We start from the raw sequence: 48,638 nt of genomic DNA, 5'->3' as shown, positions 1-48,638 counted from the left end.
GTCGGGCCTCCGGCGGGGACCATCACCCAGACGACGCGGGGGCTCGGGAGCTTGTTGACGAGCTCCTGGAGGCTGTCGACGTCCGCGAGGTCGGGGTTGCGGTCGTAGCCGATGACGGTGTGGCCGGCGCGGCGGATGCGCTCGCGCATGTTGCCGCCCATCTTGCCGAGACCGATGAGGCCGAGCTCCATGACAAGTCCTTCACTGTGGTTTCGTGCCGAGACGGCGGCGCCGTTGCCGCACAGGCTGAGCCTACGCCGCCCAGCGGCGAGGCCCCGCGCGGTCGGAGCCGACCGGACGAGGCCTCGTGTCCACAGCCTGTGGACGGCGCTGCGGATGCGCCGACCCGGTGCGACCGCGACCGGGCAGGGCCGCGAGCGTGCTCGCGGCGGCCGCTTCGGCGTCAGCCCGAGAGGCGCACCGGCATGATCAGGTACTGGTACGCCTCGTCGGCCTCGGCGTCGACGGCGGGCTTGCCGCTGAGCAGGGCCGGCTTGGTGGGCGTGGTGAAGCTCAGCTGGGCGTAGGCGGAGTCGATGGCCTTGAGGCCCTCCTCCAGGTAGCCCGGGTTGAACGCGATCGAGATGTCGTCGCCTTCGAGGTCGGCGTCGACCCGCTCGGTGGCCTGGGCGTCGTCGCCGGACCCGGCCTCCAGGGTGAGCACGCCCTGCTCGAAGCTGAGCCGCACCGGGGTGTTGCGCTCGGCCACGAGGGAGACGCGCTTGAGCGCCTCCAGGAAGGGCTGGGTCTGGATCGCCGCGACCGCCGAGAACTCGGTCGGGAAGAGGCTGCGGAACTTCGGGAACTCGCCCTCCAGCAGCCGGGTGGTCGTCCGGCGGCCCGCACCCTCGAAGCCGATCAGGCCCTCACCGGCGCCGCCGGAGGCGAGCGCGATGGAGACCGTGTCGCCGCTGCCGAGGGACTTGGCGATGTCCTGCAGGGTCTTGGCGGGCACCAGGGCGACCGCGCTGATGTCCGGCTGCTCGGGCTTCCACAGCAGCTCGCGGACGGCGAAGCGGTACCGGTCCGTGGCGGCCAGGGTGATCCGGTCGCCCTCGATCTCGACCCGGACGCCGGTGAGCACCGGCAGGGTGTCGTCGCGGCCCGCGGCGACCGCGGCCTGGCTGACGGCGGAGGCGAACACGTCGCCGGAGACCGTGCCGGTGGCGGTCGGCATCTGGGGCAGGGCCGGGTACTCGTCCACCGGCAGGGTCGGGAGGGTGAACCGGGAGCTGCCGCAGACCAGGCTGACCCGCATGCCGTCGGTGGAGATCTCCACCGGCCGGTTCGGCAGGTTGCGGGAGATGTCGTTGAGCAGGCGGCCGGAGACCAGCACGGTGCCCGCTTCCTCGACGTCCGCCTCCAGCTCGACCCTGGCCGAGACCTCGTAGTCGAACCCGGAGAGCGCCAGGGCGCCCTCCTGGGCCGTCAGCAGCAGGCCGGCCAGCACCGGCACCGGCGGCCGCGCCGGGAGGCTGCGAGCAGCCCAGGCCACCGCCTCCGCGAGGACATCACGCTCCACCCGGAACTTCACCGGTAACCGCCTCCTGGCTCACTGCCGTCGCTTCCGCGATCGATCGTCTTCGTGCACTGGACCGGCCGGCGCAACCACTCCGGCTTCCAGTTGCCGAGAACAGTCTGACGTACTCCACGGACACTCGGGGCAGATGGGCTCCCCGAACCCGAACAGATGTCGGGGAGCGGTTGTCCACAGATTTCGGCCAGCCCCACTGTTGATCAAGCTCCGAGGTCTCTATGTGTAGTGGTAGTAGTAGGGCCTGTGGATACCGTGGATAACCTCGTTTCCACAGGTCAGACCCCAAATTTTGTCCACAGCACCTGTGGACTGCAGCTGTGGACAACCAGGCCCTGCTGTGGACAACCGAGAGTTACCCACAGGGCACGCTGAGTATCCACAGGTTATCCCCAGGTTCGTCCCCAGATGATGCCCCGGTTATCCACGGGCGTCGAGCAACATCACGTGACGCCTTTCACACCTGAGGGTGAACAGTAGCGACATGTTGCCGAACTGTGGATACAGCTGTGGAGAACCTGGGGATAAGTGCTGGTTCCCTGGGGACAACCGGTGGACAGCCCGTTCGACCGGCTGGCGGAGCGTCAACTGTCCACACCCTGTGGATAACTGTTGTGCACAAGTCCACAGGCACCTGACCTGCAAGGACGAGCGTAGCCCCGGTGGCCCTGTGGAGGAATTCTGGATAACTTCGCCCGGCTGCGGCTGTGGACGGGGAAAACCACCCGTTCCTGTGGATTACGGCGCCGCGGACCCGCCCCGTTCGAATGACAGGTCAGGTGTTCCATCGGGAGCTTTCCACCCGTTCGCGCCCCCGGGGGAAATGCTGCCCCGCTCCCGCCGCCCCACACCCGGCCGTACCGGGCCGCATCCGGCCCCACCGGGCCGCACCGGGCCGCACCGGGCCGCACCCGGCCCGGGCCCACGGGCGGGCACGCGGGCACGCGAAAGGCCCCGCCGACGGTGGCCGGCGAGGCCTGGAGGTGTCCGCAGCGCCGTCAGGGGCGCTGCAGCAGCTAGCTCTTGATCCGGTTGGTCAGCTCGGTCACCTGGTTGTAGATGGACCGGCGCTCGGCCATCAGTGACCGGATCTTCCGGTCGGCGTGCATGACGGTCGTGTGGTCCCGCCCGCCGAACTGGGCGCCGATCTTCGGCAGCGACAGGTCCGTGAGCTCCCGGCACAGGTACATGGCGATCTGGCGCGCCGTCACCAGGACACGGCTGCGCGACGACCCGCAGAGGTCCTCGACGCCGAGGCCGAAGTACGCCGCCGTCTGCTGCATGATCACCTGTGCGGTGATCTCGGGGCCGGCGTCCTCGTCGCCCCCGGGGATCAGGTCCTTGAGGACGATCGCGGCCAGCTCCAGGTCGACCGGCGCCCGGTTGAGGTTCGCGAAGGCGGTGACCCGGATCAGGGCCCCCTCCAGCTCGCGGATGTTGCGGGTGATCCGGGAGGCGATGAACTCCAGCACGTCCGCCGGGGCGTTGAGCTGCTCCTGGATCGCCTTCTTGCGCAGGATCGCGATCCGGGTCTCCAGCTCCGGCGGGGTGACGTCGGTGATGAGCCCCCACTCGAAGCGGTTCCGCAGCCGGTCCTCCAGCGTGATCAGCTGCTTGGGCGGCCGGTCCGAGGAGAGCACGATCTGCTTGTTCGCGTTGTGCAGCGTGTTGAAGGTGTGGAAGAACTCCTCCTGCGTGGACTCCTTGCTCGCCAGGAACTGGACGTCGTCCACCAGCAGGATGTCCATGTCCCGGTACCGCTTGCGGAACGCGTCCGCCTTGCCGTCCCGGATCGAGTTGATGAACTCGTTGGTGAACTCCTCCGAGCTCACGTACCGCACCCGGGTGCCCGGGAAGAGGCTCCGCGAGTAGTGGCCGATCGCGTGCAGCAGGTGCGTCTTGCCGAGCCCGGACTCGCCGTAGATGAACAGCGGGTTGTACGCCTTCGCCGGGGCCTCGGCCACGGCGACCGCCGCCGCGTGGGCGAAGCGGTTGCTCGCGCCGATCACGAAGGTGTCGAACAGGTACTTGGGGTTCAGCCGGGCCGCCGGCTCGTCCTTGCGGGAGCCGCCGGCCGGCGGGGCGCCGGGCGGGGCCGGCACACCGGGGGTCCGTTCGGGCAGGGCCGGACCGCCCGGGTGCTGGTGGGCCGGGCGGTGCGCGGCCGCGCGGCGCCCGGGGCTGCCGGGCCGCGGGCGGGGTTCCCCGGGATCGGGGCCGAGGACGCCGCCGAAGAGGTCGCCCTGGGCCGGCGTCGCCGCCGGGAGGCCCTTCGGCCGGGCCTGCTCCGGACGCCGTCCGGCGGCCGCGGGCGGCTGCTCGTACGGCGCCTGCTCCCAGGCCGACGGCCCGCCCTGCTGCTCCCCCCAGGAGGGCTGCTCGTCCTGGTAAGGGGGCTGCTGCTCGTAGCGGGGGCTCTCGTACCGGTCCTGGCGGGGTCCGTACGGCTGCTGCTGCTCGTAGGAGGGGGCCGGGTAGTCCTGCTCGCCGTGGTACGGCTGGGCCGGCCACTCCTGGCCCGGAGGCAGCCGGGACGGCTCGGCGGGGGGCTCCGGTGCGGGCGCCGGGGTGGGCATCGCGTTGGCGTCCACCATGACGGCGATCCGCACGGGGCGGGCGAACTCGTAGGTGAGCGCCTCGGTGAGCTGCGGGAGGAGCCGGCCCTCCAGCACCTGCTTGGCCCGCTCGTTGGGGGCCGCCAGCAGGGCGGTGTCGTGCATCATCCACATGGGCTGCGTGCGGCGGAGCCACATCTTGTCGCTGTCCCCGACGTCGGCGTCGTTGACCAGCCGCTCGACGACCTTCGCCCAGAGCGGGACGAGATCGCTGTTGACATCAGCCACTGGTGCACGCTTTCTCGTTCCGCCCCCAGCCTGCGGCCGGGGGCGCCCCCAGCTCGGGGTGGTGTCGCGGGGAATCGGGGTGCCGGTCCGATCGATGAACAAACCCGACAAGTCCTGCAACGGTAGTCAGCGGGCAGAGTGGATTCAAGTTGTTGTCCACAGGCTGTGGGCGACGGGCGCGGGGGCTGCCGGTTTGACCCTCGGGTGCGCTGCCGCGTACCGTAACCAGGTCGAGTTGTCGATGGCCGCTGCCGCATGCCCGCGGGTCCACCCGCTTCCACAAGGCGCGCAGCACGGGCGCCGTGTGCATTGCCCCAACCCCAGCAGACCTGGTGGTTGAGGTCGGATTTCCCGCCCAGGGAAGATCGCGCGGACGCACGGTGACGGCCAAGCGACGCCCCGTCATCCTACGATTCACCTCAGGAGCCCCCGAGTGAGCAAGCGCACCTTCCAGCCGAACAACCGTCGTCGCGCCAAGACCCACGGCTTCCGGCTGCGGATGCGTACCCGCGCCGGCCGCGCCATCCTGGCCAACCGCCGTGGCAAGGGCCGCACCAACCTGTCCGCCTGATCAGCGCACGGGTTCCGACGTGCTGCCCTCCGAGAATCGGCTGCGGCGGCGCCAGGACTTCTCGACCGCGGTGAAACGCGGTCGCCGGGCCGGCAAGCCCCTGCTGGTCGTCCATCTCGACAGAGAGGGCGACAGGCCGGGGCGGGCGGACCGGGAGAGCGACCGTGGCCCGCACGCCGCCGAGGGGCTTCCTTCGGTGCGTGCGGGTTTCGTCGTGAGCAAGGCCGTGGGTCCTGCGGTCGTGCGCAATCTCGTGAAGCGTCGGCTTCGTCACTTGGTCCGTGAGCGTCTGCCCAGGCTGCCCGCAGGTAGCCTGATAGTGGTACGCGCGCTGCCCCCTGCGGGGACGGCGTCGTATCTCGATCTCGAACGTGACCTGGATGCGGCGCTGCGGCGACTGCTCCGGGCAGAACCGACCGGCACTGCGCCGACGGGAGCAGGGCGATGAAGTACCTGCTGATGGGGCTGATCAGGCTCTACCAGTGGACGATCAGTCCGCTGCTCGGACCGGTGTGCCGTTACTACCCCTCGTGCTCGCACTACGGGTACGACGCGGTGCGTCTGCACGGTGCGGTCAAGGGGAGCGGTCTGACCGCGTGGCGCATCCTGCGCTGCAACCCCTGGTCGCCGGGCGGGGTCGATCACGTGCCACCGCGCAAGCATCCGGTGTGGCACCGCCGGGTGCGCAATCTGCTGAGCCCGAAGAGTGGAACCGCCGGGCCGGAGCCGGTGGCCAATCCTGATGTCCAAGGAGCCTGACCGGTGACCTTCTCCTTCCTGAATCCCCTCTACACAGCGGTGTCCTGGATCATCGTCCAGTTCCACTCGCTGTACAGCCACGTCTTCGACCCGGACGGTGGCTGGGCCTGGGGTCTGTCCATCGTTTCGATGGTGATCGTCATCCGGATCTGCCTGATCCCGCTCTTCGTGAAGCAGATCAAGGCGACCCGCGCGATGCAGGCCATTCAGCCGAAGATGAAGGCCATCCAGGAGCGCTACAAGAACGACCGGCAGCGCCAGTCCGAAGAGATGATGAAGCTCTACAAGGAGGCGGGCACCAACCCCTTCTCGAGCTGTCTCCCGATCCTGGTCCAGGCCCCGTTCTTCACCGCCCTCTACGGCGTGCTGGCCTCGGTGGCCAACGACAAGACGATCGGCGTCATCAACAGCGACCTGCTGAACAGTGCGCAGCAGGCGCACATCTTCGGCGCTCCGCTCTCCGCGACCTTCCTGGGTTCGGACGAGGTCAGCGTCAAGATCGTCGTCGCGATCATGATCGTGCTGATGTCGCTGTCGCAGTTCATCACCCAGCGCCAGCTGATGACCAAGAACATGGACCTGACGGTCAAGACGCCGTTCATGCAGCAGCAGAAGATGCTGATGTACGTCTTCCCGATCATGTTCGCCGTGATGGGCATCAACTTCCCGGTCGGTGTCCTCGTCTACTGGCTGACCACCAACGTGTGGTCGATGGGCCAGCAGCTGATCGTCATCCGCAACAACCCGACGCCCGGCTCGAAGGCCTGGGACGAGCGCCAGACCCGCCTCAAGAAGGCCGGCCGGCTCAACCCCGACGGTTCCGTCAAGAAGGTCGGCCTGCTCGCCACGCTGAGCGGCGGCGGCGGCAAGCCGGCGGCGACCAGCGCGGCCGCGGTCGTCGAGGAGACGGTGCAGGTGCGCCGTCAGCAGCCGCGCAAGCAGTCCAAGGCGCAGCGGCAGCACGCGAGCGGCCAGCCGGTCGTCGCCGAGCCGGGCCAGGACCACGCTGCCGAGGACGCGCCGCAGACCGATCTGACCAAGCACGACGCGGTGCCGGCAGGCCGTCCCGTGCCCAAGCAGCCGGCCGGCAAGGCCGGCACCCGTCAGCAGCCCAAGCGCGGCGGCCAGGGCGGCGGCCAGCGGCCGAAGAAGAAGCCCTGACCGGTCGGAGTCGGCCCGAACGGCCGCAGATCTTCGTTCCCGGCCCCACCCGGGGGCCCATCCCCGAAGGAGTCCATCAGTGACGGAAGGCACCACCTCCGCCGTCGAGGTCGAGGTCGAGCCCGGCGCGGAGTCCGGCGAGGGCCTCGTGGCCCGGCTGGAGCGCGAGGGCGACATCGCCGCCGACTACCTGGAGGGTCTGCTGGACATTGCGGACCTCGACGGTGACATCGACATGGACGTCGAAGGCGACCGGGCGCTGGTCTCGATCGTCGGAGAAGGCGACGACCGGACGCTCCAGCGCCTGGTCGGCCAGGACGGCGAGGTGCTGGAGGCACTGCAGGAGCTGACCCGGCTGGCCGTGCACCGGGAGACCGGTGAGCGCAGTCGGCTGATGCTCGACGTCGCCGGTTTCCGGGCGCGCAAGCGGTCGGAGCTGGCGGCGCTCGGCGCCGAGGCCGCCGAGCAGGTCCGGAGCAGCGGCGAGCAGGTCAAGCTCCGGCCGATGACGCCGTTCGAGCGCAAGGTCGTGCACGACGCCGTGGCCGCTGCGGGTCTGCGCAGCGAGTCGGAGGGCGAGGAGCCCCAGCGGTGCGTGGTCGTGCTGCCGAGCTGACCTCGGTGCTGTACCGAGCGACCCCGTCCGCCCTGTGCGGGCGGGGTCGTCGTTCCTTCCGGGCAGGTGGTGCGGGTCCGGTTGCGCGCGGGGTGGGGGCTCGCGTGAGGATGGTCCCTGATGTGGGGTGGATACGGTGAGCGGAGAGGCTGACATGGAGACGGACGGCGTGGCGACCGAGGGCGGGCCGTCGGAGGATGTGCCCGGCCGGGACGCTGCCGAGCAGCATGTCCCGGCGGACGGTGCACCCGCCGAGGGCCCGGGCGATGCTCCCGCGGCGGCGCGGGGGATCTTCGGCGAGCGGCTGGCCGTCGCGGAGCGGTACACCGAGCTGCTGGCGACGGCGGGTGTGCAGCGCGGTCTGATCGGGCCGCGGGAGGTGCCGCGGCTGTGGGACCGCCATGTGCTGAACTGCGCCGTGCTGGCCGAGCTGCTTCCGCAGCACGCCTCGCTGTGCGACGTGGGCTCGGGTGCGGGCCTGCCGGGCATCCCGGTGGCGATGGCGCGTCCCGACGTGTCGGTGACCCTGCTGGAGCCCCTGCTGCGGCGTACGACCTTCCTGGAGGAGGTGGTGCGGGAGCTGGGGCTGGACAACGTCACGGTGCTGCGCGGCCGGGCCGAGGAGATGATCGGCAAGGTGGCGGTGGACGTCGTCACGGCGCGCGCGGTGGCGCCGCTCGACCGGCTGGCGGGCTGGGGGATGCCGCTGCTGCGGCCGTACGGTCAGATGCTGGCGCTCAAGGGCGACACGGCGGAGCAGGAGCTGGCGGACTCGCGGTCGGCGCTGACGCGGCTCGGTGCGGTCGGCTGGTCCGTGATCTCGGTCGGTGAGGGCACGCTGGAGACGTCGACGCGGGTGGTGCGGGTCGAGGCGGGCGAGAGCCCCGGCGGTGTGAAGGCCGCCACCCGGCGGGCGAAGGCTGCGCGGGCCGGTCGTGGGACGCGCGAGGGCGGCCGGGGCGGTTCGCGCCGGAGGCGTTGACACCCGGTGGTGCCGGGACGGGGGAGAGAGCGGGTGGCCCGGTGGCCGCCCGCTCTCGGCGTTCCGGCGGCCGGATGGGCGCGGGCCGGGCGTGGTGCGGGCGCGGGGCGCGGCCTGCCGATGCCTGCGGCGGCGGTTCGGCGGCGGTTCGACGGGGCCGGGGAGGACTGGGCCGGTCGGGGCAGGTGGGCCGGACACGGAGTGTCGCACCATCAGATTTGCGACAATCCGGGCATGGTGTTTCACGTGAAACGTCGCTCACTGCTCCCCGGAATCCTCGACCGTGCCATGGCGGTGACTGTTGCCGCTCCGGTTTCACGTGAAACACTGACCCCCATGCAGGACTCGGAGACCATCCACCAGATCGACGACACGCCCATCGGGCGCGCCGCTCAGGCGGCGGTACAGGCCATCGGGCGGGCCGGTGAAGGGCTGCCAAGGCCTGCCGCGACCCGGGTGATCGTAGTGGCCAACCAGAAGGGCGGGGTGGGCAAGACCACCACCACCGTCAACCTGGCCGCCGGGCTGGCCCTGCACGGGCTGCGGGTGCTGGTCGTCGACCTCGACCCCCAGGGCAACGCCTCGACGGCGCTCGGTATCGACCACCACGCCGAGGTGCCGTCGATCTACGACGTCCTGGTCGAGGGCAAGCCGCTCGCCGACGTCGTCCAGCCGGTCGTGGACGTGGAGGGGCTGTTCTGCTGCCCGGCCACCATCGACCTGGCCGGCGCGGAGATCGAGCTCGTCTCGCTGGTGGCACGCGAGAGTCGGCTGCAGCGCGCGATCGCCGCGTACGAGCAGCCGCTCGACTACATCCTGATCGACTGCCCGCCGTCGCTCGGCCTGCTGACCGTCAATGCCCTGGTCGCGGGCGCGGAGGTGCTGATCCCGATCCAGTGCGAGTACTACGCGCTGGAGGGGCTCGGCCAGCTGCTGCGGAACGTCGAGCTGGTGCGGGCGCACCTGAACCCGGCGCTGCACGTCTCGACCATCCTGCTCACGATGTACGACGCCCGCACCCGGCTGGCCGCCCAGGTCGCGGAGGAGGTCCGGACCCACTTCGAGCGCGAGGTGCTGCGGACGGCCATCCCGCGCTCGGTCCGGATCTCCGAGGCGCCCAGCTACGGCCAGACGGTCCTCACCTACGACCCCGGTTCGACGGGTTCGCTCTCCTACCTGGAGGCGGCCCGGGAGCTCGCGCTGCGGGCGGTCACGGCCGAGCAGCCGGCGGCGACCGGCACGGGCTACGGTGCGGTCGGGCAGCAGAGGACCGCCGACGCGACGCACGGCGTCGGCGCGGCACAGCACGGCACGATGGAGGGCAACCGGTGAGTGGTGGGCGCAGAGGGCTGGGACGTGGACTCGGGGCGCTGATCCCCGCGGCCACCCCGGCGACGGGGACGTCGGCGGCACCGCCGGCCGCGTCGGCGGGAGTGGTGGTGTCCCCGGCGACCGGTCCCGTGCTTCCGGCCGGGCGTGGCACGGTGGCGGCCAAGGCGGCCGCGGACAGCCTGCGGGAGCTGGCCGGGGATCCGCTTCCGCGGAGCATCCTGGAAGCGGCCCTGGCCCCGGTGGAGGGGGCCCGCTTCGCCGAGCTCCCGCTGGACTCGATCACGCCGAACCCGCGGCAGCCCCGTGAGGTGTTCGACGAGAGCAAGCTCGCCGAGCTGGTCGCCTCCATCAAGGAGGTCGGCCTGCTCCAGCCCGTGGTGGTGCGCCAGGTCGGTGCGGACCGCTTCGAGCTGATCATGGGCGAGCGTCGCTGGCGTGCCTCCCGCGAGGCTGGCCTGGAGCTGATCCCTGCGATCGTCCGGGCCACCGATGACGACAAGCTTCTGCTGGACGCCCTTCTGGAGAACCTGCACCGGGCCGAGCTGAACCCCCTGGAGGAGGCGGCGGCGTACGACCAGCTGCTGCGCGACTTCTCCTGCACGCACGACGAGCTGGCGGACCGGATCGGCCGCTCGCGGTCGCACGTCTCCAACACGCTCCGCCTGCTGAAGCTCTCGCCGGCCGTGCAGCGGCGGGTGGCCGCGGGCGTGCTGACGGCCGGGCACGCCAGGGCGCTGCTCGGCGTGCCGGATGCGGAACGTCAGGACGGCCTCGCCCACCGGATCATCGCGGAGGGTCTCTCGGTGCGGACCACCGAGGAGATCGTGGCGCTGATGGACCGGGACGAGAAGCCGCAGCGGGCCGCCGGGCCCAAGGCGGGGAAGATCCCCTCCCCGGCCTTCAACGATCTCGCCGGGCGGCTGTCCGACCGGTTCGAGACCCGGGTGAAGGTCGAGGTGTCGCAGCGCAACGGCAAGCTGGGCAAGGGCAAGGTGGTGCTGGAGTTCGCTTCGGTGGACGACCTGAACCGGATCCTGGACAGCCTGGCGCCGGGCGAGGAGGGTCTGAGGCTCTCCTCGGGCTGACCGGCACGGCGGGAACGGAACGAGCGGGTGCATGTTTCACGTGAAACGTGCACCCCTCGCGTTTTTCGGAGCAAGCTCGTGGTGTGGGTCCGAGCTGGAGGAGGTGTGGGGTGTGGGTCGCAGGCTCGCTCCACTGACGCTGGACAACCTGGTCGACCTGCCGGACGGCTGCCGTTCGTGCGTGTTCTGGGAGCTGGATCCGGTGAGCGCCCGGGCCGCGGTGGAGGACGGCAAGGCGGAGCTGGAGAAGGAGGGGTGGATCTCCGCGGTGCTCCTGGAGTGGGGCTCGTGCGGGCGCATCGCCTACGTCGACGACGTCCCCGCCGGGTTCGTGCTCTATGCGCCGCCGGCGTACGTGCCTCGCTCGCTGGCGTTCCCGACGAGTCCGGTCTCCCCGGACGCCGTCCAGCTGATGGTGAGCCGGGTGTTGCCGGGGTACCAGCGGCAGGGCCTGGGACGGGTGCTGGTGCAGACGGTGGTGAAGGACCTGATGCATCGAGGGGTCCGGGCGATCGAGGCCTTCGGCGCGGTCGGCCGGCCCACGCCCAGCTGCGTGCTGCCCGCCGACCACCTGCTGGCGGTCGGCTTCAAGACGGTGCGGCCGCACCACCGGTACCCCCGGCTGCGGCTGGAGTCGCGGACCACGCTCACCTGGCGCAGCGACGTCGAGGGTGCGTTGGAGCGCCTCCTCGGCGGGGCTCGGAAGGAGCCGGCGCTGCGGCCGTTCTGACCCGGCCGGCGGCCGCGGATCGGGCACGGCGGGACAGACCCGATGGGACGGGCCGGGAACGCGTCGAGGGCCCCGGGGGTGACCCCGGGGCCCTCGACAGTGCCGGACGGCGGACGACCTAGATGAATTCGGCCAGCTCGCGCAGCAGCGCTGCCTTCGGGCGGGCGCCGGTGATGGTCTTCACCAGCTCGCCGTTCTGGTAGACGTTCAGCGTCGGGATCGAGATGACGTTGTAGGCGGCAGCGGTCTCCTGGTTGTTGTCGACATCGAGCTTCGCGATGGTCAGCTTGTCGCTGTGCTCGGTGGCGATCTCCTCCAGGATCGGGGCGACCTGGCGGCACGGGCCGCACCAGGTGGCCCAGAAGTCGACCAGGACGGGCTTGTCGCTCTTGAGTACCTCGGCGTCGAAGGTCGCGTCGGTCACGGTGATGGTGGCGCCGGCCACGGAGCACTCCTTGGGGTCACGGAAGAGGCGGTGCCAGGACGGCGGGGGAGCTGTCCGGCACCTTCGAAGGGTTCAACAACCGCGGGGGCGGTTCTGTTTCCCCGGGGTTCGGTCAGACCGCGGCGACGGCGGCGGCCTGGGCCTCCAGGTCGGCCAGCGAGGCGAGGTAGCGCTCGGCGTCCAGTGCTGCGGAGCAGCCGGTGCCGGCGGCGGTGATGGCCTGACGGTAGGTGTGGTCGACGACGTCGCCGCAGCCGAACACGCCGGGGATGTTGGTGCGGGTGCCGGGCGCCTCGACCTTGAGGTAGCCCTCGGCGTCGAGGTCGAGCTGGCCGGTGAAGAGCTCGGTGCGCGGGTCGTGGCCGATGGCGATGAACAGGCCGGTGACGGCCAGCTCGCGGGTCTCGCCGGTGGTGGTGTCGCGCAGGGTGAGGCCGGTCAGCTTGGGGTCGCCGTGGATCCCCTCGACGGCGCTGTCCCAGGCGAAGGTGATCTTGGGGTCGGCGAACGCGCGCTCCTGCATGGCCTTGGAGGCGCGCAGGGAGTCGCGGCGGTGGACGACGGTGACGGAGCGGGCGAAGCGCGAGAGGAAGGTGGCCTCCTCCAGCGCGGTGTCGCCGCCGCCGACGACGGCGATGTCCTGGTCGCGGAAGAAGAAGCCGTCGCAGGTGGCGCACCAGGAGACGCCGCGGCCGGAGAGCACGTCCTCGCGGGGGAGGCCGAGCTTGCGGTGCTGGGAGCCGGTGGCCACGATGACGGCGCGGGCGCGGTGCACGGTGCCCTCGGAGTCGGTGACGGTCTTGACGTCGCCGGTGAGGTCGACGGAGACGATGTCGTCCGGGACGAGCTCGGCGCCGAAGCGCTCGGCCTGGGCCCGCATGTTGTCCATGAGCTCGGGGCCCATGATGCCGTCGCGGTAGCCGGGGAAGTTCTCGACCTCGGTGGTGTTCATCAGCGCACCGCCCGCGGTGACCGCGCCTTCGAAGACCAGCGGCTTCAGGGAAGCACGCGCGGTGTACAGCGCAGCGGTGTATCCGGCGGGGCCGGAACCGATGATGATCACGTTTCGGACGTCGCTCACTGCATCTCCTGGTTCGCTTCGCGACCCGCGCTGGTGCGGGGAGGGCGGTCCTGCTCCGCCGCCCGGGACAACGACTGCCCAGTGTCCCGCATTCCCGGGGCGTGCAGTACCACGTGCCCGCACTGTGGGAGCGGAGGTTCCGATGGGTGGGCGTCCCGCGGTGCGGCGGGGCTCGGCGGGGTGCGGCGGTGCGGCCGGGGCGCTCCGGCGGCCCGGTGTCAGGGGGCCGGAACGGTGCGGTGGAGGAGGATCCCGGGGGCTGCGCAGTCCGGGGTGATCAGGTAGACGTCGAGCGAGGTGTCCTGCCCGGGCACGGCGTAGACCAGCGCGGTGACGGGCGACGCGTGGAAGCGGCCGGGGGCGGCGGTGACGAGGGCGCCCGGTTCCCGGCCGGTGAGGGCGGCGGCGCAGGGCGGTGCCACGGTCGCGGACCCGCCGGGCGGGGTGCCTTCGGGGGGCTGCAGACCGGGAGCGCCGGGCGTGCCGGAGGCGTCGGGTCCGGCCGCGGCGGGGCTGCCCGTGGCGGACCGGACGAGCTGCCCGATCCGGTCCGGGAGCGTGGCCTCGTCGAAGTCGGTGCCGGTCTTGGTGCCGGGCTGCTGGGCTCCCGCGGCCGGTCGGGCGGCGCTGTCCGCGGTGGAGTTGCCGCCGGTGGTGCGGGCGGAGAGCGGGACGAGCAGGGCGCCCAGGCCGAGGGCGACGCCCGCCACGGCCGCCAGGACGGCGCGCCTGCGGCCGCGCCGGCGGCCCGGGCCGCCGGGGCCGGGGCGGGTGGCCGTTCCGGCCCAGGCGGTGGAGCCCGGGCCGGACGCGGTGGGGGCGGTGTGCCGGCCGTGGCCGTCGGGGACGGTGCGGGAAGCCCCGGCCGGCTCGGGGGAGGCGGCGGCGGGCGTCCGGGCGGCGGCGAGCGCGGTGTCGATGCGCAGGGCCACGTCGTCCGGCATCGGCGGCGTGTCGACGGAGCTCAGGAGGTCCTGCACCTCGGAGAGCGCCGCGAGGGTGTCGGCGCAGGAGGCGCAGGTCGCGAGGTGGGCGCGCAGCGCGGGCTCGGCTGCCGGATCGGTGAGGCCTTCGGCGAGGTCGGCGATCTCGTCGATGTCCGGGTGCGCGGGCTCGGCTGCGGAAGGCGTGTGCGGCGTCATCGCGTGGTCGCATCTCCTTCCCGGGAGGTGCGGCGTCCGGCCGCGCCCGTATCTGGGACGGGGGAGGGGGTGGACGGGTTCCCCCGACGGGGCTCGGTTTCACGTGAAACACGGCCGGGTGCTCCGCTGTCGGGGGTGCGGCTGCCGGCAGCGCCGGTGCCGGCGGCGGGGTCGGCCTTGGTCCGGGCGGACCCTCCGGCGGGGGCTGCACCCCCGGCGGACGGTGTTTCACGTGAAACGTCCCCGCCGCGCAGGTGGCGGACGAGGGGCAGCAGTCGAGCCCGTCCGCGGGCACAGCGGCTCTTGACCGTGCCGACGGGCACGCCCAGCAGCTCTGCGGTCTCCGCGACCGAGTAGCCCTGCATGTCGACGAGGACGAGGGCGGAGCGCTGCTCGACCGGGAGGGTGTGGAGGGCGTCGGCGATCTCGCGGCGGAGTTCGGCGCGGACGACGAGCGAGTCGGTGGGCTCGGCGTTGCCCAGGGCGGCGTCGAGGTCGCGGGGGTCGTCGTCGAGGGGTGCGGCCCGTCGGGTGGCGGCCCGTCGGGCCCGGTCGAGGCAGGCGTTGACCACGATGCGGTGCAGCCAGGTGGTGACCTGCGAGCGCCCCTCGAAGGTGTGGGCGGCGCGCAGGGCGGACACCAGGGCGTCCTGGAGGGCGTCGGCGGCCTCCTCGCGGTCGCCGAGGGTCCGCAGGGCGACGGCCCAGAGGCGGTCGCGATGGCGCTGCACGAGGAGGCCGAAGGCGTCGGGGTCGCCGTCCACGTGCCGGGCGAGCAGGTCGGCGTCGGACGGTTCGTCCGCCATGCCTCCCACCTCCTGCCCGTCGTGGCTCAGCCGTTCACCGTGACCTCGGCGACCTGGCCGCGGTAGCTGCCACCATCGTTGGGGATGGCGGTCAGCCAGATCAAGAGGTAGCGGGTGGTGATCGGCTTCGCCGGCTTGAGCTGGAGGTCGGTGCCGCTGGCGGAGGCGGTCGGCCCGCCGAAGTCCTGGAACCCGGACTCGCTGACGGGGGGCGCGTTCGTGGTGGCGGCGGGGGTCGCCCTGAGCTCGACGGTGTGGGTGCCGCCGGCGAGCCGGACGGAGACCGAGCCGACCGTGCGGGCGGTGCCGAGGTCGAGCAGGATGCCGGTGCCGGGCCGGTAGCCGGAGCCGAAGGCGTCCTGGTAGGCCTGCGTGGACCAGGTGGTGCCGGGCTTGCCGTCGCTGATGTTGGGGAGCGAGGACGCGTGCTCGGCCTTCTCGGAGCCGAAGGCGTTGAACGAGGTGGGGGTGTAGGCGAGCGTCACGCCTTCGAGCGGGGCGGAGGAAGCGCCCTGGCCGCCGGGGGGTGTCGGCTGGAGGCCGGAGGGCAGTGCGGCGGAGTTCGGCCGCGGCTTGTGGAGGTACTCGACGGCCTGCCAGGAGCCGACCACGATCGCGGTGAGGGCGACCAGCGAGACGGTCGCCCGCAGGGCGGAGCGCAGCAGTCGGCGGCGCCTGCGCGGCGGCCGCGTGGCGGTGGTGGGGGTGTCCGGGTACGTGGCGTGGTGCTGGGCCGGGCGCGGCTCCGGCGCCGTCGGCCGGGCGGTGTGGTGGGCGCTGTGGTGGGCGGCCTGCGGTGCGGGTGCGGGCTTGGGCGTGCGGGGGGTGAAGGTGGGCGCGGGCGTCTCCGGCTGACGGATCTTCGGCATCAGCGCGATCGCCTTGGAGAGTTCCTCGGGGCTGTCGATCGCCGGCTTGTGGTGCGGCGGGCTGGTGCACAGCGCCCGTGCGGCGAGCTCGGAGAGGCCCTTGTGCACGCCGGCCCGTACCTGGTCGGGCGGCACGCAGCCGAGGCTCTTCGGCATGCCGCGGAGGTCGTAGCGGTCCTCGGGGTAGGGCCAGCGGTGGGTGAGGGCCGCGAAGAGCAGGGCGCCGATGGCGCGGGTGTCGGTGAGCTCGGCGTCGTCGGTGGGAAGGCCGCGCAGTGCGGCGTCCACGGCGATGCCGTTGATCCGGTACTGGCCGGTGTCGGTCCGCAGGACGCAGCGCGGGGTGAGCCGGAGGTGCGCCTGTCCGCGGCGGTGGGCGGCCGCGACCGCCTCGGTGACCTGACGGACCATCTGGTAGGCGTCGTACGGTTCCATCGGGCCGTCGGCGAGCAGGTGGGCCAGGTCCGACGCGCCGGGCAGCCACTCGCGGATGACGTAGACGAGGTCGCCCTCCTGGACGGCGTCGAGCACCTGGACGAAACGGGGGTCGCCGAGCAGCGCGGCCGAGCGGGCCGCGGTCAGCACGGCCTTGGCCCGGCGGTGGCCGGCCGCCATCAGGTGGACGCCGACGGCGCGGCGGAGCTTCTCGTCGACGGCCCGCCAGCTGCTGAACGTCTCCGTCTGGGTGATGCACTCCTCCAGCCGGTAGCGGCCGCCGATCTTGTCGCCGCTGTGACGCAGCGGGACGGGGCGGGAGGCGGGGAGGGTGCCGGTGTCGGCGTCCAGGGTCTCGGTGCTGACGGCCGACAGGGGGGTGGGGCCCGCGTCGCCGTCGGCCTTCGGAACCGCCGGGCGGGTGGCCGGACGGCGGTCGGTGGAGGTGGTGCAGGAGGGCTTACGGCCCACGGCCCGTGCCGCGCCGCCCGCGGCGAGTTCGGCGGCGATCTCGCCGGCCGACAGCTGGGCGGTGGACTCGGACAGGTCCGCGGGGACGGGCTCGGCGGCGGGGGTGGTGGTGACGGCGGCGGGGGTGGTGGTGACGGGGGCGGGATCATCCTGGTCGAGGCCGGCCTCGGGGTCGGACCCACGGGCCGTCACGGCGTCCTCCACTGCGGCTGCAGCGGCCTTCTCGGCCTGGGCGGGCCTCCGGGTGGGTGCCGGGCCCTCCGTGACCTCAGGGGCGCCCTCGGCGCCCTCGCCGGAGCCGGGGCCGCGGGTGCTGTCACCGGTGGCGTCCGGGGGGGAGTCCTCGGCCCCGTCCCGGTCGGCGTCGACGGCGTCGGCGGGTCCGGTGGCAGAGTCGTCGTCAGCGATGTCCGAGGCCGCGTCAGGAAGGTCCCCGGGCTGTGCCCCGCCGTCCGCTGCGTGCGTCGCCGCGAAGTCCTCGACTGCCATGGCCAGCGCCGTCTCGTCCGCCACGGACGCGTCGACGACCGACTTGGTGCCATCAGCCACCGTGGTCCTGCCTCCCCTTGTATCGGCCCGGCCCCGGAGGCCGGCTGTCCCGGCCGTTCGGGCGCCGGGTCCTGCCAGGACAATTGTGCCCACTGTTTCCCCCCGGGTACGACCGCTGGGCCGCCCTCCCGGTTGCGTCATCGACACAATCCGGGTGGACGGCCCAGCGTCGGCGTTCCGCCGGGCGGCCACGGGGGCCGCACCGGGTTGACGTCATGTCATCGGTCAGCGACCGATACGGCTGCGCACCATGCCGAGCATCGCGTTCAGCTCCTCGATCCGCATCTTCCGGGCGATCACCAGGAATACCGCGACCTGGACCGTTCCCGCTACCGCCAGTGTCAGAACGTTGCCCAGCCAACTGTCCAGGAGCGCGAGCATGAGCACCTCGACGGCCAGCCCGAGGGCGGCCGCCGGCAGGGAGGCGATCGCGAGCCGCACGTACGTCTTGGCGATCCGGCCGGTGTCGAGGCCGCCGGTCCGCGCCTTGAGCCGGGGGACGGCCACGGCCACGCCGACCGCGTACGCGGCGCCGTAGCCGAGTGCCATGCCGGTGACGGCCCACTGCGCGGGGAGGACCAGCCAGCACAGCACCGCGGTGGCGGCCTGGCAGACGGCCACCCAGACGGTGTTGGAGAACGGGGTCCGGGTGTCCTCGTACGCGTAGAAGCCGCGCAGCAGCACGTACTGCACGGAGTACGGGATCAGGCCCAGGGCGAAGGCGGAGAGCATGTAGCCGATCGAGCGGGCGCCGTGCGAGGCGTCGCCGCCGTTGCCGAGGCCGTAGATCGCGGAGCCGATGACCGGGCCGAGCGACAGGAAGAGGAAGGCGGCGGGCACGATCGCGACGGCCGAGGTGCGCAGCCCGTACGAGAGGTCGTCGCGGACGGCCCCGGCGTCGTGGTCGGCGGCGGCGCGGGAGAGCCGGGGGAGGACGGCGCTCATCACCGACACCGTGACCACGGCCATCGGCAGCTGCCAGATCAGCAGCGCGTTGGAGTAGGCGGCGAGGCCGACGCCGAGGTGGCCGTCGGACTCGGCGGCGATGCCCGCGGCGGTGGCCAGCTGGGTGACGACGAGGAAGCCGGCCTGGTTGGCGAGGACGAACAGGAACGTCCACTTGGCGAGCCGTGCGGCCTTGCCGAGGCCGTGGCCCCGCCAGTCGAAGCGCGGCCTGAACGCGAAGCCGGACGCCCGCAGGTAGGGCACCATCGCCAGGGCCTGGACGGCGAGGCCGAGCAGGGTGCCGATGCCGAGCAGCCGGATGCCCTCCGGCGCGATGGTCTGCGGGGTGACCCCGCTGTGCTGGAAGGTGCCGTAGACCCAGAGGTACGTCCCGAAGGTGAAGATCACCACGAGGTTGTTGAGGACCGGGGTCCACATCATGGCGCCGAACCGGCCGCGGGCGTTGAGGATCTGGCCCATCACCACGTGCACGCCCATGAAGAAGATCGTGGGCAGGCAGTACCGGGCCAGCGCGACCGTGGTGTCGGCACTTGCCTGGTCGCGCATCAGGGAGTGCGAGATCAGCTGGACGAGGAGCGGCGCGGCGAGGACCGCGACGAAGGCGACGCCCGCGAGACCGGTCATCACGAGGGTGAGGAGGCGGTTGGCGTACGCGGTGCCGCCGTCCTGGTCGTTCTTCATGCTGCGGACCAGCTGCGGCACGAACACGGCGTTCAGGGCGCCGCCGCCGATGAGGATGTAGAGCAGCGTCGGCAGCGTGTTGGCGGCGTTGTACGAGTCGCCCATGGTGGCGACGCCGATCGCGGCGGCGATCACCATGGTGCGCAGGAAACCGGTGCCGCGGGAGACGAGGGTGCCGGTGGCCATGATCGCGCTGGAGTTCACCAGGCTCGTGACCCGACCGGTGACGGACGGACCGGCAGGCGCCTGCGCCGGTGCGGCGAGGGGCGGCGGGGGCGCGGGTGACGCCGGTGCGGAGGGCGGGGCGGCCCTGCCCGCCGTGCCGGGTGCGGCCGCGGACGCGGCGCCGTCGGTGAAAGAGGCGTGCATCCCGGCCTCCTCCGGGGTGAGCGGCGGGTCGAACTCGATCGCCGGGATGAAGGGCTGCGGTTCGGGCGCGCTGTGGTCGCCGCTGAAGAGCGCGTCGACACCGAGGTAGTCCGCCGCCTCGTCCTCCTCGGTCCGGACGGTACCGGGGGCGGGCGGGGACGGGCTGGGGGCCGGCGTGACCGTGCCCCGGCCGCGGCCGGCCGTGCCGTCGGCAGGGACGCCGTCGGTGTCACCGGTGTTGCTGGTGTCGTCGGGGGCGTCCTCGTCCGCGGGCTCCCGGGCGGGTGCTGCTGCGGGACCGGCCGTCCGCGCGTCCGGGTCGTCCCCGTCGGCGTGCCCGTCGGCGGGTGTGCCGGGATCCTCCGGGACGCTCGTGTCCTCGGGCCCGTCGGCGGTGAGCACGTCGGTGCCGGGCCAGCGGGGCGCCGGTGCGGCCAGCAGCGGCGGCTCGACGGACACCGCCGCGGGGTGCCGCACCGGCAGGGCGGCGGCCTCGGCGGCGCGCAGCCCGTACGGATCCTGCTCGTCGGCGCTGCCGAACGGGGCGCCCGCGTAGGGGTCGTGGGCGTAGGTGTCGGCGACGTACCGGTCGGAGTCGGTGGGGTCTGCGGGCGCCTGCGGGCCCGCGCTACCGGCGCCGCCCCGGCCCTGTGCTCGCTCCTCGCGCGGACCGCTGCTCATGCCACCTCTTCGCTGGTCGGTGGAGCCCGGACGGGGTTCCCTCAGTGACCAACCTTCTCATCACCGGTGGCCCGATCCCGGGCATCTGGGGCGGATCTGGGCGCGGTGCCGGGGCCGTCCGGGGCAGGGGCCGCGGGTACCTCGGCGGCCGCCGCGCCGTCCGCCGAGCCGGGGCCGGCGGTGGGCGCACCGGCGGTGTCCCGGTCGTCGTCCTCCAGCAGCCGCTCGGGGTCGAGGTCGGTCTCGCCGGCCGCGGACCGCTTCTTGCGCTGCAGGGAGAACCGGACACCCGCGAGGGCCATGAGCACCACGCCGCCGCCGATCACGTACATGACGCCGCTCGCGACCGACGTCACCTCGACGGTGAAGGTCACCGGCTCGCCGTACCGGCGCGCGTTCGGGCCGGTCGTCCACAGCTGGGCGGTCATCTGCACCGGGCCGTTGACCTGGGCCTCGGCGGGGAAGCGGAAGGTGCGGCTGGTCGTGCCGTCGAGCACCACCGTCTCGGGGTCGCCCACGTTGAGACGGTTGACCTGCGCCGAGGAGACGCGCAGCTGCAGGTTGCCGACGGCCTGGTTGAGGTCGTTCTTCACGCTGATCAGCAGGGTGGCGTTGTCACCCGGCAGCGTGATCAGGCTCTTCGCGGGGACCCGGACGGCCGCGGTGAGGTTGACCAGGTAGCTCTGCACGCCGTCCCGGTAGGCAGCGCCCTCCTCGGCGTGGTCGCGCCACTGGGTCGACACCGACCGGACCATCGCGGCGTTGAACGGCCCCCTGACGCGCTGCGGCTGGGTCAGGATGACCAGGAGTTGGTCCAGGCCCTTCTGTACGCCCATGACGGCGCCCAGCGAGGGGGCGGACAGCTCGGAGCCGCGCAGCTCGTCCGGGTAGTTCCCGGGGACGGAGGAGTTGGCGGCCGGATCGGCCGGCGCCGTGGCGACGGTGTCGAGCCGGGTCGGCGCGACCCAGCCGTTCGGCTGCGAGGCGGCGGTCAGCGCGCCCGCCAGTGCCTCGGCGGTACCGACGGTCATCGTCCGCGACGGCATCACCAGCAGGCTGCGCTGGTTGTCGGGGCGCTGGCCGGTGATCGTCAGGGTCTCGGCGAGGAAGCGCTGCTGGGCGAGGCTCTGTGCCGCGTCGGTGTTCAGGTCGCCCTGGAACAGCGAGGACAGCGTGGCGTCGGCGACCACCGCGGTCTGCCCGTTGCCGATCGGCCGGGCCGCGTTCGGCGTGTACGGGAGCGACCGGGCTTCCGGCATGCTGTCGCCGCCGACCAGCACCAGGTCGGCGCCGGCGGTGCGGCCGACGGCGGCGGTGGCCTCGTCGAGCCGCCCCCGGTAGGGCCAGGCCACGCCGCCGCGGACGTCGACCGCCAGCCGGCCCTCCGCGGTCACCTTGCCGGCCGTCGCGGCCTTGCGCAGCGCGGTGTCCATGCCGGCGAGACCGGCGCCGTTGTGCGCGATCGAGGCGAGGTCGGGGTCGGCGTACGGCAGGGCGACGACCTGCGAGCCGCCCGTCGCCACGGCCGTCCGCAGCTGGGTCAGCCAGTCGGCGGCCACCCGCTGGCCGGTGCCGGCGACGGTGTTCTCCTCCTTCGCCGACTCGCCGGCCGTGCCGGGCTTCTGCACCCGGTACGGCCTGGTCATCGCGAAGACGGTGTCCAGGAGGTCCGGGTCGACCACCCACGTGAGGTTCGGCAGGGTCTGGCCGATGGCGACCAGGCGGCCGAGGCGGCCGTTCGGGGCGAGCTCGGCGGCGAGGCCCTCGTCGCGCAGCACCGGCATCTGGTCGTTGTCGGGCATGGTCTGGGCGACCAGCTCGGCGGTGTGCGTGATCGGCCACAGCGTGGCGATCTGCGTCTGCTTGGCGCCCGGCTCCGTGTTGTAGGGGAGGAAGGTGCGGGCGATGCCCAGCGCGTGCTCGTCCTCCGCGTCGCGGACGTCCACCGCCAGCTCGTACACGCCGGCCGACCTGAGACCCAGCTCGGAGGCGCTGACCTGCAGGGAGTAGGCGCGGGACTGGCCGGGCGCGAGATCGCCGAGGTCGGCCGTCGGGTGGTCGAGGTCGATGCCGTCCTTGCCGCTCGGGGCGGTGCGCCCGGCGACGGAGTTGATCTCGCTGCGGGTGTCCAGCTCCTCCTTGGAGGAGCGGACCGCCGCGTGCGCGGACCGCAGCGTGGACGAGCCGGAGTTGGTCACCGTGCCGGTGATCACGATCGGAGTGTTGTCGGACAGCACCGGTGCGGAGAGCGTGTTGATCACGACCGTCGCCGGATACTCCGAGGACGCCGCGAAGAGGGCGGGGGCGGCCGCGAGCCCCGCGGCTGCCCCGGGCGACGCCACGGCCGCCGGCGGGGCGGACAGCAGGACGGTGCCGCCGGCCAGCACCGCGCCCAGGCGGAAGGCCGCCCGTCGGACGCGTCCGTACGCTGTCAGGCCGTGCCGCGCCTCGCTCACGTGCTGTGCCCTCGCCGTTCCTCGATCGAATTCCTGGATGGCCGTGCCCACCGGCAGCCCGGTGCCTGCGGCCGCCGACGCCTGCCGCCCCGACGGCGCGCCCGTGCGGGACCGCGACCGCTGTCGGTCCCCCCGCATGGTAACGACGCATCCGGGCGGCCGGTGGTTCGGGCCGCCGACTACCGGCCCCGACCGCCGGGCGGCGGGTCGGCGCGGGCGGCGCGCAGGGGGAGACAGGCGGTGGGAAACGGACGGGCGGCGGGCCCTGCCGGGCACGTACCCTAGGGAGCCGTGTCCACTGCCAATGAGTCCAGCGTCCATCATTCCAGCTCCGCCACGCCGACCGCCCTCCCCGGGCTGAGCGAGGCGCAGACCCTCGGTCTGCAGGAGCTGCTCCGGGTCTCCCCGGTCGCCGACGAGATCGCCCGCCGCTTCCGGACCGCCGGGTTCCGGCTGGCGCTGGTCGGCGGATCCGTCCGGGACGCGCTGCTCGGCAGGCTCGGCAACGACCTCGACTTCACCACCGACGCCCGCCCGCACGACGTGCTCAAGCTGGTCAAGGGCTGGGCCGACGCCGTCTGGGACGTCGGCATCGCCTTCGGCACCGTCGGCGCGCGCAAGGACACCGAGGACGGCTCCTTCCTCATCGAGATCACCACCTACCGCTCCGAGGCGTACGACCGCACCTCGCGCAAGCCCGAGGTCACCTACGGCGACACCATCGACCAGGACCTCGTGCGCCGCGACTTCACCGTCAACGCGATGGCCGTCGACCTCCCCGACCGCGGCTTCGTCGACCCCCACCGCGGCCTCGACGACCTGGAGGCCCGGGTGCTGCGCACCCCCGCCACCCCCGAGGAGTCCTTCTCCGACGACCCGCTGCGGATGATGCGCGCCGCCCGGTTCGCCGCGCAGCTCGACTTCACGCCCGCGCCGGACGTCGTCGCGGCGATGACGGCCATGGCCGAGCGGATCACCATCGTCTCCGCCGAACGCGTCCAGGCCGAGCTCAACAAGCTGCTGCTCGCCGACCACCCGGTGAAGGGTCTGCGGCTGCTCGTCGACACCGGCCTGGCCGACCACGTGCTCCCGGAGCTGCCCGCCCTGCGACTGGAGAGCGACGAGCACCACCGGCACAAGGACGTCTACGAGCACTCGCTGACCGTCCTGGAGCAGGCCGTCGCGCTGGAGACCGCCGGCCCCGACCTCCCGCTGCGGCTCGCCGCGCTGCTGCACGACATCGGCAAGCCGCGCACCCGCCGCTTCGAGTCGGACGGCCGGGTCTCCTTCCACCACCACGAGGTCGTCGGCGCCAAGATGACCCGCAAGCGGATGCGCGCCCTCAAGTACTCCAACGACCTCGTCGACGAGGTCTCCCGCCTCGTCGAACTGCACCTGCGCTTCCACGGCTACGGCGGCGGCGAGTGGACGGACTCCGCGGTGCGCCGGTACGTCACCGACGCCGGACCGCTCCTGGAGCGCCTGCACAAGCTCACCCGCTCCGACTGCACCACCCGCAACCGCAAGAAGGCCGCCGCCCTCGCCCGCACCTACGACTCCCTGGAGGAGCGCATCGCACTCCTCCAGGAGCGGGAGGAACTGGACGCCATCCGGCCCGCACTCGACGGCAACCAGATCATGGAACTGCTCGGCATCCGGCCCGGCCCCCAGGTCGGCCAGGCCTACAAGCACATGCTGGAACTCCGCCTGGAGCACGGGCCGATGGACCACGAGACCGCCGTCGCCGCCCTCCGGGAGTGGTGGACCGCACAGCAGTGACAGGCAGCCCGGGCAGCGGCCGGAGGGCTTGAGCTAATCCACCCGATCGTGTGCATCCGGCCGTTTCGTGCGGCCGGCCGGCCGGCGGGCGCGTTGCTCCGTCCGAGGGAGGGGAACTCCTCCTCCCGGGGAGGGAGACACGGCCATGGCTGTGGACGCGGTGCTGCTGGAGTCGCCGACCATGCGGGCGACCGTCGCCGGGCGGGTCGAGGTGCTCGACCGGGTCGGTGCGCTGAGCGTGCTGCCGGACGACGTGCACGTCACGACGGAGGGCGTGGCGGCGTACTTCGGGGTCGGGGTCAAGGCCGTCTACTCGCTGGTCGGCGACCACCGGGCCGAACTGGTCTCGAACGGGTACACCGTGCTGACCGGTCCGCGACTGGCCTCCTTCAAGGAGGTCAGTGGAACCCAGTCGCGCGCCCGCTCGCTGGCGCTATTCACCCGGCGGGCCGTGCTCAACGTCGCGATGCTCCTGCGCGACAGCGAGACGGCGCGCCGGGTGCGCTGCCACCTGCTGGACGCCGAGGAGCGGAACCGCCGGGCCGACCCGGTCGGCCGCACGGTGACCGAGCGGCCGCAGCCGCCGGAAGGGTCACTGGACGCGGCGGTGGCCAGGGTCGCCGAGCAGGTGGTGCGCGACGTCGTCGGCACCGCCGTGGTGCCGCTGCTCACCGCACTGGCGGTCGAGGTCGGCCGCAGCGGCAGCAAGCTCGACGCGCTGGCCGACCGGGTCGACCGGTTGGAGCGCCTCGTGCTGGACGACGACGAGCGCACCGTCGCGCGGCGCCGTCGCCGGTTGCTCGCCGCGATCGACGCGGGTGCCGGCCAGGAGGAGCTGGACGCCCTGCTGGGGTGACCTGCGGCCGGGGCCGGTGCAGGTGGGTCCGATCCACCGGCACCGGCCCGGGTCTGTCGGCCCGTGAGCCTGCCCGGGCCTGCGTGGGCCTGCCCGGGCCTGCCCGGGCCTGGAGGGACGTCCGGCCTCAGAAGGACTTCGGCGAGGCCGCCCCGCCGGGGGTGGTGGCCGAACCGCCGGTGAGCGGGCCGAGGCACAGCACGTAGTGCTTCTTGCGCCAGCGCCGTCCGGTGCTGCCGCTGAAGGTCGCCGTGGTGCCGGGTGTCCCGTCGCAGGCGGCGGGCTCGCCGCCGCTGATGTTCCGCAGCACCGTGTAGGTCGCCTTCGGGTCGGTGCAGGCGACCTTGGAGACCGACTTGTAGCCGGTCTTCTCCACGCAGTCGCCGGCCTTCGCCGAGGAGGGTGAGCTGTCGGCGACGAAGAAGCTGACGATCAGCAGGATGCCGCCGAGCACCACCGCGCCCGTGCGGAGCCAGAACCGCAGCGGCCGCTTCGGCCTGGGAGCGGCCGGGACCACCGGGCCCGGCTGCTGCTGCCCGGGGTGGCCGCCGGGCGCCCCCTGACCGGGACCGCCGCCGTACGGGGGCTGCGGCACACCGCCGTACGGGGGCTGCGGCGCGCCGCCGTACGGGCCCGGTGCGGCCGCCGGGCCCGGGTAGCCGTACCCCGGGGGAGCGGGCGGGGGCTGCTGTCCGTAGGCGGGCGGCTGCCCGTACGGCGGCGGGGGCTGCTGCCCGTACGCCGGGGGCTGCTGTGCGGGGCCGGGGTAGCCGTAGGCGGGCGGCTGCCCGTACCCGGGCGGGGGCTGCGGTGCTCCGTAGGCGGGTCCGCCCTGGGGCGCGCCGCCCTGCTGAGGTGTGCCGTACGGATTCTGCGGTGTGCTCATCGATCCCCCCGTGGGCAACTGAGGTGGCGCTGGTGCGCGGACGTACCTTAGCGAGTCACCGCCGGCGGACGGGGCGTCAGTGCGCCGACGCGCGGTCGGACCTGGCCGCGCGGGCGTAGAGCACCGCGCCCGCCGCATAGGCCAGCGCGACGCCTCCGACGACCGCGGCCGAGCGTCCGTTCAGCGGCAGGACCAGTGCGGTCACCCCGGCCGCCGCCACGAACGAGATGTTGAACAGCACGTCGTAGACGGCGAAGACCCGCCCCCGGTAGGCGTCCTCGACGGACTCCTGGACGAGGGTGTCGGCGCAGATCTTCGCGCCCTGGGTGACCACGCCGAGCAGCAGCGCGGCGGCCAGGCCCGGGCCCTCACGGAACGACAGGCCGAGGGCCGGCACGAACACGGCGGCGGAGGCCAGGCAGGCGACCATCCAGCCGGTGAGGCCGAGCCGGCGGGTGCACCACGGGCTCACCACGGCGGCGATGAAGAAGCCGACGGCGGAGAAGCCGACCGCCCGGCCCAGGCTGGCGAGCCCCGCCGCCGAGTCCTCCGGGCGGTTGAAGGTGTAGCGGGAGAGCATGAGCACCACGACGATCAGGACGCCGTAGCAGAACCGGGCCAGGGTCACCGCGGCCAGGGCGTGCACGGCGGGCCGGCAGTCGCGCACGAGGTGCCGCAGCGCGCGGCCGAGGTCCCGGCCCGCCGTGGTGAGGGCCCGGCCCAGCGGCGGCCGGTCCGGGTGGTGGGTGGGGCCGAGCAGGTCGCGGTCGATCCGCTGGGCGGCGAGTGCGGCGCACAGGTAGAGGAGCGCGGCCAGCGTGACCAGCCCGGCGTCGGCCCGCGGGCCGGGCGGCAGCACCTGGTGGACGAGGAAGCCCAGCGTGCCGCCGACGGTGGCGGCGACGGTGCCGAGGGTGGGGGAGACGGCGTTGGCCGTCACGAGCTGGTCCGGCTCCACGACCCGGGGGAGCGCGGCGGACAGGCCCGCCAGGATGAACCGGTTGAGGGCGGTGACCAGCAGGGCGGAGGCGAAGTACATCCGGTCCGGGGCGCTTCCGAGCAGCAGGGCCGCCGTCACCAGCCCGAGGCCGAACCGGGCGAGGTTGCCGACGAGGAGCACCTGCCGCCGGCGCCAGCGGTCGAGCAGCACGCCCGCGAACGGGCCGACGACGGAGAAGGGCAGCAGCATGACCGCCAGCACGGCGGCGATGTCCTCGGGGGACGACTGCCGTTCCGGGGAGAAGATCACGTAGGCGGCGAGCGAGACCTGGAAGACCCCGTCCGAGAGCTGGCTGAGCATGCGGACCGTCAGCAGCTGCCGGAACCCGCGCCCGTGCGCCAGCCCGCGGAGCGTGGCGCGGTGGGGTGTCTGCATGATGCCGTCCTCGGTGATCGCCACCCGGACAGGTTGCCATGACGGGCCGGACGGTTTCACGTGAAACATCGCCGCGGCCCGGCGCCGGGAACGCCGCAGGGGCTCCGGTCGATGACCGGAGCCCCTGGTGAGGCGGGCTGTGCGCGCTCGGCGCGCCGCCGTCGCAACGGTTTCCGCGGGCCCGGCGCCTCAGCGCCGTACCGTCGCGGGCCCCGCTGCGTGCGGCGCTCGGTGCGCCACGGCCGCGGGCCTCGTCGGACTCAGCGCTCGACCTCGCCGGCGATGAACTTCTCGACGTTCTCGCGGGCCTCGTCGTCGAAGTACTGCACCGGCGGGGACTTCATGAAGTACGAGGACGCCGACAGGATCGGGCCGCCGATGCCGCGGTCCTTGGCGATCTTCGCGGCGCGCACGGCGTCGATGATGACACCGGCCGAGTTCGGGGAGTCCCAGACCTCGAGCTTGTACTCGAGGTTCAGCGGGACGTCGCCGAAGGCGCGACCCTCAAGGCGGACGTAGGCCCACTTGCGGTCGTCGAGCCACGCGACGTAGTCGGACGGGCCGATGTGGACGTTCCTGGCACCCAGCTCGCGGTCACGGATCTGCGAGGTGACGGCCTGCGTCTTCGAGATCTTCTTGGACTCCAGGCGCTCGCGCTCGAGCATGTTCTTGAAGTCCATGTTGCCGCCGACGTTCAGCTGCATGGTGCGCTCGAGGATGACACCGCGGTCCTCGAAGAGCTTCGCCATCACGCGGTGCGTGATGGTGGCGCCGACCTGCGACTTGATGTCGTCGCCGACGATCGGCACGCCGGCCTCGGTGAACTTGTCGGCCCACTCCTTGGTGCCGGCGATGAACACCGGGAGGGCGTTCACGAAGGCGACCTTGGCGTCGATGGCGCACTGGGCGTAGAACTTCGCGGCGTTCTCGGAGCCCACCGGCAGGTAGCAGACGAGGACGTCGACCTGGCGGTCCTTGAGGATCTTGACGACGTCGACCGGGGCCTCGTCGGACTCCTCGATGGTCTCCCGGTAGTACTTGCCGAGGCCGTCCAGCGTGTGGCCGCGCTGCACGGTGACGCCGGACGGCGGCACGTCGCAGATCTTGATGGTGTTGTTCTCGCTGTTGCCGATGGCGTCGGCGAGGTCGAAGCCGACCTTCTTGGCGTCGACGTCGAACGCGGCGACGAACTCCACGTCGCTGACGTGGTAATCGCCGAACTGCACGTGCATCAGCCCGGGGACCTTGCCGGCCGGGTCGGCGTCCTTGTAGTACTCGACACCCTGCACCAGCGAGGCGGCGCAGTTGCCCACGCCGACGATGGCTACGCGAACCGAACCCATTCCGGTTGCTCCCTGTTCTCGTGAGCCCCGCCGTCACGGCGGCGCTCATTCCTACTCAAATGACTGTCTGACGGGCGCGATGCGCCCACTCCTCCCACGGGCCCGGTGCTCCACGGGAGCGCCGGATGCCGCGGGTCTCAGCGCTCCTGTGCGGAGCGCCCCGGGCGGTCGTGCGGTGGCCTCGGCGGGTCCGAGGACCCGGCCTCCTGGCCACGGCCGTCCGAAGTCTGTGGTGGTGCACCGGTCGGCGTGGTGCCGCGCCCGGTGCGGTTGGCCCGTTCCGTCTCGATGAGCTCGTTGAGCCAGCGGACCTCGCGCTCCACCGATTCGAGACCGTGCCGCTGGAGTTCGAGGGTGTAGTCGTCGAAGCGCTCGCGGGTGCGGGCGATCGACGTGCGCATCCGTTCGAGGCGCTCCTCCAGCCGGCTGCGACGGCCCTCCAGCACGCGCATCCGCACGGCCCTGTCGGTCCGGGCGAAGAACGCGAAGTGGACGCCGAAGTGCTCGTCCTCCCAGGCGTCGGGGCCGGAGTCGGCGAGCAGCTCCTCGAAGCGGTGCTTGCCCTCGGCCGACAGCCGGTAGACGATCTTCGACCGCTTGCCGTTGAGTGCCGTGGCCGGGACGTACTCCAGGTCCGGGTTGTCCTCGACCAGGAAGCCCTGGGCGACCAGGTTCTTCAGGCAGGGGTAGAGCGTGCCGTACGAGAAGGCGCGGAACGACCCGAGCAGGACGTTGAGCCGCTTGCGCAGCTCGTAGCCGTGCATCGGGGCGTCGTGCAGCAGGCCGAGGACGGCGAACTCCAGCACACCGGACCGCCTGCTCACCCTGCCGCCTCCTCTCCCCGTGGTCGTCGACCGGGCCGGTGCACACGGGTGGCTTATGCCGCCCCGATGTATCGGCTCGATATATCGAGAACAGTAAACCCGGGTCACGATGCGAGCAAGGGGGCCACGCGTGAACGTGATCACAGGGAGTTCGGTGGCACCTGGAGCGGTCCACGTCAAGGCTGACGCGGCGACGAAGGCAACGGGCCTGTAATGATCTGACGCCAATTTGAGTTATTTGATGCATAATGTCGGATTTGAGGAAGTTCAAGGGTGCGTACGCTGTCGCGTGTGCACGAGGACCACCTCCGGGGTTAAGGCGGTTGCGGGCATCGGATGTGAACCCTGCCTTCGGGCCCGAAGAGCCCGACCGAGGAGTTGCTGAGAGATGAGCGAACACCGGCGCAGGTCGCCCAACGCGGGCGGCGAGCCTTCGGGCCGTCGGCCCGACGGCCGACAGCCCGACGGCCGCCCCTACGCGTACGGCGCGCCGGCGGAGGGGGCCCCTTCCTACGGGCGCCCTGCTCCGGACGAGCTGCGCGCGGACGGGCTGCGCCGCGCCCGTGCCGCCACCTCCCGGGAGACGGCGCAGCAGCCCCGGCTGACCCGTGCCGAGATGCGCAAGCAGGGCCAGAAGGGCGGCCGCCGCGGTGCGCCCGCGGGCGGCGGCGGTGGCCGGGGCAGCGCCGGCGGCCCGCCCGGCAAGAAGCGCTTCGTCGACTACCCGCGGTACGGCAAGGACGGGTTCCGTCGCTGGCTGCCGTCGTGGAAGCAGCTCCTGACGCTGTTCCTCGTCTTCTTCGGCGGCGGTGTCGCCGTGGTCGGCGCGGCCTTCGCCGTCACGGAGGTGCCGGACCCGAACAAGGTCTTCGACGAGCAGAACAACATCTACTACTGGGCCGACGGTTCGGAGATGACCCGCAAGGGCACCACCAACCGTCAGATCGTCCAGCTCGGCGACATCAGCCGGGCCGCGCAGGACGCGACGATCGCGGCCGAGAACGAGACGTTCCGCACCGACAGCGGCATCGACCCGAAGGGCATCGCCCGCGCCGTCTACAAGATGGCCACCGGCGGTGAGACCCAGGGCGGTTCGACGATCACCCAGCAGTACGTGAAGAACTACTACCTGAGCCAGGATCAGACCCTGACCCGCAAGGCGAAGGAAATGATCATCACGCTGAAGATCGCCGGCGAGAAGGACGAGGTGCTCAAGGGCTACCTCAACACCAGCTGGTACGGGCGGAGTTCGACCGGCATCCAGGCGGCGTCCCAGGCCTACTACGGTGTCGACGCCAAGGAGCTCGACGCCTGCAGGGGCGCGATGCTGGCCGGCCTCCTGAAGGGCGCCGCGCTCTACGACCCGTCGCTGAACCCCGAGAACAAGAAGCGCATGCAGGAGCGCTGGGAGTACGTGCTGACGCGGATGGTCGCCGCCGGGTTCATCTCCCAGGCGGACCGCGCGAAGTGCGGCACGGAGCTTCCCATGCCGATCCCGCCCAAGCCCGCGGCCAACATGACCGGCGAGATCAGCTACCTGGTCGACACCGCGAACAAGTACCTGATGGCGAAGGACCCGACCATCAACCAGGCCAGCCTCCAGCGCGGCGGCTACAAGATCTACACCACGTTCGACAAGGCCAAGGTCGATGCCCTGAAGAAGTCCGTCGAGGGCTTCGAGAAGGACAACCTCAACCCGGAGAAGCGCGACGAGGACAAGTTCGTCCAGATGGGCGCGGCCTCGGTCGTGCCCAACGACGGTGCGATCGTGGCGCTCTACGGCGGCTCCGGCATCGAGAACGGGCACTACACCAACAACGCCGACGCCGCCGGCATCCCGGTCGGCTCGACGTTCAAGCCGTTCGTCCTGGCCGCCGCCATGCAGATGGGCGTGCAGACCACGATGGACGAGGACGGCAAGCCGACCCGGATCAGCACCGACAGCCGGTACGAGGCCGACAACCTCTCCGAGATCTTCAAGTCGGACGGAACCCCGGTCATAGGGGACAACGGCCAGCCGTACAAGCAGCGCAACGACAGCACCTCGAAGCCCGGGTACGTCACGCTCAAGGAGGCCATGCGGAACTCCTACAACGTGCCCTTCGTGCAGCTCAACCAGGACGTCGGCGGCAAGAACGTCGAGGACCTGGTGAAGCAGATGGGCCTGCGCAAGGAGAGCCTCTCGCCCTCCAGCACCATCACCTTCCCGCTCGGCACCTCGACCCCGAGCGCGATCCGGATGGCCTCCGCGTACTCGGTGTTCGCCGCCAGCGGGCAGCAGGCCGACCCGTACTCGGTGACGAAGGTGCTGAAGGACGGCGTGGAGATGCCGAACTTCACCAAGCCGGTGGTGAAGAAGGTGCTGGACGCCGCGGTCGCCAACGACGTCACGGACGTGCTGGAGAACGTGGCCAAGGCCGGTACCGGCAAGAAGACCAACGAGCTGGGCTTCCCGGTGGCGGGCAAGACCGGTACCACCGACGCCGGTACCTCCGCCTGGTGGGTCGGCTACACCACGAGCCTCTCGACCGCGGTCGGCATGTGGCGCGAGGAGCCGGGCAAGCCCGGTCTGCTCTCGCTGGACGGCACCGCGGGCAAGAAGGAGATCCACGGTGGTGACTTCCCGACCGACGTCTTCACCCGCTACATGAAGATCATCGGCCCCGGCAAGCCGAAGTCCTTCCCGGAGCCCGGTGATTCCGGCGTGAAGCTCGACTCCTCGGGCGCGCCGTCCACCGCCTCGCCCTCGGCCTCCGCCTCGGCCTCGCCGAGCGCGTCGGAGTCGGCCTCGCCGTCGGCCTCGCCGACCGCGACCGGGCCCAGCCAGGGCGGCAGCCCGTCGCCCACGGCGACGGACAGCTGCCTCATCCTGTGCCCGCCGACCAGGACGCCCACCCGGCCGGGCAAGCCGTCGGCCACGGCGACCGACACCAGCAGCCCGCAAGCCGGGCAGTAGGGCAGCGGTACGACCCCGGCGCCGGTCCGTCCCTTCGGGGGCGGCCCGGCGCCGGAGTGTTTGCCGGGGTCTCCTCGTCCTCCGAGCGGTGGTGCGGCAGGATGTGCGCCATGACGCCCAGCACCCGTGACGACAGCGCCGCGGCCGTACCCGCCCCGGCCGCCGGCCCGCTGCCCAACACCGTCGTCGTCCCGGCGGACGAGGACCCGGTTGCCGCGGCCGGCAGCGAGTTCCTCGGAGGCCCGCCCGGCCGCCGCGCCCTGCTCGGGGTGTCCTGGTGGACCCCGGCCCGTTTCCTGGCGCTGGTCGTCATCGTCACGTACGTGCTCGGGCTCGCCCAGAAGATCCCGTGCTACGAGGGCGGGTGGTTCCAGGGCGCCACCACGCAGTACACGCACGCCTGTTACAGCGACATCCCGCACCTCTTCTCGGGCCGCGGCTTCGACACCGGGCGCCACCCGTACCTGGACCAGCTGCCGTCGCCCTCGGCCGACATGCAGTACCTGGAGTACCCGGTGCTGACCGGCCTGTTCATGCAGGTCGCGGCGTGGATGACGAAGTCCGGCGGGGCGCTGCAGGAGCGCGAGCAGTGGTTCTGGATGGTCAACGCGGGCATGCTGATGATCTGCGCGGTCGTCACGGTCGTCGCGCTGACCCGTACGCACCGCCGCCGCCCCTGGGACGCGCTGCTGTTCGCGCTGGCACCCTGCCTGGCGCTCGACTCCACGATCAACTGGGACATGCTGGCCGTCGCGCTGGCGGCCGTCGCGATGGCGTACTGGGCCAACTCCCGTCCCACGGCGGCCGGTGTCTTCATCGGACTGGCCACCGCCGCCAAGCTCTATCCCGTGCTGCTGCTCGGCCCGCTCCTGGTGCTGTGCTGGCGGGCCGGCCGCTGGCGGGCGTTCGGGCAGGCGCTCGGGGGTGCGGCGGCCGCCTGGCTGCTGGTGAACCTTCCGGTGATGGTCGCCAACTTCAAGGGCTGGGCGACGTTCTACACCTTCAGCCAGGTGCGCAAGGAGGACTTCGGTTCGTTCTGGCTGATCCTCATGCAGAACCGCAACGAGCAGCTGCCCACCCTCAACACCTGGATCTCGGTGCTGCTGGTGCTCTGCTGCCTGGGTGTCGGCTGGCTGGCGCTGTCGGTGGCGCGCCGGCCGCGCTTCGCGCAGCTGGCATTCCTGGTGGTGGCGGCGTTCGTGCTCACCAACAAGGTCTACTCGCCGCAGTACGTGCTCTGGCTGATCCCGCTCGCGGTGCTGGCCCGTCCGCGCTGGCGCGACTTCCTGATCTGGCAGACCTGCGAGGTGCTGTACTTCCTCGGGGTCTGGTCCTACCTCGCCTACACGGGCGACTCCAAGCAGCACGGCATCGGCCAGGACTGGTACCACCTGGCGATCGCGGTGCACCTGCTCGGCACGCTCTACCTCTGCGTGATGGTGATCCGCGACATGCTCCACCCGGAGGTCGACCCGGTGCGCTGGGACGGCAGCGACGACCCGTCCGGCGGTGTGCTGGACGGCGCCCCCGACGTGTTCGTGCTCGGCACCGCCCGGCGCCTGCGGGAGGAGGCGACGTACAGCACGTTCGCGCCGCAGCCGCAGGCCGACTGGCTCGCCGACGTGGCCGGGGCCCGCCACGACGTGCTCGGTGCGGATTTCGAAGCGGACGGGGAAACGGACGCCGAGACGGACGCCGGGCACGCGCAGCCGGTCGTACCGGCCGTGCCGGACGGGCCGGCGCCGGAGCCCAAGCACCTGTAGTGCCGCGCGACCGGTGGGCCTGTCCGGACGGACGGACGGACGGACGGGCAGGGCCTACCGGTCGACCACCCGGTCGAAGTGGGTCGTGGTGTGACGGATGTTCAGGGCGAGCTCGTCGCCGATCACCGGCGGCTTGATGTCGCCCGGCAGGAAGAGGATCGACACCTGCATGTGGGGCGGTTCGGCGAACCAGAGCTGCCGGCCGTCCCACACGTAGGGGGAGAGGGTGCGGTTCACCGTGGCGAGGCCCGCCCGGGCCAGGCCCTTGGCGCGCGGCAGCATGCCGTGCAGGTACTTGGGGGCCTCCAGGCCGACGCCGTGCGCGGTGCCTCCCGTCACGACGAGGAGATGGCCGTCGGACGGCGCCTTGTGCTGGCGGTAGCCGTACCGGTCGCCCTTGGCGACCGGGGTGGTGTCGAGGACGGACGCCGCGGCGTGCAGGGCCTGGACGTCGCCGAGCCAGAGCCGGGTGCCGATCCGGGAGCGGAACACCGTGTCGGGGAAGAGGGCGCCGAGGCGGGTCACGTCGGGGGCCGCCAGGTGGCTCAGGTAGACGGTGGCGGGCGGTGGGCCGACGGCGGAGACCGCCCGCACCCAGCCGGCCACCTCCTCCACCGGGTCGGAGCCGTCCGGCCGGTCCAGCGGCAGGTGCAGCGCGAAGCCCTCCACGACCGGCCCGTCGGCAGGGAGCTTCGGCAGGTCGGTCCGGGCGATGCCGTGCCGGCGCATCGAGGTCATGCACTCGACCACCACCCGGGTGCCGGCGGGCAGGGCCCGCAGCACGTCCGCGTGGGCCACCGTGCGGACCGTCCGGGCCGGCAGGCCCGGCACGTCCTCGCCGGCCCGGCAGGGGGTGAGCACCAGGACGTCCCCGGGGAAGTCGACGGCGGCGGCCTCGCGGGCGGTGCCGACCGCGAGGGTGCCGGTGCCGAGCCGGGCCGCCTCCTCGGCGAGGCGGGTGATGCCCAGCCCGTAGCCGTTGCCCTTGGCGACCGGCACCAGACCGGGGAAATCCGCCAGCACCGCCTGCTGGTGCGCCCGCCAGCGGGCGGTGTCCACGTACAGCGACAGGGTCATCGGTCACTCCCCGAGGATGTGGTGAGCGCGCCTCAGCGGCGCGACATGTAGAGGTCGAGTGCCTTGTGCAGGAGCTTGTTCAGCGGGAAGTCCCACTCGCCGAGGTACTCGGCGGCCTGGCCGCCGGTGCCGACCTTGAACTGGATCAGGCCGAAGAGGTGGTCGTCCTCCTGCAGCGTGTCGCTGATGCCGCGCAGGTCGTAGACGGCGGCGCCGAGCGCGTACGAGTCGCGCATCATCCGCCACTGGACGGCGTTGGACGGCTTGACCTCGCGCTTGTGGTCGGCGGAGGCGCCGTAGGAGTACCAGACGTGCTCGCCGACCACGAGCATCGTCGTCGCCGCCAGCGGCTCTCCCTCGTGGTAGGCGATGTAGAGGCGCATCCGGTTCGGGTCCTCGTCGGTCAGCGCGCGCCACATGCGCTGGAAGTAGGACAGCGGGCGCGGCGTGAAGCGGTCCCGCTCCGCGGTGACGAGGTACAGCTGGTGGAAGACCGGGAGGTCCTCGTAGCCGCCCTGGACGACCTCGACGCCGCTCTTCTCGGCCTTCTTGATGTTGCGCCGCCAGAGCTGGTTGAAGCCGCGCTGCACGTCGTCGAGCGAGCGGTCGGCGAGCGGCACCTGGAAGACGTACCGGGGCTGGACGTCGCCGAAGCCCGCACCGCCGTCCTCGCCCTGCAGCCAGCCGGCCTTGCGCAGCCGGTCGGCGATCTCGAAGGCCCGCGGCTCGTACCAGTCGGGCTCGACGTCGCGCAGCCGCTTGGCCTGCGGGTCGGTCATCGCGGCCTTGATGGTGCCGGCGTCCCACCGGCGGACGACCACCGGCGGGCCCATCTTCACGGAGAACGCGCCCTGCGCCTTGAGGTGCGCCAGCATCGGCTGCAGCCAGCCGTCGAGGTCGCGGTCGAACCAGTCGATCACCGGGCCCTCCGGCAGGTAGGCCAGGTAGCGCTTCACCTTCGGCAGCTGCCGGTAGAGCACCAGCCCGGCACCGACGATCGTGCCGGTGCTGTCGAACCAGCCGAGGCTCTCCGAGCGCCACTCCGCCTTGACGTCCGACCAGGACGGCACCTGCATGTGGCTGGCGGAGGGACGGGACTGGATGAAGGCCAGGTGTTCCTTGCGGGTGATCGTCCTCATGCGCAGGCTCATGCGGGGCTGCTCCTCCTCGGTCGGGCGGTCCAGGGGTGAGATCACGGCGACCCTATCGCCCGGAATGGTCCGTTTCGGTGGGGGCTGGGCCGACGTGCCGGAGCCCTCCCCGCATACCTGTGCACAGGTAAGTACGCGGGGAGGGCGCCGGAGGTCACGCAGAATTCCGGCGCGCGGTCGTCGTTACACGCCCCCGAAGAAGCCGCCGTGGGAAAGGCCCAGGTAGAGGCCGAAGCCCGCCAGGCCCACGGAGATGATGAGGACGAAGCGCTCGGCGGTGGTGACCGAGATGAACTGCCCCCACATTCCGGCCACGACCCCGAGGAGGCCGGTCCACGAGGTCATGATGTGGAGGCTGTCGAAGAACGAGCTGACGAACGCCAGCACGCCCAGGACGGCCGCCGCCGCGGCGAGGGAGTTCTCGCGCGGGTGCGCGTGCCCGTCGGTGTTGAGGGTGACGGCCGGAAATCGGCGAAGGGTCTGTGCCATGGAGCCCACCTCCCGGGGTGGATCGGGGCGATCCGAACGGCGCGCGTCGGAGGCGTGCCGTTCTGTCCAGATTGATGGTGATATGCCCAGGATCACAACCGGTAGGCATTTTGGTCCGCCGCACCCGGGCAGGTAGGCTGTGCGGTCTGCACTGGTGTAGATGTGCACCCGTGTGCCCTTCGCCGGGCCCCGGGTTGTCAGACCCCGCCACTACGGTGGTCGGAGTCGTCACTGCATCGGTGCGACGCTGCACAACCCTCCTGCCACGGAGAGACCGTGGCCGTTGAGCCCAAAGGAGGTGGGTTACCCATGCGTCACTACGAGGTGATGGTGATCCTCGACCCGTCGGTCGAGGAGCGCGCTGTCTCCCCCCTGATCGAGAACTTCCTCAACGTTGTCCGCACCGGTGGCGGCAAGGTCGAGAAGATCGACACCTGGGGCCGTCGCCGTCTGGCCTACGAGATCAACAAGCAGTCCGAGGGCATCTACTCGGTCATCGACCTGAAGGCCACGCCTGAGGTCGTCAAGGAGCTCGACCGCCAGCTCGGCCTGAGCGAGTCGGTCCTGCGGACCAAGGTCCTGCGCCCGGACACCCACTGAGCCACCGCTGACACCTCCGGGTGTCGGGAGGCTCACGCACGGTGTTTCACGTGAAACACCGAGCGAGCACCGCAGAACTCCTTTTCCGAGAGGTCACCACCACCATGGCAGGCGAGACCGTCATCACCCTCGTCGGCAATCTCGTCGACGACCCCGAGCTGCGCTTCACCCCGTCGGGTGCGGCGGTCGCGAAGTTCCGTATCGCGTCCACCCCGCGCACCTTCGACCGTCAGACGAACGAGTGGAAGGACGGCGAGAGCCTCTTCCTCACGTGCAACGTCTGGCGTCAGCCGGCGGAGAACGTGGCCGAGTCGCTGCAGCGCGGCATGCGCGTCATCGTGCAGGGCCGACTGCGCCAGCGGTCTTACGAGACCAAGGAAGGCGAGAAGCGGACGGTCTTCGAGGTCGAGGTCGACGAAGTCGGCCCGAGCCTGCGATCGGCGACCGCCAAGGTCACCCGGGCCAACCGGTCCGGCGGCCAGGGCGGTGGCGGCGGCTTCGGCGGCCAGCAGGGCGGCGCGCCGTCCGGTGGCAACTGGAGCGGCGGCGGCGGCCAGCAGCAGGGCGGCAGCGGTGGCGGCAGCTGGGGTGGAAACTCCGGCGGCGGCCAGTCCGGCCCGTCCGACGACCCGTGGGCCTCTTCGGCTCCCTCCGGTGGAAACCAGGGCGGCAGCTGGGGCGGCAACTCGGGCGGCGGCTACTCGGAAGAGCCCCCGTTCTAAAGCGGTGCGCGCCGGGCGCGGTCCTCGGACCGGGCCCAGGCATGCTGAGAGATTTCGTGCGGTCCGACGTCCACCGTGTCGACGGACCGTCCATTCCCAATGGAGCACATGATGGCGAAGCCGCCTGCTCGCAAGCCGAAGAAGAAGGTTTGCGTCTTCTGCAAGGACAAGGTCAACTACGTTGACTACAAGGACACGAACCTGCTGCGGAAGTTCATCTCCGACCGCGGCAAGATCCGTGCCCGCCGGGTCACCGGCAACTGCACCCAGCACCAGCGCGACGTCGCCACGGCTGTGAAGAACAGCCGTGAGATGGCGCTGCTGCCCTACACCTCCACCACGCGCTAAGAGAGGGTGACCGAAGAATGAAGATCATCCTCACTCACGAGGTCCCCGGCCTCGGCAGCGCCGGTGAGGTCGTCGAGGTCAAGGACGGCTACGCCCGCAACTTCCTGGTCCCGCGTGGCTTCGCCATCCGCTGGACCAAGGGCGGCCAGAAGGACGTCGACGCGATCCGTCGCGCCCGCAAGATCCACGAGATCCAGACCCTCGAAGCCGCCACCTCGGTGAAGGCGAAGCTCGAGGGCCTGCAGGTCAAGCTGGCCGTTCGCTCCGGCGACGCCGGCCGCCTGTTCGGCTCCGTGACCCAGGCCGACGTCGTCGCCGCCATCAAGGCTGCCGACGGCCCGACCGTGGACAAGCGCGCCGTCGCGATCGCCTCGCCGATCAAGACCGTGGGCACCCACAAGGTCTCGGTCAAGCTGCACTCCGACGTGCTGGCCAACCTCGACGTCAACGTCGTGGCCGGCTGACTGCCGTAGCTGTGGCCCGAGGGCCGGTCTCCCCCGGGGAGACCGGCCCTCGGTCGTGTCCGGCGCCCGTGCCCTCCCGGCACGGGCGCCGGCTCCGTTCAGGCCCGCACCGCGCCGGTGACCAGCCACCGCCCGGTGCGCACCCGCAGCACGAGGAACGCGGTCCGGGTGAGCATGAAGAGGTTCATCGCCCACCACAGGCCGGCCAGCCCGCCGCCCAGCACCGGCACGGCGACCGCCGCGGGGACGAACACCAGCAGCGTGCCGAGCATCGCCCGCGCGAGGTAGCCGCCGTCCCCGGCGCCCATCAGGACACCGTCCAGGACGAAGACGATCCCGCCCGCCGGCTGGGTGAGGGCGGCCAGCAGCAGCGCGGTCGACAGCAGGCCCTGCACGGTCGGGTCGGCGGTGAACAGCGGCACGTACAGCGGCCCGGCCGCCACCATCAGCAGGCCGAGCACCATCCCGGTGCCCAGGCCCCACCGGAGCATCCGCCGGGTCGCCGCCCGGGCTCCCGGCACGTCGCCGGCCCCCAGGTGGCGGGCGACGATCGCCTGGCCGGCGATGGCGATCGCGTCGAGCGCGAAGGCGGTGAACACCCAGATGGTCAGCGTGATCTGGTGCGCCGCGATCTCGGCGTCGCCGAGGTTCGCCGCCACCGCGGTGGCGATCAGCAGCACCGCGCGCAGGCTCAGGGTGCGCACCACCAGCGGCCCGCCGGCCCGGGCGCAGGCCCGGATGCCGGCCGGGTCCGGGCGCAGGCTCGTGCCCTCGCGGCGGGCCCCCCGCACCACCACCAGCAGGTACGCCGCGGCCATGCCGTTCTGCGCCAGCACGGTGCCCCAGGCGGAGCCCGCCACACCGAGCCCGGCGCCGTACACCAGGCCGAGGTTGAGCCCGGCGTTGGCGGCGAACCCGGCCACCGCCACCAGCAGCGGGGTGCGGGTGTCCTGGAGGCCGCGGAGCACGCCGGTGGCCGCCAGCACCACCAGCATCGCCGGTATGCCGAGCGCGCTGATCCGGAGGTAGGTGACGGCGTGCGGGGCGGCCGTGGGGGAGGCGCCCAGCAGCGCGGCGGCCTGGGGGGCGAGCGCGAGGGTGAGCACCGTCAGCCCGGCGGAGAGCAGCAGGGCGAGCCAGAGGCCGTCCACGCCCTGCTGGACGGCGGCGCGGCGGTCGCCCGCGCCGATGCGGCGGGCCACGGCGGCGGTGGTGGCGTACGCGAGGAAGACGAAGACGCCGATGGCGGTGGTGAGGGCGGCCGAGGCGATGCCGAGCCCGGCCAGCTGGGCGGTGCCGAGGTGGCCGACGATGGCGGAGTCGGCCAGCAGGAAGAGCGGTTCGGCGACCAGTGCGCCGAAGGCCGGTACGGCGAGGGCGAGGATCTCGCGGTCGTGGCGGCGGCGGGCGGACGGCGTGGTCATGTGAGCCAGCCTACTCATCCACAGGTAAGGGATGTGGGTGGCCTGTGTCACTTACTCGAAATCCTGATCGAGATCCGCCCGGAGCCCGGTCCGCATGGTGGGTGCGGTGGATACCCGGCCGTGTGAAGTATTTCTCATGCACAGCCGTCCGAGGAGGGAAGCGCAGGTCAGGATGTTGACAGTAGGCGGATCGTTCAGTTGTCCACAGGACCGTCCACAGGGTTGTGCACAGGTTTGCGGTACTTATCCACAGACCGGCGACCGTCATCCACACCCCCTGTGGATAACCATCTTGGCCGAACGGCCCCCGGCGCCGTAGCGTGGGCCCCGACCCGACCTCCCGGCCCTCCGCCCCCGTACCGCGGCGGACCGGGCCCGCACCGCGCGGCACCTGGTGCCCGGCGCCGGAAATGTCGGCCCGGTGGCGTAGGAAGGGAGTCGCGCCACCGGCAAGGCTCGCACCACTCGCACGACTCGCTGATCGGGGAACACGCGTTGACCGGCCCCCAGTACGACGACCACGACGTCCCGCCGCCGCCGGAGGACGACTGGCAGCCGTCCGACGACGCCTTCGCCCCCGGGGCCTCGTTCCCCGACACCCCCAGCGACCGCCTGCCGGTCTCCCGGGGCCGTGGCGAGGTCGGCGGCCGCGACGGTGGGGGCAAGGGGACGTTCCAGCGGGGCGAGGGCTCCTACCAGAAGGGCGACCGGCGCCGGCGCGACGACCGTGACGGCGGCGCGTCCGAGGACCGCAGCCCCTCCGGCGAGAGCTTCGAGCGGGTGCCGCCGCAGGACCTCGCGGCCGAGCAGTCCGTCCTGGGCGGCATGCTGCTGTCCAAGGACGCCATCGCCGACGTCGTCGAGGTGCTCAAGCCCGCCGACTACTACCGGCCCGCCCACGAGATGATCCACGGCGCGATCCTCGACCTGTACGCCCGGGGCGAGCCGGCCGACCCGATCACCGTCGCCGGCGAGCTGACCAAGCGCGGCGAGCTGGCCCGCGTCGGCGGCCCCGGCTACCTCCACACCCTCGTCAACTCCGTTCCCACCGCCGCCAACGCCGAGTACTACGCCGAGATCGTCCACGAGCGGGCGGTGCTGCGGCGGCTCGTCGAGGCGGGCACCCGGATCGCCGGCATGGGCTACGCCGCCGAGGGCGACGTCGACGAGATCGTCAACGCGGCCCAGGCCGAGATCTACGCCGTCACCGAGCAGCGCACCAGCGAGGACTACGCGCCGCTGGCCGACATCATGGAGGGCGCCCTCGACGAGATCGAGGCGATCGGCTCCCGGGCCGGCCAGATGTCCGGCGTGCCCACCGGCTTCGCCGACTTCGACGCCCTCACCAACGGCCTCCACCCCGGGCAGATGATCGTCATCGCCGCCCGTCCCGCGATGGGCAAGTCGACCCTCGCCCTGGACTTCGCCCGGGCCTGCTCCATCCACAACAACCTGCCGAGCGTGATCTTCTCGCTCGAGATGGGCCGCAACGAGATCGCGATGCGCCTCCTCTCGGCCGAGGCGCGGGTCGCCCTGCACCACATGCGGTCCGGCAACATGACCGACGACGACTGGACGCGCGTCGCGCGGCGCATGCCCGACGTCACCAACGCGCCCCTCTACATCGACGACTCGCCGAACCTGTCGATGATGGAGATCCGCGCGAAGTGCCGCCGCCTCAAGCAGCGCAACGACCTCAAGCTCGTCGTCATCGACTACCTCCAGCTGATGCAGGCGGGCGGCTCGCGCCGTGCCGAGAGCCGCCAGCAGGAGGTCTCGGACATGTCCCGTAACCTCAAGCTCCTCGCGAAGGAGCTGGAAGTGCCGGTCATCGCGCTCTCCCAGCTGAACCGTGGCCCCGAGCAGCGCACCGACAAGAAGCCGATGGTCTCCGACCTCCGCGAGTCGGGCTCCATCGAGCAGGACGCCGACATGGTCGTCCTGCTGCACCGCGAGGACGCCTACGAGAAGGAGTCGCCCCGCGCCGGCGAGGCCGACCTGATCGTCGCCAAGCACCGTAACGGCCCCACCGCGACCATCACCGTGGCCTTCCAGGGCCACTACTCCCGCTTCGTCGACATGACCCGCGACATCACCTGAGCCGTAGGGCCCCGCGGCTGATGCCGTAGCCTCACGGGCCGTGTCGTACCGAGGGCGTGCACGGCATCACCGTGGGACCGGCGCGTGGGTGCTGCTGCTCAGCGCCTCGTCTCGTACCTGGTCAGGACCACGCCGCCGGGCAACGTCCGCGTCTCCAGCAGGTTCAGGTTCACCCAGCCGTCCAGCGCGGTGAAGAACGGCGTGCCGCTGCCCACCAGGACCGGATGGGTGGCGATCACGTACTCGTCGATCAGCCCGGCGCGCATGGCCGCCCCGGCGAGCGTCGCGCCGCCGATGGTCATCGGGCCGCCGTCCCCGGCCTTGAGCCGGGTGATCTCGGCGATCGCGTCGCCGGTGACCAGGCGGGTGTTCCAGTCGACCCTGTCGATCGTCGAGGAGAACACCACCTTCGGCGTGTCCCGCCAGTTCCGCGCGAACTCGATCTCCGCCGGGGTGGCGTCGGGCCGCTGGTCGCCGGTCGGCCAGTAGGAGCTCATCGTCTCCCACAGCTTGCGCCCGTACAGCGAGAGGCCGCTCGCCCGGTCGTGGTCGAGCCACCACTGGAACAGCTCGTCGCTCGGCGGTCCGCTCCAGCCGATGTCGTCGCCGACCGCGGCGATGTAGCCGTCCAGGGTCAGGTTCATGCCGTAGACCAGTCTCCGCATGGCCCAGCCTTCCGTCCGTGGGTGTCCGGCGTACGGAGCCAGCGCGGCGCGGGAAACCCGTCGGTGCGCGATCCGGGCTCGCCGGTGGCCCTCGTGCTCGGAGTTCAGCCTGGTGCACTCGGCCGACTCGGACAAGTCGCCCGATTCCGGCCTCGCCCGCGAGGAGACGCCACGGATGCGAGACCGGTCATGGGTGACAAGGCCGTGAGGCAGCCAAGAACGCCCGGGTCACGCACGACCGGCATGTCACGAGCGGCATGTCACGAGCGGCGAGACCCTGCAGCCGGCTGGCCCGCGGGGCCGCCCGTCGCAGGGGAGGCCGCACCCGCGGGAGGCGGCCGGGCCCGGTGCGGAAATCCCTGATGACACCTCAGAGTGGTTCGGGTACCCTCGCCGAGGCCGGGCGACCGATCGCCGTACGGGCGGGTCACAGGCCCCTTCTCTTGTGCGCGGCCGTGGCCGCGGCACGCAGTCCTTCCTATCGGAAAGAGTTCTCTTGAAGATCCGCAGTGCGCTCGCGGCTGCCGTGATGGCGCCTGTTGCGCTGCTCGCCGTCGCCCCCGCCTTCGCCGAGGCTGCGCCGGTGACCCACACCCAGGCGGTGCCGTCCCTGGCCGAGCTGGAGCAGGCGGCCGCCGACGCGCAGAAGGCCTACGACGCGGCGGTGGTCGCCGCCGCCGCGGCCTTCAAGGCGATGAACGACTACTTCGACACGCCCAACGAGCTGAGCCGCAAGGCCGAGGAGGCGTGGAAGGCCTTGGTCGCGGCGAACGCCGACGTGAAGGCCGCCGACGCGGCACTCGCCGAGGCGAAGGCCGCGCTCGCCGCTCTGCCGGAGACCGCCGACGCCCAGGAGCGGGCGGACGCCGAGCAGGCCGTGACCGGTGCGAAGACGGCGGCCGAGGCCGCCGCGGCGGCCAAGGCGGTGGCCGCGGCCGCGTACGCCGTGGCCAAGAACGAGCTGGCGGACGCCCAGGTGAAAATCTCGCAGGAGTACAGCGCGGCCAAGCGGGCCATGGAGGCGGCGCTGGCCGTCAAGCAGGCCGCGGACAAGGCGCTGGCCGACGCCAGGGCGGCCGCCACCGCCTCGCCGACCGGGAGCGCCACCCCCTCCACCGGGACGAGTCCCACCCCCGCCGCGAGCGCGTCCGTGACGGTGCCGGCTTCCGGTGCGTCGGTGGTACCGTCCGCCACGGCCGTGCCGGGGAGCCTCGCCAACACCGGTTCCTCCCCGGCCACCGCCGGGATCGCCCTCGTGGGCGGCGTCGCGGTGCTGGCCGGTGCCGGTGTCGTGGTCGCGGTGCGCCGGCGGTCCTCCGGCGTGTGAGACCGCCGCGGCCGGTCCGCCGCCGCGGGGCCCGCATCCCTCCCGGGGTGCAGGCCCCGCGGCGTGTGCGGCGGGCGCCGGGGTGAGCTGCTGCGGCGGGGCGGGCGCGGGAGGCCGGGTCAGAGCGTGACGGTGGCGCGGAAGACGGTGGCGCCGGGGCCGGCCAGGGTGGTGGCGGTGCCGTCCGCGGGGAGGTAGGCGGACCGGCCGGGGGAGAGGTCCAGCGTGCTGCCGTCGCCGGCGGTGAGGCGTACGGTGCCGGCGGTGCACAGCAGGATCTGCGGGGCGTCGCCGGGGACGACCGCGGGCCGCGCGCCGAGGGCGTAGCGGGAGAGCCGGAACTCGTCGATCGGCACGGGGTAGTGGTGCTCCCCGTCGGCCGCGGCGGCGGGTCGCAGGACGTCCGGGTCGGAGGACTCGAACACGACGACCCGCATCAGCTCCGGCACGTCGACGTGCTTGGGCGTGAGCCCGCAGCGCAGCACGTTGTCGGAGTTGGCCATGATCTCGACGCCGGTGCCGCGCAGGTACGCGTGCGGCATCCCGGCGCCCAGGTAGAGGGCCTCGCCGGGCTGCAGGCGGACGAAGTTGAGCAGCAGGGCGGCGACGAGCCCGGTGTCGCCGGGGAACTCCCGTGCGGCGAAGGCGTATCCGGCGAGTGCGCCGGTCGGGTCGGCCGGGGCGGCGGCGGTGACGGCGCGGGCGACGTCGGCGACCGTCCGGGCCGCGTGGTCGCCGGTCATCGAGAGGATGGCGGCGAGGGCGTCGGCGAGGGCCTCGGCCTCGGGCTTGCTGCGCAGGGTGTCGATGAGCGGGGCGAGCCCGGGGACGTCGAGGGAGGCCATCAGGCGGGCGGCGTCGGCGGGTGCGCGGAAGCCGCAGAGTCCTTCGAACTCGTCGAGGGCGCAGATGAGTTCGGGCTTGTGGTTGGCGTCCTTGTAGTTGCGCCGGGGGGCGTCGAGGGGGATGCCGGCGGCGTTCTCGGCGGCGAAGCCGGACCGGGCCTGGGCAAGGGTCGGGTGGGCCTGGATGGAGAGCGGCAGGCCGGCGGCGAGGACCTTGAGCAGGAAGGGCAGGGCGGGGCCGAACCGGGCTGCGGCGGCGCCGAGTTCGCGTTCGGGGTCGGCTGCGACGACCTGGTCGAGGGTGGCCGTGGCGCCGTTCCGCTCCAGCCGGGACGGTGCACCGGGGTGGGCGCCGATCCACATCTCGGCCTGCGGTTCACCGGTGGGCTCCTCGCCGAGCAGGGCGGGGATGGCGGTGGTGGATCCCCAGGCGTAGGGGCGGACGGTGTTGTGCAGCCTGTCCATCGGCTCGGTCCTCGCTGGCGTGCAGGGTGGTCGGTCGGAACGGACGACTCTAGCCGAGCGGGGCGTACGGGCGGTGTCCCGCGCGGCGGCCCGTGGCGGGCCGCCGCGTGGGGTGGGTCAGGTGCGGACCAGGGCGAGGACGGCGTCACGGAGCTCGGCCATCCGGACCGGGTCCTTCGCCTCCACGTTCAACCGCAGCAACGGCTCGGTGTTCGACGCCCGCAGGTTGAACCACCAGTCGTCCCCCGCGACCGTCAACCCGTCCAGCTCGTCCGTCACCACCCCGTCCAGCTCCCCGTACACCGCCCGCACCGCAGCCGTCCGCCCCACCTGGTCCGCCACCGTCGAGTTGATCTCCCCCGACGCCGCGTACCGGTCGTAGCGCGCACACAGCGCCGACAGCGGCCGCTCCTGCCCGCCCAGCGCCGCCAGCACGTGCAGCGCCGCCAGCATCCCGGTGTCCGCCCGCCAGAAATCACGGAAGTAGTAGTGCGCCGAATGCTCACCCCCGAACACCGCGTCCGTACGCGCCATCTCCTGCTTGATGAACGAATGCCCCACCCGCGTCCGCACCGGCACCCCACCCAGGTCCGACACCACCTGCGGCACCGTCCACGACGTGATCAGATTGTGGATCACCGTCGGCGAAGCCTCCCCCGCCGCCTGCGCCCGCACGATCTCCCGCTCCGCCACCAGCGCCGTGATCGCCGACGGCGACACCGGCCCGCCCCGCTCGTCGATCACGAAACACCGGTCCGCGTCCCCGTCGAACGCCAGCCCGATGTCCGCACCCTCCACCACCACCCGCGCCTGCAGATCCACCAGGTTCGCCGGATCCAGCGGATTCGCCTCGTGGTTGGGGAACGTGCCGTCCAGCTCGAAATACATCGGCACCACCTCCAGCGGCAGCCCCGCCAGCACCGTCGGCACCGTGTGCCCGCCCATCCCGTTCCCCGCGTCGACCACCACCTTCAACGGCCGGATCCCCGACAGGTCCACCAGCGAGAGCAGATGCGCCGCGTACCCCTCCAGCGTCTCCCGCGACGACAGCACACCCGGCACCGTCCCCACCGCCGCGGCCGGCACCACCACACCCCCGTCCGCACCCGTGCACCACGACTCCACCAGCCCCCGGATCTCCGACAGCCCCGTGTCCTGACCCACCGGCGCCGCCCCCGCCCGGCACAGCTTGATCCCGTTGTACTCCGCCGGATTGTGCGACGCCGTGAACATCGCCCCCGGCAGATCCAGCGACCCCGACGCGTAGTACAGCTGATCCGTCGAACACAGACCGATCTCCACCACGTCCGCCCCGTACGCCGCCGCACCCTCCGCGAACGCCCGCGACAACCCCGGCGACGACGGCCGCATGTCATGCCCCACCACCACCGCCGACGCCCCCACCACCCGCACGAACGCCGCACCGAACGCCCACGCCAGCGACCCGTCCCACTGATCCGGCACCACACCCCGGACGTCGTACGCCTTCACCAGCTGACTCAGATCCCGCATGGGGGGCTCCACCCTGTTCGGTGCGGTCGGTCCGCACGCTGTCGCTCGACACCCGGCGCGGGCTCCGGCACCGCGGCCCGCCGGGAGCGGTGCTGCCGGGGGGCGGGTGCCGGGTGCGAGCGACCGGTTGCTGCGCGACCCACGGGTGTTCAGGTTGACCCGAGGCTACCTGGCCGCCGGGGGCGCTCCGGCCCGGCCGGACGCCGGGTGGACCCGACGTTGTACGATCCGCTTTCCGGGTTCCTTGCCCGGTGCCGATCCCGGGCCCTGTCTCGATGACGTGCGCTGTCGATCCCCCCTCCGGCTGCGGGCTCGCCGCATTGTCCCCCTTGTTCGAAAGGCTCTGACGTGACTGCCCCTGAGGAGAGCACCTTCGCCGATCTCGGCCAGGTGCTGGTGATCATCCCGACCTACAACGAGGCCGAGAACATCGAGCGGATCGTCTCCCGGGTCCGCACCGCGGTCCCCGAGGTCCACGTACTGGTCGCCGACGACAACAGCCCCGACGGCACCGGCGACCTCGCCGACAAGCTCGCCGCCGAGGACGGCCACGTCCGCGTCCTGCACCGCAAGGGCAAGGAAGGCCTCGGCGCCGCCTACCTCGCCGGCTTCCGCTGGGGCATCGACAACGGCTACGAGGTCCTCGTCGAGATGGACGCCGACGGATCCCACCAGCCCGAGGAACTCCCCCGCCTGCTCACCGCCCTGCGCACCGCCGACCTCGTCCTCGGCTCCCGCTGGGTACCCGGCGGCAAGGTCGTCAACTGGCCCAAGTCCCGCCTGCTCCTCTCCCGCGGCGGCTCCACCTACTCCCGCCTCATGCTCGACGTCCCCGTCAAGGACGTCACCGGCGGCTACCGCGCCTTCCGCAAGGACACCCTCCTCGGCCTCGGCATGGACCAGGTCGCCTCCGCCGGCTACTGCTTCCAGGTCGACCTCGCCTGGCGCACCGTCAAGGCCGGCTACAAGGTCGCCGAAGTCCCCATCACCTTCGTCGAACGCGAACACGGCGCCTCCAAGATGAGCCGCAACATCGTCGTCGAAGCCCTCTGGCGCGTCACCGCCTGGGGCATCGGCGCCCGCATCGACAAGATCACCCGCAG

The 48,638-nt window shown here is 72.2% G+C and carries 41 protein-coding genes; 20 read left to right on the top strand and 21 right to left on the bottom strand.

Features of this window, described 5'->3' with window-relative positions:
- The 3 genes from SNE206_RS35065 to dnaA form a co-directional block, all read right to left on the bottom strand.
- Window positions 1-191: NAD(P)-binding domain-containing protein (locus tag SNE206_RS35065; protein WP_407917614.1), on the bottom strand; the 191-nt coding region annotated here is incomplete at its 3' end.
- 212 nt (window positions 192-403) lie between these two features.
- Window positions 404-1,534, bottom strand: a complete 1,131-nt coding sequence (gene dnaN / locus SNE206_RS35060; RefSeq protein ID WP_405012312.1) for a DNA polymerase III subunit beta — start codon at window positions 1,532-1,534, stop codon at window positions 404-406.
- A 1,016-nt stretch (window positions 1,535-2,550) separates the two neighbouring features.
- Window positions 2,551-4,377, bottom strand: a complete 1,827-nt coding sequence (gene dnaA / locus SNE206_RS35055) for a chromosomal replication initiator protein DnaA (protein ID WP_407917613.1) — start codon at window positions 4,375-4,377, stop codon at window positions 2,551-2,553.
- Between the two features lie 433 nt (window positions 4,378-4,810).
- Here dnaA and rpmH point away from each other — a divergent pair, with 433 nt between their 5' ends.
- From rpmH to SNE206_RS35010, 9 genes are all read left to right on the top strand, one after another.
- Window positions 4,811-4,948 (top strand): 50S ribosomal protein L34, encoded by a 138-nt coding sequence (gene rpmH, locus SNE206_RS35050; protein ID WP_078850492.1) that lies wholly within the window; start codon window positions 4,811-4,813, stop codon window positions 4,946-4,948.
- Window positions 4,949-4,967: 19 nt separating this feature from the next.
- Window positions 4,968-5,396 carry a ribonuclease P protein component gene (gene rnpA / locus SNE206_RS35045; protein ID WP_407917612.1) on the top strand — a complete coding sequence of 143 codons (429 nt, stop codon included), beginning with the start codon at window positions 4,968-4,970 and terminating at the stop codon, window positions 5,394-5,396.
- Window positions 5,393-5,707: a membrane protein insertion efficiency factor YidD gene (gene yidD / locus SNE206_RS35040; RefSeq protein ID WP_407917611.1), complete on the top strand. Its 315-nt coding sequence runs from the start codon at window positions 5,393-5,395 to the stop codon at window positions 5,705-5,707. Before rnpA ends, yidD begins: the two co-directional genes overlap by 4 nt.
- A gap of 3 nt (window positions 5,708-5,710) precedes the next feature.
- Window positions 5,711-6,868 carry a membrane protein insertase YidC gene (gene yidC, locus SNE206_RS35035; RefSeq protein WP_407917610.1) on the top strand — a complete coding sequence of 386 codons (1,158 nt, stop codon included), beginning with the start codon at window positions 5,711-5,713 and terminating at the stop codon, window positions 6,866-6,868.
- 79 nt (window positions 6,869-6,947) lie between these two features.
- Window positions 6,948-7,484 carry a protein jag gene (locus tag SNE206_RS35030; protein ID WP_407917609.1) on the top strand — a complete coding sequence of 179 codons (537 nt, stop codon included), beginning with the start codon at window positions 6,948-6,950 and terminating at the stop codon, window positions 7,482-7,484.
- Between the two features lie 154 nt (window positions 7,485-7,638).
- On the top strand, window positions 7,639-8,466 hold the full coding sequence (gene rsmG / locus SNE206_RS35025; RefSeq protein WP_407917608.1) for a 16S rRNA (guanine(527)-N(7))-methyltransferase RsmG: 828 nt from the start codon (window positions 7,639-7,641) through the stop codon (window positions 8,464-8,466).
- A gap of 363 nt (window positions 8,467-8,829) precedes the next feature.
- On the top strand, window positions 8,830-9,798 hold the full coding sequence (locus tag SNE206_RS35020) for a ParA family protein (protein WP_407917617.1): 969 nt from the start codon (window positions 8,830-8,832) through the stop codon (window positions 9,796-9,798).
- The gene (locus tag SNE206_RS35015; RefSeq protein ID WP_407917607.1) at window positions 9,795-10,883 is read left to right on the top strand and encodes a ParB/RepB/Spo0J family partition protein; all 1,089 of its coding nucleotides are present in this window, start codon (window positions 9,795-9,797) and stop codon (window positions 10,881-10,883) included. The genes SNE206_RS35020 and SNE206_RS35015 overlap by 4 nt, the downstream gene beginning before the upstream one ends.
- A gap of 112 nt (window positions 10,884-10,995) precedes the next feature.
- A complete protein-coding gene (locus SNE206_RS35010; RefSeq protein ID WP_407917606.1) occupies window positions 10,996-11,613 on the top strand; it encodes a GNAT family N-acetyltransferase in 618 nt (205 codons plus the stop codon).
- Window positions 11,614-11,731: 118 nt separating this feature from the next.
- Here SNE206_RS35010 and trxA read toward each other — a convergent pair whose 3' ends face one another.
- From trxA to SNE206_RS34975, 7 genes are all read right to left on the bottom strand, one after another.
- A complete protein-coding gene (gene trxA / locus SNE206_RS35005) occupies window positions 11,732-12,058 on the bottom strand; it encodes a thioredoxin (RefSeq protein ID WP_407917605.1) in 327 nt (108 codons plus the stop codon).
- Window positions 12,059-12,170: 112 nt separating this feature from the next.
- The gene (trxB, locus tag SNE206_RS35000) at window positions 12,171-13,139 is read right to left on the bottom strand and encodes a thioredoxin-disulfide reductase (protein ID WP_407917604.1); all 969 of its coding nucleotides are present in this window, start codon (window positions 13,137-13,139) and stop codon (window positions 12,171-12,173) included.
- 218 nt (window positions 13,140-13,357) lie between these two features.
- Entirely contained in the window at window positions 13,358-14,281 is a 924-nt protein-coding gene (locus tag SNE206_RS34995) for an anti-sigma factor family protein (RefSeq protein WP_407917603.1), read from the bottom strand.
- Window positions 14,278-15,087 (bottom strand): RNA polymerase sigma factor SigM, encoded by an 810-nt coding sequence (sigM, locus tag SNE206_RS34990; RefSeq protein ID WP_407917602.1) that lies wholly within the window; start codon window positions 15,085-15,087, stop codon window positions 14,278-14,280. The genes SNE206_RS34995 and sigM overlap by 4 nt, the downstream gene beginning before the upstream one ends.
- Window positions 15,088-15,113: 26 nt before the next feature.
- On the bottom strand, window positions 15,114-17,411 hold the full coding sequence (locus SNE206_RS34985) for a protein kinase family protein (RefSeq protein ID WP_407917601.1): 2,298 nt from the start codon (window positions 17,409-17,411) through the stop codon (window positions 15,114-15,116).
- A 225-nt stretch (window positions 17,412-17,636) separates the two neighbouring features.
- The gene (gene murJ / locus SNE206_RS34980) at window positions 17,637-20,108 is read right to left on the bottom strand and encodes a murein biosynthesis integral membrane protein MurJ (RefSeq protein ID WP_407917599.1); all 2,472 of its coding nucleotides are present in this window, start codon (window positions 20,106-20,108) and stop codon (window positions 17,637-17,639) included.
- A gap of 41 nt (window positions 20,109-20,149) precedes the next feature.
- Window positions 20,150-22,564 (bottom strand): DUF6049 family protein, encoded by a 2,415-nt coding sequence (locus SNE206_RS34975; protein WP_407917598.1) that lies wholly within the window; start codon window positions 22,562-22,564, stop codon window positions 20,150-20,152.
- Between the two features lie 357 nt (window positions 22,565-22,921).
- Between SNE206_RS34975 and SNE206_RS34970 the strand changes: the two genes are divergently transcribed.
- Window positions 22,922-24,343, top strand: a complete 1,422-nt coding sequence (locus tag SNE206_RS34970; RefSeq protein ID WP_407917616.1) for a CCA tRNA nucleotidyltransferase — start codon at window positions 22,922-22,924, stop codon at window positions 24,341-24,343.
- Between the two features lie 145 nt (window positions 24,344-24,488).
- Window positions 24,489-25,199 carry a restriction endonuclease gene (locus tag SNE206_RS34965; RefSeq protein ID WP_407917597.1) on the top strand — a complete coding sequence of 237 codons (711 nt, stop codon included), beginning with the start codon at window positions 24,489-24,491 and terminating at the stop codon, window positions 25,197-25,199.
- Window positions 25,200-25,326: 127 nt separating this feature from the next.
- On the opposite strand, the gene SNE206_RS34960 is transcribed toward SNE206_RS34965, so the two are convergent.
- The 4 genes from SNE206_RS34960 to SNE206_RS34945 all read right to left on the bottom strand — a co-directional run bounded on the left by SNE206_RS34960 (window position 25,327) and on the right by SNE206_RS34945 (window position 29,627).
- Entirely contained in the window at window positions 25,327-26,085 is a 759-nt protein-coding gene (locus SNE206_RS34960; protein ID WP_407917596.1) for a hypothetical protein, read from the bottom strand.
- Window positions 26,086-26,161: 76 nt separating this feature from the next.
- Complete coding sequence (locus SNE206_RS34955) at window positions 26,162-27,460, bottom strand: MFS transporter (protein WP_407917615.1); 1,299 nt, start codon at window positions 27,458-27,460, stop codon at window positions 26,162-26,164.
- A 260-nt stretch (window positions 27,461-27,720) separates the two neighbouring features.
- Window positions 27,721-28,803, bottom strand: a complete 1,083-nt coding sequence (locus SNE206_RS34950; RefSeq protein WP_407917595.1) for an inositol-3-phosphate synthase — start codon at window positions 28,801-28,803, stop codon at window positions 27,721-27,723.
- Window positions 28,804-28,940: 137 nt separating this feature from the next.
- Window positions 28,941-29,627, bottom strand: a complete 687-nt coding sequence (locus SNE206_RS34945) for a PadR family transcriptional regulator (RefSeq protein WP_407917594.1) — start codon at window positions 29,625-29,627, stop codon at window positions 28,941-28,943.
- A gap of 388 nt (window positions 29,628-30,015) precedes the next feature.
- On the opposite strand from SNE206_RS34945, the gene SNE206_RS34940 reads away from it, so the two are divergent.
- Window positions 30,016-32,583, top strand: a complete 2,568-nt coding sequence (locus SNE206_RS34940; RefSeq protein WP_407917593.1) for a transglycosylase domain-containing protein — start codon at window positions 30,016-30,018, stop codon at window positions 32,581-32,583.
- Window positions 32,584-32,684: 101 nt separating this feature from the next.
- Window positions 32,685-34,346 carry a glycosyltransferase family 87 protein gene (locus SNE206_RS34935; RefSeq protein WP_407917592.1) on the top strand — a complete coding sequence of 554 codons (1,662 nt, stop codon included), beginning with the start codon at window positions 32,685-32,687 and terminating at the stop codon, window positions 34,344-34,346.
- Window positions 34,347-34,400: 54 nt separating this feature from the next.
- Here SNE206_RS34935 and SNE206_RS34930 read toward each other — a convergent pair whose 3' ends face one another.
- The 3 genes from SNE206_RS34930 to SNE206_RS34920 form a co-directional block, all read right to left on the bottom strand.
- A complete protein-coding gene (locus SNE206_RS34930; RefSeq protein WP_407917591.1) occupies window positions 34,401-35,423 on the bottom strand; it encodes an alanine racemase in 1,023 nt (340 codons plus the stop codon).
- Window positions 35,424-35,455: 32 nt separating this feature from the next.
- Window positions 35,456-36,574, bottom strand: a complete 1,119-nt coding sequence (locus SNE206_RS34925) for a lipid II:glycine glycyltransferase FemX (RefSeq protein ID WP_407917590.1) — start codon at window positions 36,572-36,574, stop codon at window positions 35,456-35,458.
- 183 nt (window positions 36,575-36,757) lie between these two features.
- Complete coding sequence (locus SNE206_RS34920; RefSeq protein WP_407917589.1) at window positions 36,758-37,063, bottom strand: hypothetical protein; 306 nt, start codon at window positions 37,061-37,063, stop codon at window positions 36,758-36,760.
- Between the two features lie 309 nt (window positions 37,064-37,372).
- Between SNE206_RS34920 and rpsF the strand changes: the two genes are divergently transcribed.
- From rpsF to rplI, 4 genes are all read left to right on the top strand, one after another.
- The gene (rpsF, locus tag SNE206_RS34915; RefSeq protein WP_405012336.1) at window positions 37,373-37,663 is read left to right on the top strand and encodes a 30S ribosomal protein S6; all 291 of its coding nucleotides are present in this window, start codon (window positions 37,373-37,375) and stop codon (window positions 37,661-37,663) included.
- 104 nt (window positions 37,664-37,767) lie between these two features.
- The gene (ssb, locus tag SNE206_RS34910) at window positions 37,768-38,385 is read left to right on the top strand and encodes a single-stranded DNA-binding protein (protein WP_407917588.1); all 618 of its coding nucleotides are present in this window, start codon (window positions 37,768-37,770) and stop codon (window positions 38,383-38,385) included.
- Window positions 38,386-38,496: 111 nt separating this feature from the next.
- Window positions 38,497-38,733 carry a 30S ribosomal protein S18 gene (rpsR, locus tag SNE206_RS34905; RefSeq protein WP_030270170.1) on the top strand — a complete coding sequence of 79 codons (237 nt, stop codon included), beginning with the start codon at window positions 38,497-38,499 and terminating at the stop codon, window positions 38,731-38,733.
- A gap of 17 nt (window positions 38,734-38,750) precedes the next feature.
- Window positions 38,751-39,197: a 50S ribosomal protein L9 gene (gene rplI, locus SNE206_RS34900; protein WP_407917587.1), complete on the top strand. Its 447-nt coding sequence runs from the start codon at window positions 38,751-38,753 to the stop codon at window positions 39,195-39,197.
- A 98-nt stretch (window positions 39,198-39,295) separates the two neighbouring features.
- Here rplI and SNE206_RS34895 read toward each other — a convergent pair whose 3' ends face one another.
- Window positions 39,296-40,621: an MATE family efflux transporter gene (locus tag SNE206_RS34895; protein ID WP_407917586.1), complete on the bottom strand. Its 1,326-nt coding sequence runs from the start codon at window positions 40,619-40,621 to the stop codon at window positions 39,296-39,298.
- Window positions 40,622-41,116: 495 nt separating this feature from the next.
- Here SNE206_RS34895 and dnaB point away from each other — a divergent pair, with 495 nt between their 5' ends.
- Window positions 41,117-42,721 carry a replicative DNA helicase gene (dnaB, locus tag SNE206_RS34890; protein ID WP_407917585.1) on the top strand — a complete coding sequence of 535 codons (1,605 nt, stop codon included), beginning with the start codon at window positions 41,117-41,119 and terminating at the stop codon, window positions 42,719-42,721.
- A 98-nt stretch (window positions 42,722-42,819) separates the two neighbouring features.
- Here the strand turns inward: dnaB and SNE206_RS34885 are convergent, their stop codons facing one another.
- Window positions 42,820-43,386 (bottom strand): dihydrofolate reductase family protein, encoded by a 567-nt coding sequence (locus tag SNE206_RS34885; protein ID WP_407917584.1) that lies wholly within the window; start codon window positions 43,384-43,386, stop codon window positions 42,820-42,822.
- A 496-nt stretch (window positions 43,387-43,882) separates the two neighbouring features.
- Here SNE206_RS34885 and SNE206_RS34880 point away from each other — a divergent pair, with 496 nt between their 5' ends.
- Window positions 43,883-44,713: a hypothetical protein gene (locus tag SNE206_RS34880; protein ID WP_407917583.1), complete on the top strand. Its 831-nt coding sequence runs from the start codon at window positions 43,883-43,885 to the stop codon at window positions 44,711-44,713.
- 119 nt (window positions 44,714-44,832) lie between these two features.
- Here SNE206_RS34880 and manA read toward each other — a convergent pair whose 3' ends face one another.
- Together manA and SNE206_RS34870 are read right to left on the bottom strand one after the other, a co-directional pair.
- The gene (manA, locus tag SNE206_RS34875; RefSeq protein ID WP_407917582.1) at window positions 44,833-46,023 is read right to left on the bottom strand and encodes a mannose-6-phosphate isomerase, class I; all 1,191 of its coding nucleotides are present in this window, start codon (window positions 46,021-46,023) and stop codon (window positions 44,833-44,835) included.
- 117 nt (window positions 46,024-46,140) lie between these two features.
- On the bottom strand, window positions 46,141-47,535 hold the full coding sequence (locus tag SNE206_RS34870; protein WP_407917581.1) for a phosphomannomutase/phosphoglucomutase: 1,395 nt from the start codon (window positions 47,533-47,535) through the stop codon (window positions 46,141-46,143).
- 348 nt (window positions 47,536-47,883) lie between these two features.
- Between SNE206_RS34870 and SNE206_RS34865 the strand changes: the two genes are divergently transcribed.
- Window positions 47,884-48,638 (top strand): polyprenol monophosphomannose synthase (locus SNE206_RS34865; RefSeq protein ID WP_407917580.1); only part of this gene is annotated, 755 nt, incomplete at its 3' end.

The sequence above is a fragment of the Kitasatospora sp. NE20-6 genome (genome assembly GCF_045862635.1).
This window is presented reverse-complemented; position numbering and strand designations above follow the sequence as displayed.

Excerpts from the sequence above, each read along its gene's own strand:
- yidD (WP_407917611.1), top strand. The coding sequence starts at position 5,393 with ATGAAGTACCTGCTGATGGGGCTGATCAGGCTCTACCAGTGGACGATC.
- rsmG (WP_407917608.1), top strand. The coding sequence starts at position 7,639 with ATGGAGACGGACGGCGTGGCGACCGAGGGCGGGCCGTCGGAGGATGTG.
- SNE206_RS34995 (WP_407917603.1), bottom strand. The coding sequence starts at position 14,281 with ATGACGCCGCACACGCCTTCCGCAGCCGAGCCCGCGCACCCGGACATC.
- sigM (WP_407917602.1), bottom strand. The coding sequence starts at position 15,087 with ATGGCGGACGAACCGTCCGACGCCGACCTGCTCGCCCGGCACGTGGAC.
- murJ (WP_407917599.1), bottom strand. The coding sequence starts at position 20,108 with ATGAGCAGCGGTCCGCGCGAGGAGCGAGCACAGGGCCGGGGCGGCGCC.
- SNE206_RS34965 (WP_407917597.1), top strand. The coding sequence starts at position 24,489 with ATGGCTGTGGACGCGGTGCTGCTGGAGTCGCCGACCATGCGGGCGACC.
- SNE206_RS34960 (WP_407917596.1), bottom strand. The coding sequence starts at position 26,085 with ATGAGCACACCGCAGAATCCGTACGGCACACCTCAGCAGGGCGGCGCG.
- SNE206_RS34955 (WP_407917615.1), bottom strand. The coding sequence starts at position 27,460 with ATGCAGACACCCCACCGCGCCACGCTCCGCGGGCTGGCGCACGGGCGC.
- SNE206_RS34950 (WP_407917595.1), bottom strand. The coding sequence starts at position 28,803 with ATGGGTTCGGTTCGCGTAGCCATCGTCGGCGTGGGCAACTGCGCCGCC.
- SNE206_RS34940 (WP_407917593.1), top strand. The coding sequence starts at position 30,016 with ATGAGCGAACACCGGCGCAGGTCGCCCAACGCGGGCGGCGAGCCTTCG.
- SNE206_RS34935 (WP_407917592.1), top strand. The coding sequence starts at position 32,685 with ATGTGCGCCATGACGCCCAGCACCCGTGACGACAGCGCCGCGGCCGTA.
- SNE206_RS34930 (WP_407917591.1), bottom strand. The coding sequence starts at position 35,423 with ATGACCCTGTCGCTGTACGTGGACACCGCCCGCTGGCGGGCGCACCAG.
- SNE206_RS34925 (WP_407917590.1), bottom strand. The coding sequence starts at position 36,574 with ATGAGCCTGCGCATGAGGACGATCACCCGCAAGGAACACCTGGCCTTC.
- SNE206_RS34920 (WP_407917589.1), bottom strand. The coding sequence starts at position 37,063 with ATGGCACAGACCCTTCGCCGATTTCCGGCCGTCACCCTCAACACCGAC.
- rpsF (WP_405012336.1), top strand. The coding sequence starts at position 37,373 with ATGCGTCACTACGAGGTGATGGTGATCCTCGACCCGTCGGTCGAGGAG.
- ssb (WP_407917588.1), top strand. The coding sequence starts at position 37,768 with ATGGCAGGCGAGACCGTCATCACCCTCGTCGGCAATCTCGTCGACGAC.
- rpsR (WP_030270170.1), top strand. The coding sequence starts at position 38,497 with ATGGCGAAGCCGCCTGCTCGCAAGCCGAAGAAGAAGGTTTGCGTCTTC.
- rplI (WP_407917587.1), top strand. The coding sequence starts at position 38,751 with ATGAAGATCATCCTCACTCACGAGGTCCCCGGCCTCGGCAGCGCCGGT.
- SNE206_RS34895 (WP_407917586.1), bottom strand. The coding sequence starts at position 40,621 with ATGACCACGCCGTCCGCCCGCCGCCGCCACGACCGCGAGATCCTCGCC.
- SNE206_RS34885 (WP_407917584.1), bottom strand. The coding sequence starts at position 43,386 with ATGCGGAGACTGGTCTACGGCATGAACCTGACCCTGGACGGCTACATC.
- manA (WP_407917582.1), bottom strand. The coding sequence starts at position 46,023 with ATGGACAGGCTGCACAACACCGTCCGCCCCTACGCCTGGGGATCCACC.
- SNE206_RS34870 (WP_407917581.1), bottom strand. The coding sequence starts at position 47,535 with ATGCGGGATCTGAGTCAGCTGGTGAAGGCGTACGACGTCCGGGGTGTG.